Here is a 54,918-nt window from a genome sequence, read left to right on the forward strand (position 1 = left end):
GCGGCAGAGTAACCGGTCGGGCCTACGACGAACCGGAGAGTCGGTCACCGAGGAGGAGTTCGGTCTGGGCGTAGGCAGCGAGGACGATGAAGATCGCCCCGGCCGCGACCGCAAGCGGGGCAGCGATCAACGCCTCGTGTGCATACCCAACGATAGCGGCCCTGAAGCACAGGAAACTCACGAGATACCCCAGAGTCATGACCCCCGTCTGTGCGACCGCATTCCGGATCGCCATCACCCCCACGTGAGAGACCACAATAGCAGGCAGGGTAAATTTTCCGCGGTGTCCGGCGGTGGTGCACTTCCGACAGTTCTTAACCCCTCGGATTGCAAGTATCGAGTGCGGTGAGGTAGCGAAGCGGCCCAACGCGCCTGCCTTGAGAGCAGGTGGCTATCATAGCCTCAGGGGTTCAAATCCCCTCCTCACCGTTCTACAACACCCAGCGCGTGTGCCGGAGGCACCGCGCAACGCTTCAGATTGAAGGGAGTGAGGGATTTGAACCCTGCCAGTCGCGCGCAGCGAAGCGAGCACGTCTGGCTCCGGTTCAAATCCCCTCCTCACCGTTTTGCGACGAGCGAAGGCGAGGAGCGAACGGTGTGAGGATTTGAACCCAGGAAACCGAGCGAGCGAAGCGAGCGAGGTTTGCGCTGGTTCAAATCCCCTCCTCACCGGTTCCAGACCACAAAGCGTGTGCCGGAGGCACTACGCTACAATCCGCGAAAAACGAAATCGTCGTTTCTCAGTCGCCGCTCGGGGCCGCCGTGGGCGTCTGCTTGCGACCGGAGACCGCGACCAGCCGATAGACGGCGACGACACCGAGAACCACGAGCGCGATTGCGAGCATCGCGGCCCGCAGATTCGGGGCCACAAACGGCGTTGCGAGGACTTCCGCTCCCTCGGGGACGCCACTCTGGGCCAGTGCGTAGGCCGACCCGTCCTCGGTTGCATACGAGAGCATGGGACTCATCGAGCCGGTCAGCGTAACCAGCAAGCCGAGAACCGGCATTGCGATCACGACGAGTGCGCCGATGATGACCATTCCAGCCCGTTCGACAGCGGTGATATGTTCCTGTGTCATTGTTCTAGCCCAGTATCGCGCGGGCAATCGAATTCTGCGCCCAGTCCATCTGCTCGAGGTACTGATCGACACCCCAGATCCGGCCGGCACCCATGATCCCGATGGTGACGAAAAGCACCAGGGCCATCAGGTCGCTGTTGAACAACCCGTGGCTCCAGCCGGCGTTCACGAAGTAGAAGAAAAACATTAGAAAGCCACCGAAGAAGGCGGCGAGCCTGGTGAACGCGCCCAGCAGGATGCCCAGCCCGATCAACAGCTCACCCCACGGAATCATGAAGTTCGTGAGAGCGATGCCGGCCGAGTTGTTGAACAGCGCGAGCACACCTTCGAGGATAGTTCCCTGGGAGGCAAACTGAATGAACCAGGCTGCGTCGAACGGCGAGCCCAGGACGTAGGTCTCCCAGACCTTGGTCAACCCGGCGTGGAACATCCACCACCCGGTCACGACTCTGAGAATGAAAAGCCAGTACGCCGTCCACGTGCCGTTCAGATCCAGGGACAGATCGCCCCCTGGCAAGTTGGCCTGTATTGTTTGGGTCATTGTCGGTTGCTACACCTGTTTTTAGGGCCCCCTAAAATAAGTGGTAAACCCCGATTACCAGGGTTTAATAATCGTCACAAGACGGCATGACGGCACGAGAATACAAACCAAATACCCATGATATGGTGGTGATAACGGATAACCTGGATTCCGATACGGGCCCGGAATGCCTTAGTCAACTCGGGTGAAACAGGGTCGCATGACCGACGCCGACGGTTCCGAGTGGCCCATCGATCCCGACGGGGCAGAGGGCAGCAACGACCTCCGGCGGTTCGACATGGCGATTCTTTCGAAATTCGTCCCCAAATCGGCCTTCCCGCTCTCGACGGAGGCGTTTCTCGACGCCCACGGGGAGAAACCCGTCCGACTGAACTACCACCGGGTGGAGCGTGTCGCCACGCTCTTCGAACACGTCGACGCAGAGTCATTCGAGACCAAAACCGAGTTTCACCGATCCGTCGGTGATGCGATCAGGGCGGGTGGCTACTGGGAGTTCACCGCCGACGACTGACGGCTAGCCCTCGATCTCGCCCTCGACTTTCTCCTGCAACAAATCGACCGCCGTCCGATTTGCACCCTCGGGTATGATGATGTCGGCCCGTTTTTTCGTCGGTTCGACGAACTGCTCGTGCATCGGTTTGACCGTCGAGAGGTACTGCTCGATGACCCCCTCCAGGTCTCGACCGCGCTCGACCACGTCACGCCGGATGCGACGGAGAATACGGACGTCGGCGTCGGTCTCGACGTACACCTTCAGATCGAGCTGGTCAGTGACCCGTTCGTCGTAAAGCACCAGAATCCCTTCCAGGACGATCACCGCTGACGGCTCGACCGTCACCCGCTCGGGTTTCCGGAGGTGACGCTCGAAGTCGTATTGGGGCATCTCGACGGACTCGCCGGCGAGCAAGGTTTCGAGCTGTTCAGCGAGGAGATCCCACTCGAACGCCGAGGGGTGGTCGTAGTTGACCTCACGGCGTTCGTCCATGTCCAGATGGGAGAGATCCTCGTAGTAGTTGTCGAGCGGGATCATGGTGACGGCCTCCCCCACGGATTCGGTGAGTTCCCGGGCCACAGTGGTCTTGCCGGCACCGGTGCCACCGGCGATGCCGATCGCGTACGGAGACCGGTCCATTACATAGGCACGGACGGCCCCGGCAGTTGAATCCCTCGTTTTCCACGAAGCGGAGAACTACTCCGGCTCGGCGGATAAGGCTACCGGGGATACCTTTTAGACCGAACCGGTGATACTGTGAACTATGACCACACTCCCCGTCAGGGACCTTCTCTCACGGGATTACGTCGGGGTGAGCGAATCCGATGCCGTGCTCGGCGCGGTACAGCTAATGCGGGAGGCCGGCGAGACGGCTGCGGTGGTTCTCCGCGGACAGGACGCGGCGGGAGTCCTCACCGCAGCGACCGTCCTCGACCGGTTGCTCGACGGCGACGATCTGGAGCGGACGCCAGTCGCCGATGCCATGAATCCGCATCCGGAGACGGTGACCCCAGAGACGACGGTTGCGGAGGCGACCCGACGGCTCGTCGGTACGGGGACGACCCACCTGCTTGTCACCGACGGGACCGAAGTGGTGGGGGTGCTCGATGCAAGGGACCTCGCTGCAGCGAAACGGACCGAACAGGCGGCGACGACTGAAACGACGACCGGGCCCGGTGGCACCGAAGAGTCGGCGGTTCAGGACGGGTATGCCAACCAGAGCATCTGTGAGGGATGCGGTTCGTTCTCACAGGACCTGGTAAATGTGGACGGACAGCTTCTCTGTCCGGATTGCCGTACGGTCTGACGGACCGACACAGAAACGCATTTGGACCCCGGCCCGAAGGTTGGGGTACATGGCGATACGGACCCTCGATGACCTGGCTCTCGACGGGACCTCGGTCGGCGTTCGGGTCGATATCAATAGCCCGCTCGGGGACGACGGACACCTCGCGGACGACGCCCGGCTCAGGGCCCACGTCGATACGCTCTCCGAACTCCTCGAACGCGGCGGGAAGGTGACCGTTCTGGCCCACCAGGGGCGGCCTGGCGGTTCGGAGTTCGAGCCACTCGAAGCCCACGCGACTCGCTTCGACGAACTGCTCGACGCCCCGGTAATGTACACCGACGCGACGAGTTCCGCCGGCGCTCGCGAGGCGATCGACAACCTGGACAATGGACAGGCGCTGGTCCTCGAAAACACGCGGTTCTACAGCGAGGAGTACATGGAGTTCGAGCCGGCTCGGGCGGCCCAGACACACCTGGTCGATCGGCTCGCGCCGCACTTCGACGCGTTCGTCAACGACGCGTTTGCCGCGGCCCACCGCTCCCAGCCCTCCCTCGTGGGGTTTTCCCACCGACTGGACGCCTATGCCGGGCGGGTCATGGAACGGGAAATCGACGTCCTCGGAAACATCGATCAGACCCCGACCCCACGAGCCTACGTGGTCGGTGGCGCGAAAGTCCCCGACTCGATTCGAATCATCAGACACGGTATCGAGGCCGGACTGGCCGATACGATCCTGACCTCGGGGCTCGTCGCGAACGTCTTTCTCATGGCCGACGGCATCGACCTGGGGGAGGAGGCCGCCGATTACATCATGGAGAAGGACTTCTGGGACCAGATCGACCGCGCAGCCGAGTTGCTCGCAGAGCACGGCGACCAGATCGAGTTGCCGGTCGACGTCGCGGTCAAGACGGAGGGAAAGCGCCAGGAGATCCCAGTCGAGGAGCTTCCGACGACGGAGCACGGCGACGTCATGGACATCGGGAGCGAGACGGTTGATCGGTACGCCGAGTGCCTGGAGTCGACGGGAACCGCAATTCTCAACGGCCCGGCCGGGGTCTTCGAGGATCCGGCCTTCCAGCGGGGGACAAAAGGGCTGTTCCAGACCGTCGCCGACACTGAGTACAGCGTCGTCGGTGGGGGCGATACGGCCCGGGCGATCCGGAAGTTCGGGATCGACGGGTTCGACCACGTGAGCACGGGCGGCGGGGCGGCCCTCGCAATGCTCACGGGCCAATCCTTGCCGGCCATCGAAGTCCTCGACACCTGATGTCGGTCTCGATTACGCCGGCCGAGTCGGATGATCTCGACGCCGTCCTGGAGTGCTGGGTCGATCTCGTTCAGGGTCAGCGAGCCTACGGCTCACACATCGAGGGCGAAGCAAACCGGGAGGCAGCGCGGGACCTCCTCGGGCAGTACATCGCGGGGGAGATGCTGGCCGTGGCTCACAGGGCTGTCGACGACGCGGAGGAAATCATCGGGTTCGTGATGTTCTACCGCGATCAGGGCCTGTTCGAGGAGTCGGTACACCGTGGGGTCATCGAGAACGTGTACGTCGTTCCGTCGGCCCGCGGAGACGGAGTTGGATCGGCGCTCATGGACTACGCCGAGACCGAACTCGCCGACCGGGGGGTCGAGGTGGTGGGCCTCTCCGCGATGGCCGAAAACCGGACGGCCCAGGAGTGGTACCGGAGTCGGGGCTACGAAGAACACCGAGTCGTCATGGAGCAGCGGCTCGACGATCACTGAGGGGAACGCGTATACGGGATCACACCGTACTACCGCTGTGGCTAGTCTGTTACGCTTTCGCCGGTCGACGGAATCCTGGTCCGCAGGGACCGTCCAGGACCGGCTCTATCGCCCACTGAATTCGAAACTCGGTGCGACATCCTCGACCCCGTGGTTCGCACCGCCATCTGGCTACGAGGCCAGACGGTTCGAGATGGACAACGGGGACATCGCGCTTTTCGCCTGGAACGACCACGGCGCCTACTGGATGGGGAACACCGAGACGCCGGAGGCGCTCTGGCGGACGGAAAAATATGCCTTTTCGGAGGTCCCGGACCCGATCAGCGACTGGGTCGAACGCGAACTGCTTGCGCAGTTACACGAGGAGACCCCGTGGCTCGAATCGTATCCACACCTCTCCTGGTTTTTCCTCCCGGTCTTTCTCTCGAAGGACGGCCGTGAGACCTCCCGGGCGTTCTTCACCGACCACGCGGCCGGCTTCCCGATCGACGACCCGGAACCGGCCCTGCAGTTCTACGAATCCTTCCTCGAAACTGGCGTGCTCGACGAGTACCGGCACCTGATGGCCGGGAAACTCGGAACCTCGGAGGCGCTCAACCTGATCCGCATGACCGCAGCGATGGGAGAGTTCAACGCGGCCTATCTCCTCGATGCGGCGGGGTACGATCTCGTCCCCGAGGCGCCCGTCTCGACCGGCCATTCCCTCGATTTCCGGGTCGAAGGTGAGGATGGATCCCATCTCGCCGAGGTGACCCACCCGGCGCCGCCACACCGACGCAGCGTGAGTTCGGCCGTGGAGGCCGTCAGGCAAACGGCCGCGACCAAAGTCGACGGACAACTCGACGCACACGGCGGCGGCGTCCTGCTGATGGTCGACTGTTCGAGTTTCACGAACGAGGAGTGGCAGGCCGTCTCGAGTGCGAAACCAGCAGTGGGTCACCGACCCGCCGTGGTTTACAGGCTTCGTCCCGACGGGACGACGGCTGGGTACGCCGACGGACACGTTCCACTGGACCTCGGTACCCTGGCCTGATCAGGGCTCCGTGGCTACAAGCTTATTGCCTCTTGGTACCATGTGTCATGCATGAGTGTCACGATACGCCATCCCACGGAACGGGCCTGTCTCCGCTGTGAGCGTGAAGAAATCTGGCAGGAGGACGAAGGAACCTGGCGCGCGAAGGCAACTGGACGGATCTACTGCGTGCACGAGTGGAACGTGACTGGCACCTTTTCCCCGATTGACGTGTAAGCTCGGAGGATTCAAGCGCCGGGGCCACCAACGAACTGACGTGTCCGAGCCACGCCACGAGCGGCTAACCGCTCGCAAAACCCCGGGAGACCGGAACGCACTCCACTACTGGCAAGCGGCCAAACCCCTCTGGATCGTGGCCCGGAACTACGCGGCGATCGTCCTGGCCCGGCACTCGCCCAGCCTCCGGTTGAAAAACTGGCTGTTCCGACGGCTCGGGATGGAAATCGAGTCCGGAGCGACGTGGGCCCTCGAATCGACGCCCGACGTCTTCTTTCCGGAGTTGATCACCGTCGAGTCCGAGGCGATCGTGGGCTATGACGCGACGATCCTCTGTCACGAGTTCCTTCAGGACGAGTACCGGACTGGCCCCGTCCGGATCGGCGAGCGAGCCATGATCGGGGCCGGTGCAATTGTGCTCCCGGGCGTCGAAATCGGAGCCGACTCGCAAGTCGCGGCGAACTCGCTAGTGACAGAAGACGTGCCACCCGGCGAGACCGTCGCGGGAGTTCCAGCCGAACCCGTCGATTAGGCGTCGAGGACCAGTGTCGCGCCGTTTTTGAGGACGAGATGGTTCGGGACGAGATACACCCGACCGTCCTCTTCAATTTTCGTCACGAACAGCTGGACCTCCTGGACGACACCCTCACGTTCCCCGACCGCGATCCGATCACCGATGGTGTAGGGTTGGGTCAGCAGGAGGAATAGTCCGGCTCCGCCCGCCGCGAGCAACTGGTGGAGGGCCGCGGCGAGCAACACGATGATAGCAAGCAGGTAGGCCCCCAAGAGGAGGACCAGGACGCCGACCGCGACTCCGATCTGTGCGAGTGCCAGAAGCGCCGCGACGAAGATCACCGTGTACCGGAGGAGTTGGCCAACGAGAGTTATCTCCGGAAACTTGATCCCCTTGAGCCACTCGTCGATGGACATTTCGACTTTGTCGCCGACCAACAGCCCACCCATGACGATGAACGCGGCGAGCACGTAGGACGGCAGGAGGTCGGCGAACTTCGAGAGCAGAACACTCGTCTCGACGAGACCTGCGATTTCGAGACTGTATACGGCCGTAACCGCATAAATGATCCAGGACGATGCGGCCCCCAGAAGGGAGATGACATCCGAGTTGAGGTTCCGGGCCGTCCGCTCCAAGCTCGTGCCCTCGACGGCCTCGTCGACGCCCAGCCGATCCAGGATCTTTCGATTGAGTCGCCCAACGAGATACCCCGCGAACACCCCGAGAATCAGCACGGTAACGGCCAGTAGATACCGCATCTCGACGCCGGTACCGACGAACCACTCGGCCATTCAGTACTCCTCCGGATCTAGCTCCAGGATCAGATCGCCGCCCTTGAACGCCCGGACCATCCCGTCACTCTCGCTCAAGACGACCGCCACGGCCCCGGTGTCCCGCGTGATGGCACCCGCCGCCATGTGACGGGCGCCCAGTCCCTTCGGGATGTCCACGCCCTCCGCGGAAGGTTCGAGATACCGGTACGCGGAGACGATCTTGCCGGAGTCCGAGATGACGAAGGCGCCGTCGAGCCGTGAGAACTCCTTGAGCATCACGTTCACGATCGGGTCCCCGACATGGACGTGGGACTTCTCGAAGGGGTTGTAGGAGAGGGGCCGGGATTTGTTCATCACGTTGCCGGCGTCACCGACCACGAACAGCGCACCGACCGGTTTACCCTTCTGGCCTTTCTTCCCGAGTTCGATCGCCACGTCGAAGGTGTCCCGAATCACGTCCGCGTCGGCCCGGGATTCGGTAAACAGGTCGTAAATTCCGTGGGTGCCACTCTGAACGCGCACGCGAGCGACCATGTCCCGTTCGTCGCTGAACAGGCTGAGCACGGCCGCCACCTCGTCGCCCGGTTCGACGATCTCCTGGTCTGTCGCCCCCTCCAGCGCGAATTTGATGTAATCCCGAACACGGTCAAACTCCAGTGGGACATCGACGTACACCGCCGCGTCGACGTCGTTCTCCGTCCCGACGGCCACGACTGGAATCTCCTCCAGGGACTGGGCCTCCTCGTACTCGGAGGGGGTCGGGGAGAACAGAAAGATGGCGTCGATGTCCGCGATGATGTCGTCCAGCAAGGCACACGGATCGGTCATTAGTAGAAGGGTCTCACGGTGCCCTCAAAACGTTTGTGCGCCCGGGGCCGGGGATGTAGTTTTACGTCACCCGTGAGTACCATGGTCAATGGGCATCGATACCAAATACCTCGGGAAGTGGACGTACTTCGACGGGTCAGACGCACCCGCCGGGGGCCCGGATTTCGTGCTGGCGCACCTTGCTGACCTTCACGGACAGTTGGGCTCATCCCATCAGGTGTACTACGACAACCCCCGTGCTCGCCCACCGATCGATTTCGAGGGGGAAGACAGCGTGATTCGAACGGTTCGTGGACTCCCCACCCATGTATCGAAGCTCGACGCTCTGCGGGCCGAGTACGACACGCTCCTCGCGATGTCCGGAGACACGTTCCACGGTACCGCACCGACGACCTACACGAACGGGCAGATCATGATCGAGCCGATCAACGACCACGTCAGGCCGGACGTGTACGTGCCCGGCAACTGGGACTTCGGTCACGAAGGAGCAACAGATGGCTCCGCGCTGGAACTGTTCGACGCCCTTGACGCGCCGACACTCGCCGCGAACCTCACAGATGCGGGCGGCGGCCAGTTGTCCGACGGCTACCGCCTGGTGGAGGTGGGCGGCGTGACCGTCGGCGTCGTGGGCATGACCAATCCCTACATCGACCGCATGGCTCCGGCCTTCCACGAGGAAAAGTACGCCTTCGGGAAGGCGCCCTCGCTACTGGACGAGACCGCACGTGCCGCCCGAAAAGCGGGCGCGTCGTTCGTCATAGCCGTTACCGAAATCGGCCTGCCCTGGATCGTGCAGGCAGCAAAGGACTTCGATAGTGTCGATGTGTCTCTCAGCGCTCACACCCACGAGTACACCTACGAGCCGATCGTGATCGACTCGACCGAAACGGTCGTCGTCGAATCCGGCATGAGCGAGGCCCTCGGCCGGATCGACGTTCGGTTCGACGACGGTCGTCCGGCCTTCCGACACGTCCTCTACACGTTCGTGGACGGCCACGAGTACACGCCAGCTCCGGATTCGGCCACGAAAGCGACCGTCGAGCGACTACGGGCACCCTTCTTCGAGTCGAATCCCGAATTCGAGCGCGGCGCCGGCACGCTCGATCGACCGCTCTCGACGGTCGTCGGCGAGACGAAGTCCCCCCTCTCCCGTCAGTCGTTTCTCGAAAGCCCGTGGAACACCCTGTTCAACGACGCGCTGGCCGAGTACCTCGATGCCGACCTCGCGATCTCTCATGGCAACCGGTACGGTCAGGCGATTCCGGCCGGGGAGATCACCCTCGAGGACATCTACACCTTCTTCCCGGTTACCGCACCCGTTGCAGCGGGCGACGCCTGGGGCCAACAACTCTGGAATCACGTCGAAACGTCGCTCATCGACAACTTCACGCCGCACGTCTACGACCAGGAGGACGGTCGAGTGCGGGCCTTCTCCGGGAACGTCGAACTCCTCGTCGATCCGACTGCCAAACGCGGCCGACGGCTCATTGCGTTCCACATCGACGGGGTCCCGATCGACCTGGACGAGACCTACCGCATCGCCACGTTCCGGCGGCCCGGCGCGCCCAAACGAGACCTCGGGGGCTGTAACTTCCCGTTCAGAAACGTCTCGATCGAGGATGAGATTCCGGCCGCGGTCCTGACCGAGTTCCTGGAATCCAATTCGCCGGTCGAGTACGAAGTGAACGGTCGGGTGGAGACGGCTCCGTCCGGGGGGTGGGTTCAGAACACGCCGGCAGACGGACCATATCCGTTTATTCAGCCCGGCGTAGATTACGGCAGTGGCCAGGCCTACGTCGAGACGGCGATGATCCCGCAGCGATACGATCACCCGAAACCGGGGCCGGCACCCGGGGTCGACCGGTGATGCGGACCGGGCCGAAACTGGAATATTCGACGACGGTTTCGATTCAGTTCACCCGACCATGACGACCGGGCGTTTGGCCGCCTGCATCACGTCCGTCGCGGTGCTCCCGATCAGGACCTGGGAGACACCGGAGCGCTTCCGGCCGCTCATAACGATCTCGTCCGCGTCGATCTCCGCGGCCCGGTCCAGGATCCGACCCGAAACAGGTTCTCCCGTGCCCAGTGATCGGTTGACGGTAATGCCAGCCCCCTCCAGTCGATTCGCGGCTGCGATCGCCGCCTCGTTTCCGTCGAAGTTCTCACTGTCCGCCGTGGACGCGTCTTCACGAGCGAGCACGTGCAGTACAGTTACCTCGATCTCGTCGTGATCGAAAGGGCAGTTCAGGACGTACTCCGCCTGTGCAGCACCTCGGTCCTCGTCCCGGTCGACGGGCATTAGTATCTGGTACATACCGGATAGATATTGTTGGCAATACATAATATAACTTCGCCCAACAGGTGATCGGATCGCGTCATCGGGCAGCCGCAACCGCTCTCTGCCAGTTTAGACGGTCATCGCGAAGAAGGGGCGCAAATCACGGGCTTCCCGTCCAATTTTGTGTCGGGAGACCCAACTTTGGTATGTGTAAACAACCCATGTCCGATCACGAGACCGTCGTCAAACGATACTACGAGGAACTGTTCAACGAGGGAGTTCTGGACGTAGCCGAGGAGATACTGACCGACGACGTGCAGTACCACGGGCCTCGAAGTGTTACCCCCGGAACGCTCGAATCACCGTCGCAGGTCAAGGCGTTCGTGAAACGATATCACGGGGCCTTCCCCGACATCGACTACCACGTCGAATCGGTGTTTCGCTCGGGTGATCAGGTCGCGGTCCGCTGGACCTCTGAGGGGACTCACACGGAGGATCTGTTCGGAATCGAGGGCCAGGGCGAGGAGTTCACCGGAACGGGACTGAACGTCTTCGAGTTCGAAGACGGGAAGATCGCCGAGGTCTGGTCCTACTGGGACACGCTTGGGATGGTCCGTGAACTGGGCCTGGTCGCGCCGATGGGACTCGCCTCGAAGAAGTAGGCCCCGCACCGTTTTCCGGTCGGGAACCGTAGCGCGGATCGTGCAGGACCTCTCTCACCGATTCGAGACCGACATGCCGACGTTTCCCGGCGATCCCGGGGTTCAGGTGTCGCCGGTGAAGACTATCGAGCAGGACGGCTACCGGGTGACCGGGTTCGAGGGGACCAGCCACGCCGGGACCCACATCGACGCACCCTCGCACACCGAACCAGAGGGGAAGCCCCTCGCTGACTTGCCGGTCGAACGGTTCGTCTTCGACGCGGTTCGCGTCGATTGTCGTGACCTGAATGCCAGGGAGCCAATTCCGCCCGAACGCGTCCCGGAAACCGAGGCCGACTGTGTGGTCTTCCAAACTGGCTGGGACGAGTTCTGGGGGACCGACCACTACCTCGATCACCCGTATCTGGCCCCCGAGACGGCCCGCCGATGTGCGGCGCGGAATCTCGCAGTCGGGACGGACACGCTCAACCCGGATCCGTCCCCGTCACCGAATCGCGACCAAGCGGAGCCCGAAGGCTATCAGGCCCACCACGCGCTTCTGGGATCCGGGCTGCTGATCATCGAGAACCTCACCAACCTCGAATCGGTCCCCGAGCGGTTCGAGTTGCACGCCCAGCCGCTTCCGCTGGGGACTGACGGCGCACCAGTTCGGGCCGTCGCAGTCCAGCGGGAGTGACCGCCTGGACCCATTCGTTTTTGGGATTGCCGATACATGTGACCATATGGCAGACACGACCGACAGCGACGTGCTGATCGTCGGTGGCGGGCCGGCTGGCCTCTCGGCGGGGATTTTCACCGCCCGGGCGGGCCTGGAGACGACCATCGTGGACGATGGCGGCTCGTTGCTCCGACGGAACGCCCACCTGGAGAACTTCCCGGGATTTCCAGCCGGGGTCAATAGCCGGCTCTTGCTCGACATGATGGCAGCACAGGCCGAGCGTGCCGGCTGTGACCGACACGAAGGAACGGTGGCGGATTGCAACCCACGGACCAGGGATTCCGCGGCGAAACCGCGGCTGGAGAGACTCTCACGACCGACGTAGTCGTCGCAGCGACGAAGAACACGGTGGATTACCTGGCGGACATCGACGGCGTGGAGATCAAACACCGGGGCAAGGACTTCGTCGAGACCGACGCGCGCGGTCGAACGGGCGTTCCGGGATTGTACGCGGCGGGTCGGCTCGCGGAGCAACCCTACCAGACGATCATCGTCGCCGGCCACGGGGCGTCGGTCGGGGTCGCAGTAATCGAGGATTCGGACGTACCATTTTACCACGACTGGGTCGCCCCCGAGGGCTACTTCACGGGTCGTGGTCGAGCGGTCCCGCCCGGCTGCGAGGAGATCGACGCGGCGGAGCGAAAACGCCGGGAAACCGAATCGCTGGATGTGATGAACGAGTACTTCGCCGAGCCACATCCAGCAGCACCCACACAGCACCCGAGTGTCGACGAGGAGTAGGAGCGGCTATCGTTTGATCTCGAAGCCCTCGATTCCCTGTGGGTCCGCCCAGCGAACGTCCACGGCCTCGACGTTCGCCGCAGGGCTCCCCTCGTGACACCACTCGATCATGCCATCTACGGCCGCTTCTGAACCCTCGAAGACGGCTTCGACTCGTCCGTCCGGGAGGTTCTTCACCCAGCCGTCGACGTCTCGCTCCTGGGCCTGGTCGCGAGTGGTGGCCCGGAAGAAGACACCCTGCACCCGTCCGGACACGAAGACGTGCGCTCGCTGGCGATCGGTCATGAATGTTGGTAGCAGGAGCGAGCACTAAAACCCACCTTGGTGTACTCGATTCCCGGCGCTCAAATCCAACCTGAAACAGCCGCTAGCGGTCTTTTTCCCCAAGTTTTTGCGAGCGGCTGGGCCAGCCGCTCGGAAAAAGTGGGACTGGCTCGCGGTTCCACCGCTCGCCTTCGAGGGACTCACTTCGTTCGTCCCTCGCTATGCGTGGGACCGGATTCGAACCGGAGGAAACCTCGCTTCGCTCGGTTTCCAGGGCTCGAATCCGGCGACCGCATTTCCGCCCGCGATCTCATCGCAGCGACACAGCTGGTCGCTGCGAGGTGAGAGTCGCTGAAAATGCGTGGGACCGGATTCGAACCGGCGAACCCCTACGGGACAGCGCCCTCAACGCTGCGCCTTTGACCTAGCTTGGCTACCCACGCGATCGGAACGCAGCCGAGGATTGCCACCCGCCAAGTAAAAGCCCTTCTATTCGGTCGTTCGCTCGCCCGAAATCCCTAGCCGGCTCACTCGTCCAGAACCGGGGCGGCCACGTCCCGGTCGGTGGCCTCCCCCTCGATGTCGTAGGGGTATTCGCCCGTGACACAGCCCATACAGAGATCCGACCGTGCGGTCCCGATCGAGTCTGCGACGGCCCCCGGGGAGATGTACGCCAGGCTGTCCGCGCCGATCTGCTCCTCGACGGCCCCCACATCGCCCTCCGCGGCGATCAACTCGTCGCGATCGGCCATGTCGATGCCCATGTAACAGGGGGCGGTGATCGGTGGCGCACCGATGCGGACGTGGACTGACTCCGCCCCCGCCTCACGGAGCAGACCGACGAGCTGCCGGGAGGTGGTCCCGCGGACGATACTGTCGTCGATGAGAGTCACCGAGCGGTCCTCGACCGTGCTCCGGATCGGGTTCAACTTGAGCCGGACCGCCCGCTCGCGGGCCTCCTGGGTCGGCATGATGAACGTCCGGCCCACGTACCGGTTTTTCATCAGCCCCTCGGCGAACTCCACGTCCGGAGCCGCCTCCGCATACCCCGAGGCGAAGGCTCGCCCCGAGTCCGGAACCGGCATCACCACGTCGGTCTCGACGCCCGCCTCCTCGTAGAGTTTCCGCCCCAGTTCCCGGCGGACCTCATAGACCAGTTCCCCGTCGATGACCGAGTCCGGACGGGCGAAATAGACGTACTCGAAAAAGCAGTTCGCGGTCCGCTCGGGGGACTGAAGTTGGTAGGCGTCGAACCCGGAGCCGTCCTCGGCCAGGACCACCAGTTCGCCGGGTCGAACGTCCCGAACCACCTCGCCGCCGAGCGTATCGATCGCGGCACTCTCACTGGCGATGACATAGCCGTCATCCAGTTCCCCGATGATCAGCGGTCGGTTACCCTCCGGGTCGCGGATACCCATGACGGTGTCGTCGTGCATGACGGTGAGGGCATAGGAGCCGTGCAGTCGCTCCATCGTTCGCTTGACCGCTCTGACCAGATCGGATTCGAGGAGGTTCCGCGCGAGGTCGTGGGCGATGACCTCCGTGTCGCCGTCGGAACTGAACGCGTGGCCCTGTTCCGTGAGTTTCGAGCGCAACGCCTCCGTGTTCACGAGGTTCCCGTTGTGACTCAACGCAAGGGAACCCGCCTCGAAGGAGACGGTGAAAGGCTGGGCGTTCGACTCATCGACGCTGCCAGCAGTCGGATAGCGGACGTGCCCGATTCCCGACTGCCCGTGCAGCGTGTCGATATCGGCCTGGTCGAAGGCCTCACCAACGAGCCCCATTCCGATGTGTTCGTGCTGCTGGAACCCGTCGTGGGTGACGATTCCGGCCGACTCCTGGCCGCGATGCTGGAGGGCGTACAGCGCGTAATAGGTCGGAAGCGCGGCACCCTCCGTCTCGTGGCTCACCCCGACGACGCCACATTTCTCGGTTGGCCCCGTTGTGTCCTGGGCTGGGACCTCGCCGGATGACATGGATCCTCATTACCGGACCCACCGGAAAAACCCATCGGGAACGTGCAGGTTTTCGCCGGCTTTTCGGAGAAAGTATCCACGAACGTGGGTATCAAAGTGAGTGGGAGGAGAGACAGCGCCGTCGCTACGCGGGAAGACGACAGGAGAAGTCGGTGTTAGTTATCGCCCGCTTTGGACTCCCACTCGTAGCCGCGGCGCTTTGAAGATTTTCCGAAGCCGCAACTCGAACAGACGCCCTTCTTCACGTGGTAGGACTTCTCGCCACACCGTCGGCACTTCACGTGTGTCTTGGTGTTCTTTTTGCCCTGACTCGGCGTTCCGGATCCAGTCATATGTCTATCGAGACGACGTTATCGCCGCGTATAACGGTTGTGTCTTCTCCCGCTTCCAGAACCAGGTTCATGTGCTGGTCGTACCCCGCGAGGACGCCGGTGAACGTCTCCTCACCTTTCAACGTGACCGTAACCGATTCCTCGAGGGCCGCCTCCAGGACATCGAGAGGTCGCCCGCTCATACGCGAGCCAACGGCCTGGCCCGCTTAAACGCTCCGGAACCCGATCAAATCGAGGTCCGAAAGTCCGCGCCCGTTTCGGCCTGTGCCGCCGTCTCAGTCAGGACTGCGGCGGCCTGGGAGAGATCCTCGGTGTCGATCACTTCGACCGGCGTGTGCATATACCGGTTCGGGATCCCGAGATTGAGACTCGGCGTGCCACCCCGCTGGGTGTAGAAGGCGTCCGCGTCAGTCCCAGTCCGGCGTCCCGAGGCCTGGAGCTGGACGGGAAGGTCCGCGGACTCGGCGGCCCCACGAACGGCGGTCACCAACTCGGGGTGGTTGGCCGTCCCCCGCGTCACGACTGGGCCCTCCCCGAGCGAAACATCACTTGCCTGATCCTCCGGATAGGCTGGATTGTCCGAGGCATGCGTGACATCCACCGCGACGACGGCGTCGGCATCGAGTTCGGTCCCGACCATCATCGCGCCCTTCGTGCCGAGTTCCTCCTGGACGGTCGCCACGGCGTGAACGGTCGCGTCCACGTCACGTTTGACGGCCTTGCGGAGCGTCTCCGCGGCGACCCAGAGGCCCGCCCGGTTGTCGATGCCGCGACCGGCGATCCGGCTCCCGTCCAGGTCGTGGATGCCGGCCGCCGGAATCGCGGGGTCCCCGACCTCGACGAGTTCGCGAGCGGCCGCCTCGTCTTCGGCTCCGATGTCGACGTGCTGGGCCGTGATCTCTGGCACGTCACCGCTCTCACCCCGGTCCCGCAGGTGAATGGCCGTCTGGGCGATCACGCCGTTGACCGGGCCCTCGTCGGTCTGGATCTCGATCTGGGTCCCGCGGGAGACGGCAGGGTCCGAGCCGCCCACCGGGATGATCCGGAGAAAGCCCTCCTCGGTGATCGACGAGACCGCATAGCCGATTTCGTCGGCGTGGCCTGTGACGGCAATCGAGACCTCACCATCGCCCTCGAAGGAAGCGACGGCGTTACCGTAGGCGTCTGTCTCGACGGAGTCGGCGAACGAGGCGACGTAATCGATCCAGGCCCGGAGCGCCGGAGTCTCGTAGCCCGAGGGGCTTTTCGTCTCGAGCAACGTTTCGAGGAATTCGCGCTGGGTGCTGTCCATACCCGTACTGGTGATCCCATCGACGTTAAACGGTCGATCCAGGCGGGGGAGCCCGAAGAGCTATCTTCGTGGAGAGTTGACATGTATGTATGGGTGTCATCGAGTTTCACGTAGATCAGATCGAGGTCGAGACCGTCCCGAAACTGGTCCTCTTTGACCGGTCTGGCGGGGACGAAAAGGGTGCTGGAGAGCCAGGGAGCGGGAGTCCAGTGTCCCCGTTGACTGCGGTGGGTGTCGCCGTGTTCGCGACCGTCCTCGCCGTGGCCCTCTGGCGGCTCGCAACCCGGGTCAAGAACATCGATCTGCACCGTTGACTACGCGCGAAGCGAATCGACCGGCCGGTCGTTCGCGGCCTTCCAGGCCGGGTAGAGCCCGCTGAGGAGGCTCGCACCGACCGCGAAGACGAAGCCGAGGAGCAGATACCGCACGCTCTGCCAGCCGAGCACGAGCATCGCGTCCCCGACGAGGAACTCGAACAGTAACAGTCCCACCCCGAACGAGAGGAGCACACCGAGGACCCCACCGATCATGCCCAGAAACGCTGCCTCGGCCAGGATCATCCGGAGGACTTCACCCCGCCTGATTCCCACCGCCCGCAGGACGCCGATCTCGCCGCGCCGTTCGACGGTGCTCATGAGCATGACGTTGAGAATCGCTACGCTCGCCACCACGAGGGAGATGGATCCGATTCCGAACAGCGCGAGGTTCAGCGTCCGCAAAAACGAGTCGATCTGTTCCTGAATGTCCGCCAGGGTCGTGGCACTCACGACTTCTTCGCGTTCGTTGAGTCGGTCCTCGATGGCCGTCGCGATTCGGGTCGCCGCTTCCCCGTCAGCGGCGATCACGCTGACTGAACTGTACAACTCCGTGTCGATGGCCGAAACCGGGAGCACCAGCGTTCCGCTCCCACCAGCCCCTCCGAAGCCTCCACCGGTGTCGATGATGCCACGGATCCGGTAGAGTCGGCCGTCGTACTCGACTGGGTCACCCAGGCCGAGCTGCAACTCCGTCGCGGTCGTGCTGTCGATCAAGGCTCCCGATTGCAAGCGATCCGGGGCCGTCCCGGACGCCACGTCGTAGAGTGCACTGGCCTCGGTCACGCCGGTCACGCTCACGCCCGCCTGTTCACCTCCCGATTCGATCACCGTTCGCGCGGATTTCTTCGGGACCACCGTCGCGTCGGTGACGACGGATTCGATCGCCTCGATCTGTGCTTCGGTCAATCCCTCAGCGGGGTTGTCCTCGCCGGGCGTGACCGTCACTTCGTCGGCCAGCCCCCCGAGGTCCTGTGTGGCCTGGTACTGGAGGGCTGCACCGGCCATCCCCAGCGAGGCGATGGCGACCACCCCGATGACGACCCCGAGTGCCGCCAGCGCCGTTCGAACCCGGTTTCGGCCGAGGTTCCGCCAGGCCATGGAGACACTCGGAAATCGCCACAGGGCCGCGGCAATCCGGCTCACGTGATCACCCCGTCGATGAGTTCGACGGTGCGGTCCGCGTAGTCCATCAGCAGTTCGTCGTGGGTCACGACGACGATCGCGATGTTCTCCTCGGTCTTGAGCCGGGTGAGTTCCGCCAGGATGGTGCGGGCGGTCTCCTGATCGAGGTTCCCGGTTGGTTCGTCCGCGAGGAGTACCTTCGGCTCGTTGATCAGGGCGCGGGCGATCGCCACCCGCTGTTGTTGCCCGCCGGAGAGTTGGCTCGGCAGGTGATCGAGCCGATCACCGAGTCCCACCCGCCGGAGCAGGTCGATCGCCCGCTCGTGGCGATCGATACTGGTATCCCACATCGAGGGCAATTCGACGTTCTCGACGGCGGTGAGCATCGGCAGCAGGTGAAAGTCCTGAAAGACAAACCCGATGCCCGAGCGGCGCTTTTCGGTGAGTTCGTCCTCGCTGAGCCCCGACACGTCGACTCCCTCGAGCCGGACGGTCCCTTCGGTGGGTGTATCCAGCAACCCGGTCATGTTGAGCATCGTGCTCTTGCCCGACCCGGAGGGGCCGATCACGGTCACCATCTCGCCCCGGTCAGCGTGAAAGTCCACGCCTTTCAGGGCCTCGATAGTCTCGCTCCCACTCCGATAGCGCTTGATGACCCCTTCGAGTTCGAGGATGCTCATGTGCGCCAGCGATACAGTGCCGCGCCGATCAGGGCCCCCACGAGGCCAACGATCCCGAGCCGGACCAGCCCCAGCCCACCAGTTCCTGACTGGTCTTCGGCGTCCGATTCGCCCGCCTCGCCGTCGAGTTCGACGGTCTCATGCGTTTCGAACTGCTCGCCGCCGGCCGAGTAGGCAACCCGAACCGGGACCACTTCGGCCGCGTCGGTGACGTTGGCCGTAAGCTCGAAGGTCCCGAACTCGCTCGCTTCGATCCCGCCGATGAAGTAATCACGTGACGGCGAACTGGGAGTGACACCAGTTGCGGGCTCGATCGCGACCCGAACCGATTCGACATCGTTGCTGCCCACATTCGCGGCATCACCACGCAAGGTGACGATCGAGCCCTCGCGAGTGGCCTCGACTCCGGAGAGGACGATCGATGCGGTGTCGGTCGGCTGGTAGTCCCGGCTGGCTTCGATCGTCCGATCAGTTCCGGACGCGGTGTAAGACGCGGAGACAGTCAGGTTCCCGGTCCCGAGCGTCGCTCCGTCGAAGGTCGCCGTTCGGGACTCCGTCGCCGGCACGTCATCAAGCACGGATCGGGCGAGTATCCGCCCGTCCCTGACCGCCCGGAGTTCGACATCCCGCAGTTCGGCGTTTCCGTATTGCACGAGGGTCGCCTCCAGCGCGGGCCCGTCAGGTGACTGGATCGGCGTCAGGGTGAGTTCGGGGTCGTTTCTGGCCGGTTCGACATCGACAGTCATCGACCGGTCGATCGAGCGGGTCTGGCCGTCGGCCGTCCGGTAGGTTACCGTTCCGGTGAGCGTCTGCCGGCCGGCTTCGGCGAAGGTCAGGTCGTAGCCGTGGACGGCCTGGGTGCCTGCCTCCAGCGACGCAGTCACCCGCTCGGCGTTGTCGACGATCGCATCGCCCCCGAGTTCGAGTCTGACGTTCGAGAGCGGGCGATCCTCACCGTTCGAGACGGTGACGTTCACCTGCTCCTCCTGGCCGGCGACGGCGTCGATGTCGTCGATACGCAGAACGGCCTCATCCGGGGGTTCGACGTCGATAGTAAGCGGGTAGGAGACCGATCGGTGATCGCCAGTCTCGTTCTCGACCCGAGTGTGAACCCTGAGATCCTTGGTTCCCGGGTCGTCAAAAGAGAGCGAAATTGGCACGGTGAGGCTCCCACCGGGGCGAACCGTGCCGACGTCTTCGACCCGGGCGTGTTCGTTCGCCCGCCCGGCGTCACGGATGTAGACGTCGGTGACCTCGAAGGCCTCCAGATCGTCGTAATTCGCGATCGTGACGGACACGGAAAACCGCTCGCCTGGGGCCGGATCCTCGACAGTCGGCGTCGCGGACTCGATCGCGAGGTTCGAGATCGAACCACTCACCGGAACCGCGACCGTGACGGCGGCAATGATCAAAACCAGGGTGAGCAGGCCAGTTACGGGACGAGAGCGCACGATTCAGCGCTCCGAGAGGGCATCAAGGTTCGTCCCAGGAGCTGTGCGGGTGGGATAGTAGCTCATCGATCTTCGTAACTGAATATTCATTCAACATGGATAGGTCTTCTGGCAGGCCCAGATCAGGGCTCCAGAACCGACGAGACGTACCGCGAGAGTTCCTCGCGGACCTGATCCGTGTCCTCGCTCCGGGCGGTGACCTGCTGGGTCATCGCGCCGTTGATCGTCGCCAGCAGGAAGGCGGCGACCCGATCAGAGTCCACGTCCCGGAACGTGCCAGACTCGATGCCGGCCTGGATGATGTCGGCCAGTCGATCGTGAAAGACCTGATCGCTGTCACTAAAGTGCTCACGAAATCGGTCGTCGTGAGCCGCCTGGGCCCGCAATTCAACCATCGCTCGCGTGAAGTTGCGGGCCTCCTCGGGCTGGGTGTCCGAGAGCGCCTGATCGAAGAACTCGGCCAGCCGCTCGTCGGCCGCCGCCTCACGCTTCTCGGGCACCGACTCGAACTCCTCGAGCATGAACCCGAGAAAATCCAGGAGGAGTTCGTCCTTGCTCTCGTAGTGGTGATAGAGCAGGCTCTTTGACTTCTCGAAGAACTCGGCGATCCGGGAGATCGTCAATCCCGCGTATCCGTACTCACAGAGTGCGTGATAGGTCGCCTGCATAATGGCCTCGCGGGTGTTCGCCGGCTCCTCGAGAAACGCGTGTCGCTCGACCATTGCTGAATGAATATTTGATCACCGCGTAAAGCGATGTTGGTCGAGTGCCCGGAAGACCTTCCCCCGTCCGCGGACTACAACCCGTATGAATCCGATCGGGGGCGCCAGGGCACTCCTGGGCGCGGACGGGAACGGCGGCGTCGACTGGGCAGCCGCCCGCCGGGCCGCACACGAACTGACCGACCCCGGTGACCTCGGGCTCTCCGACTCGGTTCGGGGGGCCTACGCCGAGGATCTGCAAGCGGCCCACCGGGAGATCCAGGCGACAGCCGGGATCGAATTCGATCTCCCGCGGACGATACAGGTGCAGAACCGCCACCACTGGATCGAGGCGACACTCGAAACACTCGAAACCGCCTTCGAGCCGATTTCGGACCGACCGGGAGCACTGCCTGGAATCACCGGCCCCCTCAACACGGCCTCGATCGCCGGCTCGGTCGCCTACCTCTCGCGGCGGGTCCTGGGCCAGTACGACCCGCTTCTGTTCGCCGAATCCGAGCCCCACCGACTCTACGTCGTGCATCCGAACCTGATGTCGACCGCCGCCGAACTGGACGTGCCGGTCGAGCGATTCCGCCGCTGGATCGCGTTTCACGAGGTCGCTCACGCGGCCGAGTTCGGGGCCGCACCCTGGCTCCGGCCCTACCTCGCCGAGCGAGTCACCGGGATCGTCGCGGCGCTCGCCACCGGATCGCTCCCGAAAGAAGAGTACGGGGAGCTAAATCGCGCGATGACCGTCGTGGAGGGGTACGCCGAACTCCTCATGGACGAGGCGTTCGACGAGCCCTCGGCGGAGCTCCGACGGAAACTGGACACGCGCCGACAGAGCGGTGGACCACTCTCCACCCTCGTTTCGAGACTGCTCGGGCTGGATCGCAAGCGCGAGCAGTACGAACGTGGCCGGGCCTTCTTCGACGCCATCGTGGCCGAACGGGGGCTCGAAGCGGCCGGCGCGGTGTGGGACGAACCCGGGAACCTGCCCCGCGAGTCGGAACTCGAAGCGCCGGGTCGCTGGCTCGATCGTGTCCTACCCACGGCACCCAACTGACTGAGAGCGACATGGTTTTCGGCCCGGACCGCGATAAAATGGCCGTGAACCGCCGGGGCGAGGTACTGGACGTTGGCGAGGTGCAAACGATCAGCACTGACTCGGGCGATCGTGACGTGGCGACGGTCCGGATTCGGACCGACGACGGCCCGGTTTCTATCTCCCTCCGGAAGAAGTGGACGAAGACGGCCGAGATCCTCGAACCCGGGATGGAGCTTTCGGTGACGGCGCTGACCGAGACCGAAGACGGACTCGCGACGACCGAGGAATCTGCGGTCGTGGTCGAACCCGACTTTCTCGTCGACGTGACCGACATCCGCTCCTGGGTACAGTGTCCCCGGCTCTACTATCTCAACAAGATCGGCGGCCTGCCCCTCGAATATCCTGTCACCAAGGGGACGATCGTCCACGAGGTCTTCGGCGATCTCCTGCGTGGGCAGGACCTCGACACTGCAGTCGAAAAGCGGGTCGACGAGGCGGGGCTGGAACTGGGCTTGCTTGGCCGAGATCGCGAGGCGGTAATCGAGGAGGTCAAACAGAACGCCGCGGCGATCGACACCTGGCTCTCACAGGGCCGACTGGACGAGGACGGATGGCGATCGGAGGTGACGCTTCTGAGTGACACCTACGGCATCAAGGGACGGTGTGACGCCATCCGGCGGGGGAACCCCGTCGAACTCAAGACCGGGAAGAACACGAGCCGGAGCCCCCGGTTCCAGGACAAGATCCAGGCCGCGTCCTACGCACTCCTACTCGAAGAGCAAGGCGTGGTCGTCGATACGGGCACGTTGCTCTACACGAAAAACGCCGCCCTGGAGGAGGAAACGGGGGACCTCTCGCCGGCCAAGGACTTCTCGATCGGCGACGGGCTTACGAAATTCGTGCTTCGGACCCGCAACGAGATCGCCGCCATGGAACACGACCGGTCGGTTCCGACCGGCTACGAGGGCGATGCGACTTGTCAGTACTGCTTCGAGCAGGACACCTGTCTGGTGGTCTCGGGTCGGCTGGACCAGCCCTCGAAGGCGGGGTCCGTCGGCGACCCCTTGCCCGAGGCCGAGCGGACGTATTTCCAGCGCCAGTACGACGCCATCGAGACGGAACGGCGGGCCATCCACCAGGAGTACGCCAAGCTCTGGAAGCAGTCCGCCCAGGCCCGTGCAGACGCCGACCGGGCGCTCATCGATCTGGAGCCGGCTGGGCGAACACAACTCCCGGACGGCCGGTGGGAGCTCCGCGCAGAGCGCCCGGCGGGAGCCGTCTCGAAGATCCGGGAGGGAGACCGCGTCCTGGCGAGCGACGGGGACCCGATCGACGGCCACACCGAGTTGGCCGTCGTCGAGTCACTGGGCCGGGAGATCGTCCTGACGGCCGACGAACCACTCTCGGTCCGACGACTCGACGTCTACCCCTCGGAGTTCTCGGTCGACCGGATGTTGACCGCCCTTCACGACGCCCTCCTCCGGGGCCCGACGCGCCGTCGTGATCTGCTCTTCGAGCGGGACACACCGACTTTCAGCGGTCCCACCCGCGAGTTGATCGACAACAACCCCGCCCAGAATCGGGCGATCAATACGGCGCTCAGAGCCGAGGACTTTGCGCTGATTCACGGGCCCCCGGGCACGGGAAAGACCTACACGATCGCCCGGCTGATCCGGGCCCTCGTCGACCGTGGCGACCGGGTATTGCTCTCTGCGTTTACCAATCGCGCCGTGGACAACGCGCTCTCGGCGCTGGTCGACCAGGGGTTCGAGGACGCAATTCGGATGGGCACCGAATCCGGGGTTCGCTCGGACATGGCCCACCTCCGACTCGATACGGCTGGCGATCCAACAGAGCGAGCCGCAGCGCTGGAATCCGCCCCGGTGGTGGCAGCGACGACGGCCTCGTGTGGCTCGCGGGTGATGCGCTCACAATCCTTCGACGTGGTCGTCGTCGATGAGGCAAGTCAACTCACCGAGCCGGACACCCTCGCGGCGATCAATCGGGGGGCAAAATTCGTCCTCGTCGGCGATCACAAACAGCTCCCGCCAGTCGTCCAGTCGGGGGCCGACCTCTCGACCTCGCTTTTCCAGCGGCTCATCGAGACCTACCCGGAGGCGGCCGTGATGTTGGATCGCCAGTACCGCATGTCCCAGCGAATCCAGGCCTTTGCCTCCCGGGAGTTCTACGACGGCCAGCTCCGTCCGGCCACGGGTTCGGTCGCCGGCCAGACCATTAGGGATCTGGGACTTGACCCAACACGCCCCGACGTGTACGATGGGGTCACGCTGGTCCCGGTCGAGGGCACGAACGCCGACCATACCGACACGGCCGAGGCAGAACGGGTCGCCGAGATCGTGACCGCGTATCTGGCGGCCGGGGCTGAGCCGGACGATCTGGGCATCATCGCTCCGTTCCGGGCCCAGGTCTCCACGGTCGAGCCGCTCGTTCCCGACGGCGTGACCGTCGACACCGTGGATCGCTTCCAGGGATCGAGTACCGAGATCCTGCTCGTCTCCTTCGTGGCCTCCGGGAGCCTCGACGGACCGCTGTTCGAGGACGAGCGACGGATGAACGTGGCGCTCACGCGGGCGAAGAAGGCACTCGTGCTGATCGGGGATCCGGCCGCGCTGGGAAGTCGTGACCGATATGCGAGGATGCTCGACTGGGCCGATCGAGCCGCAGAGTGACAGACGAGTCAACTCCCCAACAGTACGTGTTTGCTCCGGCCACACTCCTTTATGCCCACTCCGGTCCAAGAAACGACCATGGACGCTGCTGTGGGGAGATCCTATCAGACCTACTTCGAGAAATCCCCGGTCGCGGTCTTCGTGGTCGACGAGGACGGGGAGTATCTCGAAGTGAACCCGGCTGCGTGCGAGCTCGTGGGTTGCTCGGAATCCGAGCTCCTGTCGATGTCCGTCTCGGATCTCTCCGCGAGTGAGGGCGTGACCCCACCCTCGTTTCAGCGAATCCGGGATACGGGCCGTATTCGAACCGAACTCCAGCTCCAACACGCCGACGGCCACCTGATCGACGTGTTACTCGACGCCGTTTCGCTGGGGGAGGGAACGTTCGTCGCCTACGTCAGGGACATTTCGGATCGGAAAGAGCGCGAACGCGAGGTCGAGTCCCTGAAGGAACGACTCGAACTGGCCGTCGACGCCGCCGATCTGGGGGTCTGGGACTGGGACCTGGAAACCGACACGGTCCAGTTTAACGACCAGTGGGCGACGATGCTCGGGTATTCGCCGTCGGAAATCAATTCCTCCCTCGACGCCTGGAAGTCCCGCGTTCATCCCGCGGATCGCGAGGTAGTGATGGACGCGGTCGACGCCCACCTCGCTGACGAGGCGGCGTACATCGACACCGAACACCGACTCCAGACGGCCGATGGCGGCTGGAAGTGGGTCCGGGATATCGGGCACATCACGGAGCGGGGAGCGAACGGGGACCCAAAACGGGCGGTGGGGATTCACCAGGACATCGACGAACGGAAACGTGCCGAACAGGCGCTCGAAGCCGCTCACGACAGGCTTCGGCAGGTCATCGACCTGGTCCCGGACCTGATCTTCGTGAAAAATCGGGACGGGGAGTATCTCCTCGTGAACGACGCGGTCTGTGCGGCCTATGGCCGCCCGGCCGAGGAGATCATCGGCCGGACCGATCAGGAACTCCTGTTCACCGAGAAGCACCCAAAGGAGTTCCGCGAGGACGACCTGGCGGTCATCGAGTCGGGCGAGCCAAAGACAATTCCGGAGGAGGAACTGGTGACCGCAGACGGGGAGACACGCGTGTTTCACACGACCAAGATCCCCTACGAGCCCTCCGGGAGCGACGACGACGCGGTGCTCGGATACGCCCGGGACATCACCGAACTCAAGGCCTACGAACGACGGATCGAGACCCAGCGGGACAATCTGGAGGTCCTCAACCAGATCGTCCGCCACGACATCCGGAACGATCTCCAGTTGGTGCTCGCGTACGCTGATCTCCTCCACGATACCGTCGAGGAGTCGGCATCCGGACACCTCCACACCCTGCAAAACGCGGCACAAGACGCGGTAGCGATCACTCGGACCGCCCGGGACGTAACGGAAGTACTCATGCAATCCGACGCGGATCGATCCCCGACACGCTTGGGCCCGGTCCTGGAGGGAGCGATCGACTCGGCCCGCTCGAACCACGAACACGCCGCGATTCAGGTCGAAGGCTCGATTCCGGAGGTATCCGTACTGGTTGACGATCTGCTCGAATCGGTGTTCCGGAACCTGCTCCAGAACGCGGTCATCCACAACGATCAGGAGCTCCCCGAAGTCACCGTGACCACGACAGCTGGTAAAAAGACAGTGGCCGTCTCCGTCGCCGACAACGGCCCGGGCGTCCCGGACGAGCAGAAAGCGGAAATCTTCGAGGAAGGTGTCCAGGGACTGGATAGCGAGGGGACCGGACTGGGATTGTATCTCGTCGAGACGCTGATCGACCGCTACGGAGGGTCGGTCCGGGTCGAGGACAACGACCCACGGGGGGCGGTGTTCACCGTCGAACTGCCACTTGCCTGAGCGAGGCGGGCTAGTTCAGCACCCAGAACTGGTAGTTGAGATACGTGGCGAAGGAGACCCAGAGCAGGTAGGGGACCAGGAGGAGGGCAGCCCGCCGGTCGACCCGGTCGAAGACCATAATCGTCGTCACGATGAGCACCCAGAGGGCCAGGATGACGAGCAACCCGGCTCCGAGGGCCTGCTGTCCGAAGAAGACCGCCGACCAGCCAAGGTTGAAGATGAAATGGACGACGAACACACCGATCGCGAGTTTCGCGCCGTCCGGATCGGTCGGGGCCTGCCGCCAGACGAGCCAGACGGCGACGCCCATGAGGGCGAAGAGGGCCGTCCAGACCGGGCCGAAAACCCAGTTCGGCGGGGCGATAGCCGGGCGGACGAGGCTGCTGTACCACTCGCCGAGCCCCTGGGCAGTGAAGATCGCCCCGGACGCGCCGACGAGTTCGACGGCGAGAATCGAGAGCCCAAGCGCGAGACCGGGTCGATCGCGAGCGAATCCCGGCAGTCCTGAGTTAGATCTCATAGAGTCATTTCGAACCCTGGCCCGAAATACGTACGCCCCACTTAGCCAGTTCGCCGGCGGCGAACTTCCACCAGCCCGACAGCGAGGCCAAGGACGACTGCGACCCCCAGTGCGGTCGTGACGCCGACGCGGAAGACCCCGGCAAGAATGAGGAAGCCCAGGAGAAATCCCAGGGCGAACGCGACGAACCCGCCGGCGACAGCGTTCCGCTGTGGGGACGGCGATTCGAGCCCGACGTACGCGGCAGCCCCGAGCAACGCGCCAGCGACCAGACCGGCTGGCAGCCCCAGAAAGACCGAAAACTCGACCCACCGACCGGTAACGGCGGTGACAGCCACCCCAACCAGCAGGAAACCAGCCACAGCGGCGGCCAGCGCCAATCCAAGGGATTTCGTGGTCACGTGTGTGGTGTGCCCGGGCTTACTCCGAGCCGATCGCTTCGAGGTCCGTGCCCTCGATCACGGCTCCCGTTTCTGTGTCGTCTGCCGACTCGTCGCGTGATCGGCGACGCCAGGCAAGCACGCCGAGGAGGGCTCCGGTGACTGCCAGCGCGACTGCCCCAAGGGCGAATCCGCGCCGGGACGGCAGTCGGGATCGGGACCGGGACTCCGATGCTGACTCGGTGGCGGGTCTGGCCGTGGTCTGTGTCGGGGATTCGTCCACCCCTTCGCCGCCGATCTGTGTGCCATCCAGGTGCAACTCGAAGAACGTGATTTCGGAGACCATACGAGAAATCGGCTCGGAAAACATATAGCCAGGCCGATATTTCTCAGCGAGTGAGAACCGACGGCAGGTGCCAGCAGCAGCCCTAGTCCTCGCCGGCCGACGCCCCCTCGATCGCCTCGGTGACTCGGTCGTGAAAGGCCCGGAGGGCGGCGTCCTCGTCTTCGGCGAGAACCACGTCGCTGGCCGAAAGCGTCGCCAGGCCGAAGGAGAGGGGACTGGGCGAGTCGAGTGTCCTCGGGACCACGGTGAGTTCACCCGCCTGGATTCGTCCGAGGAGTTCCTTGATATGTCCGAAATCGAGTTTGTCCTCGACGATCTCCCGGTTGGTCTCCGTGAGGACCACGAAATCCGACAGGTCCTCGGCAAAGCCAAGCAGCATCTCCGCGGAGACCTGCTGCCGACTGGCGGACTTCTCGTGGCCCTTGTACCGCTTGAGAATCATCAGGGAGCGGGTCGCGTTGATGCGGAAGTACCGCTCGCGTAGATCAGTCCCAACCAGGCTCGCTTCGAGGTGCTCGCGGGCCCGGTCCGGGTCGAGCCCTTCGAGCAGCCCCACCACGTCGACCTTGCGATTGAGCGGCATCGAGAGGACGAAGCCGGTGTCGTCGACCGCGATGGTCACGTTCGCGGTGGCGGAGTTCGCGACCTTGTGAGCCAAAATCCGTGAGAGGCCATCGTTCACCTGCCGGCCGTAGGGAACTCGCACGTAGTAGCGACGGCGATAGTCAGCCCGGTCGGTGACGTGTTCGACGACGATCCGATCGGTGGTGCTCACACTCTCGGGCCCGGCGTAGGCGATCTGCCTGTCGACTGTCCGTGAGAGTGCTCGCACGCTCTCCTCGTCGATGGGGAGGTCCCGGAGCGCCCGTCTGAGAGCGGCCATCCCGTCCGCCCGAAGCGAAGTGAGCCGATCCTGAAAGGCCGCGATCTCGGCCCCCAGATCGAAGGACCGGGGCAGGCGCTCGGAGTACCACGAGGGGACCGTCGCCCGCTCGCTCGTCCGATCGACGTACACCTTCGATCCCCGGCGATAGCGATACTCGTACCGCTGGCCCCCGAGGACGAAGACGTCACCCGGATCGAGCGTGTCGAGATAGTCCTCGTCGAGGTCACCGACCCACTGGTCGTCGCTCCGGACGAACACGTCACAGGAAAAGGAATCCGGGATCGTCCCGAGGTTGGTCATGTAGATCATCCGGGCCAGCCGACCCCGCTTGCCGATCAATCTGGTGCCGACCGGGTACTCCGGATAGTGATGCTCGCCGTCGGGGGGGTCGTTCTCGTCGACCCAGATCTTCGCGTAGACGTTGCGGTCCTCTAGCCCGTCGTACTCGGCCCGGAGGTATCTGAGCAGGTGGGCGAACTCCGCGTCGGTGTAGTCCCGATAGGGGTAGGCCCGGCGGAGTGTCTCCTCGACCTCCTGAAGCGGGCGCGGCCCGTTGATCGCCATCCCATAGACGTGCTGGGCGGCGACGTCCTGGGCGCGCTCGGGGACTCGGATGCGGTCGACAAAGCCCGCGTTGGCCCGCTCGAGCATGACCGTACACTCGATCAACTCCTGGAGATCGAGTGCGAACACCCGCCCCGTGACCGTCTCGCCGAGCTGGTGACCGGCGCGTCCCACCCGTTGGAGGAGCGAGGCGACCGACTTCGGCGAGCCGACCTGCACCACGAGATCGATGTGTGGCATGTCGATGCCGAGTTCCAGGCTCGTCGAGGTGGTCACCACGTCCAGGGTCCCCTCCTTCAACGCGCTCTCGACCGCCTGGCGTCGCTCCTTCGAGAGCGAGCCGTGATGAGCCCCCGAATGTTCCTCGTCCACGGCCCCCCGCTCCCGGAGGTTTTCGAGCACGCGTTCGGCCCCCGAACGGGTGTTCGTGAACACGAGCGTGCTGTCGTGGTCGTCGATCAACGTCGCGAGCCGGTCGTAGAACCGTTCGCGAACGACCGATCGCGGGGTTTCGACCAGGTCCGCCGCCGGCGTGTGCAGTTCGAGGTCATAGTCCCGCATGAACCGGGTGTCGACCAGTTCAACGTCGCGTGGCTCGCCGTCCTCGGAGCCGCCCAGAAAGGCCCCGATCGTATCGAGTGGTTCGACCGTGGCCGAACAGCCGATCCGGGTCGGGGCCGTGTCCGCGAGTGTCTCCAGTCGCTCCAGGCTCACCGAGAGATGAGTGCCCCGTTTGTTGGCCGCGAGGCTGTGAATCTCGTCGACGATCACGTACTCGACCGTCCGGAGTTTCTCCTTGAACTTCGGGGAGTTGAGCAGGATCGCCAGGGTCTCCGGCGTGGTGTTGAGGATGTGTGGGGTCTCATCGAGCATGGCCTGCCGGGCGGCCTGCTCGGTGTCGCCGTGTCTGATCGCGTGTCGGATCACGGAGGGCTCCTCGCCCTGTTCGGCCCGCCGCGCGGCAATCCCCTCCAGGGGTTCGGTCAGGTTGCGATGGATGTCGTTTGCCAGTGACTTCAGCGGTGAGATGTACAGGCAGTAGACCGTGTTTTCGAGGCCCGCAGATCGCTCCCGGACGAACAACTCGTTGATGATCGCCGTGAACGAGGCGAGTGTCTTCCCCGAGCCAGTCGGACTCGCGATGAGCGTGTGCTCGCCCGCGGCGATCTGGGGGATTGCCTCCCGCTGTGGCGGCGTGAAAAAACCGCCGTTCTGCCCGACAGAATCACCGAACTGGTCGATCCACCACTCCCGAACCGCCGGTTCGAGGGACTGCAACAGGTCCCCATCGGGGACCGCTTCGGGGTCCGGGACGGAGTCGGGCGTCTCCGTGACCATTCGTTGGGGCCTATGCAGGCCGGCGGGTTGTAGCTGTTGGCACCTGGTGGCCCCAACCGTTTTCCCCGTCGGACCACCCCCATCCACCATGCAACTCACCGTTCTCGGGACTGGCGCCGCGATGCCCACCCCGGGCCGGGCGCAGTCGGGAATCCTCGTGACCGATGGTGAGCGGCGGCTGCTCGTGGATGTCGGCAGCGGGGTGCTTGGCCGGCTGGCCGAAACGGACATCGGCTACGAAGGGGTCGACACCGTGCTTTTGACCCACCTCCATCTGGATCACGTCTCGGATCTCCTGGCGCTCTACAAGGCCCGGTGGCTGGCCGGCGAGGAGTCGATCACGGTCGTCGGCCCACCGGGGACGAACGCCCTCGTGGAGGACTTGCTCGACGCCCACGAGTACCTGCGCGGGCGGCTCAACTACGCGGTCCGGGAAATCGAGGCCGGGGCGTGGACTGTCGCCGGGTTCGATGTGACCGCCACCCCGACCCGACACTCGATGGACGGCCTGGCCTATCGCTTCGAGGACCAGGTGACGATCACCGGCGACACCAGGGAGTTCCAGGGCCTGATCAGTTTCGCCGAGGTCGGCTCGGTGCTCGTCCACGACTGCTCGTTCCCCGACAGCGTGGAGCAGGACGCCCACACCACACCCACGAAACTGGCTCAGGTCCTCGATGGGGCGGCCCTCGATCGGGTCTATCTCACCCACCTCTATCCACAGACAGTGGGCAGGCACCAGGAGATGATCGAGACGATCGAGTCGCGATTCGACGGCGAGGTACAGATCGCCGCGGACGGCATGCAGATCGGTGTCTGATCACTCGATCGGGTAGCGCAGCAGCGCCGCGACCCCACCGAGGTTGCGGAGCTGTTCACCGGGCTGAAACTCGTGTGAGAAGACGGTGATATCCCCGCCCTGACGCTCGACCTGCTGGATCAGTTCGTTCACGTCCAGGGCCCAGTCGCCCTCTCCGGCCCGCTCCTGGCGGAGTCGTTCGTCCAGAATCAGGAGGTTCTCGACGGCCCCGTACTCGGTCGCGGTCTCGACGGCGTCGATGCCGTAGGCGGCCGCGCCGTCCCCGGCCATCCGATCGGTGAGTTCGTCGATCGCCGCAGACTCCTCGGCGATCCGGGTCTCGCGGCGGACGTCCGCGACGGCCCCGCGCTTGAGCACCTCGTGGACGCCACGCCCGCCGGCCGCGCTGGTGTCGACGACCGAAACCGTTTCGGTGACCGCGGGGTGGGCCTGAATGTGTTCGAGGGCGTCCTGTTTCGTAAACCCCGGGCCGGCGAGGATGATCGCGTCGGCGTCGAGGTGCCCGAGCGCGTCGGCCAACTCCTCGAAGAGTTCCTCGCGGCCGCCGGTGTACTCGCCCTTGCCGGTGGTGCTCGTGAGCGAGACGTACTCATCGACGCCGTACTGGGCCACCGTGTGGACGTGGGCTTCGCCCTCCGCGACGGTGGCGATAGCGACCGTGGGCTGATCGGTGGCTTCCTCTGCCTCCTCGATCCGTTCGCGCTGGTCGGGCTGCCAGATCTTCTCGATCTCGATCGTGTCGTGTTCCTCCAGGTTCAGGGTGTGATGGAGGCCGAGTTGGTCCTCCCGGGAGCAATCCACGATCGTCCCACCCACCCGAAGCCGGTTCGAGAACTTGTGGAAGTCCACGTCCTCGACCTCGAGGGTGACGTGCATGTGTTCGCGCTCGCCACCGGTGTCACGCATGTGCTCCTCGTTGCGCTGGATGCGTCGGTGGGTGTCCCCGGAGACCAGATCACCGGGTTCGATGACGTAGGTGAGATGCCAGAGGTCATCGAGACTCTCGGGCACCAGGCTGACCGCCTCGCGGCCGGCCTCGCGAGTCGACCACTCCCGGACGTGCATTACTCCTCACCCTCGCTGATGCGACTCGTCCCGGGCGGCATGAACTTCTGAATCTCGTCCGGGCTCGCGACCTTCCGCACGAGAGTGGTGTCGGCAAAACGCTCGCGGAACTCCCGGTAGATCCGTTTTGCGACGTCGCCCTGGGCGTACCGGCCCGGTTCGATCCGGATCGAGGTCTCGGTCTGGGCCTCGATCGGTTCGGGTGGGCCCCCGAGGACCCGCGTTTCGGGCTCACAGGAAATGCCGACGGCGGCCCCGACAGGCGTATCATCGAAGTAGGTCCGGTCGCCGCGGATCGCGAAGCCACCCTTCTCCAGGTACTCGCCGCTTTCGGGAGTCTTCGAGACCTGGTCGCCGGAGACCATGTAGACGTCGCCGCTGTACTGGCCCTGCTTCCAGACCGTGGAGTAGGTGACCGCGAACTGCGCGGCTTCGCGGAGACTCCGCTCTGGTACCTCGATGTCCTTCGTGGGCTCGCTGGGATCGCTCGTCTTGAGAATCGTCGCCGGGCCGCCGTGGGCCTGGGTGTGGAAGAAGCGATCGGCATGTTCCATGTACTTCGCGACCAGTTCCTCGTTCTGCTCGGCGTTTCGACCGCCAAGCACCAGAAAGCCGTCGCTGGTCCGGAACGACCGGAACCGGTCATACCACATCTCGGGGCGTCGGATGGGGATCGACTCGCGAGCCAACCAGTCAACCTCCGCGGCGGGCGTTTCGTCCTCTTTCTCGGAGGAATCTTCCGTATAGTCCGCTTTGCGCTCCTTCAGGGCGGCGAGTTCCGCTCGCGTGTCCTCGATGGCTTCTAACGCGCCGTCCCGTTTGGATTCGATCTCCTTGGCCCCGGTGTAGAGCCGGTCAGCGTTCTTCTCGACCCCGGATCGAGGGTCCAGGGGAATCTCGTGATCGTCCAGATCGATTCGGATCATTCCCTCAGACTCGTCGATGCCGGTCACCGCGGCTGCAGCCTCGATTCCGGCCTCGGCCCCGTCGGCCAGCCGGGATTCGATCTCGGCCCACCCGTGTCCGGATTCCCGGGCCTCCCGAACCGTCCGGATGATCTCGTCGACGAAGTCGTAATTCGCATAGAGTGCCTGGGCCTTCTCCCGCTCGGCCTCGGCCCGTCGCTCGAAGTCCTCGATGGCCTGTTCCTGCTGTTCGATGATGCGCTCTCGCTTCTCGATCTCGGCGTCGAACTCCGGCCCACTCGACTCGCCGGTCTCGGGCTCGTCTTCCCGGTCTTCGAGCGCCCGGAAGTAAGCATCGAGGGCCGCGTTGAAGGTGTCGTAGGCCTCGGCCTCCAGGTCGGCGTACTCCTCTAGCGGGACGGGGGTCACGTCTACGACTACCCCGTCCTCGCGGTAGACACGGGGGTCGGTGTCTCCTTCTCGGAGCCGGTCGAGCAGGTCGGTCATCTCCGCGTAGAGCCGGCGGTACTCCGTCTCGCCCGCCTCGGTGATGTCCAAGGTCTTCTCGACGCCGGCCCGCGTACAGAGTTCCTCGCCGTACGTGCCACCGAAGTTGAGCTGGGTCGCCATGGTTCGGACCAGGTCGGTGTCCGAGTCGGCCATGGTCGCGGCAAACGTCTCGTAGTCCATCTCCAGAGGGTTGATCCGGCTCTCCGGGAAGCCGTACTGCGCGCCCGGCGCGACCGTCCGCGAACGGAGCCGCACCGTCGAGAGCGAGTCGATTACCGCGCCACTCTCGTCGAGCACCGCCAGGTTCCCCTCGCCGAACAGTTCCGCGACGATAGTGGTATCAGCATCCCCGCGACGGAACTCGAACTCCAGGATCCGGTCGAAGCCGTGCTGGGAGACCGACGCCAGGTCGGCCCCGGCGATCCGGTTACGCAGCATCTTCGCGAAGTTCGGCGGCCGGTCCGGCGCCGCTGGCACGAACTCCGGTTCGGTGACGTGGACGCGTTTGCGCTCGCCGACCTGGATCAAGAGTTCGATGCGACCGCGGTCGTAGTCCCGCATCTTGAGCCGCACGAGTCCGTCCGCATAGAGATAGGCCTTGTCCACGGTCGCGCCGGTGTAGGCCCCGAGTTCGCCCACCAGGGCGACGAGCCCGACACTCGTGACCTCCCGCTTCGGTTCCATGGTCACAAGGAGTTGGACCGACGGGATAGGAGCATCGGTCGACCGGGACTCAGAGCGGTTTGCTCACGTAGGGGCCGTCCCGCTCGTACCCCAGGTGTGCCCGGTAGTACTCCCGGGCCCCGATGCCGGCGATCACGACGAGTTTCTCGTAGCCCGCCTCGCGAGCCAGCGACTCGGCTTTCTGGAGGAGTTTCCGCCCGTACCCCTGGTGCTGGAAGCCGCCCTCGGTGTCGCCCAGTCCGACTTCGTCCCCGTAGACGTGCAATTCCCGGATCAGGGCCGCATCGGCCAGTTCCTCGCGGCGTGGCGCGCCCGGGAACCGCAACCGCGTAAAGCCAACGAGCAGGTCCGCATCCGGATCCTCGAAGCTGATGAAGTGCTCGGTCCCATCCCCGGCCTCGTAGGTCTGGACGTCGAGGGTGACCCCAGTGGGTTCCGCGTCGTTCATCCCCACCTCGCGACAGCGCACGCAGTCACACTCCCAGCCGTGATCGGCCATGCGTTTTCGGGCTAGCTGTCGCAGGTTCGACTTCCAGACCCCCGCCTCGATGAAATCCGCCGGAATGTCCCGCTGGACGCGCTGGAGGCGGACGTACGGCGGCAACTCGGCCTTGATCTCGGCGACCAGTTCGGCGGCCTGCTCGTTCGTGAGCGGGTCGTACTCGTCCCGACGCCACATGTCATATATCCGGGTGCCCCGGACTACGAGTGTGGGATAGATCTTGAGGTAGTCCGGCCGGAAGCGCTGGTCGGCGAAAAGGCGTCTGGCGTCCTCTCTGGCCATCGCCACGGAGGTCCCCGGCTGGCCCGGCATGAGGTGAAAGCCGACCTTGAAGCCGGCGTCCCGCAACCGCCGCCCGGCGTCGATGGCGTCCTGGACGCCGTGGCCCCGATGCATCTCGCGGTTGACGGCCTCGAAGGTGGTCTGCACGCCCACTTCGACTTTCGTCACGCCGAGCGCAAGCATGCGGTCGATCTGTTCCGGGCCGACCCAGTCCGGCTTGGTCTCGAAGGTCGTCGCCACGTTGCGCACCGCGGCCGTCTCGTTCTCCCGGATGACCGTCTCCAGGTCTGCCTCGGTCGCGTCCTCGGGGTCCTGTGCGAAACTCTCACCCTCGGTGGCGGCCGGTGGGTTCTCCGGATCGAACTCGTTCATCGCCTGGAGTGCCCGCTTGACGAACCACTCCTGATACGCCGGATCGCGAGCGGTCATCGTCCCGCCCATCACGATGAGTTCCACCTTGTCGACCGGGTGACCGATGTGTCGCAACTGAGCCAGTCGGAGTCGAACCTGGCCGTACGGGTCATAGTCGTTCTGCTCGGCTCGGGCCGCTGCGGGCTCGTGGCCGGTGTAACTCTGGGCGGAGGAGAACTCCGAAGCCGGCCCACCCGGGCAGTACAGGCACTTTCCGTGGGGGCAGGGCTCGGGGCTGGTCATGACCGCGACCGGGGTCACGCCGGAGGCGGTCCGGACCGGTTTCCGGCGGAGGACCGGTTCGAGTTCGTCCCGCGTGCCGTCAGGCGCGGCCGCCAGCAGATCGCCGTTGGTCGGGACTTTCGGCGAGCTATGCTCGCCACAGGCCGCCAGTTTCGCCTGTTCGACGTCGTCACGGTCGACCTCGCCGTCGAGAATCCGAGTGACGACGTCCCGGCAGGCCCGCTCGAACCGTCGCTCGCCCTCCGCGTCCATATCCGTCCCAGCGGAGAGTCGCCAAAAAGGGTGTCGTTCAGCCCAGCCAGACCGAGACTTCCTCGATCACGGCCTCCAGAACCGCCTCGCGGCGGCCCGAGAGGAACTCGATGCGACCGTCCCGGCCGCCCCGGGGAGTCACGCCGCCGCCCGGAACGCGGTCGGCAACGGCCTCGCCGATGGCTCGAACGTCGAGTGCGGTCGAGCGCTCGAGGAACAGTTCGTCCTCGTCGAGCGCGATGGTCACCATCGGGCCGGACGCTTCTGCCTCCCGGCGGTGGAGTTCCGCCAGCAGGAGTTCGGTCGGCGGGAAGTCATAGCGGTGGGTGTACTCGGCCACGTCGAGCACGTCGATCTGCACGCCGTCGTCCTCGCGGCGTTCGAGGTGGGGGCGAGCGGTCGCGAGTTCGGTCTCCAACTTCGTCTCGAACTGCTCGCTGAGCGGCGTGGCGAGCGCGGCGTTGTCCTCGGCCCAGAACAGGTCGCTGATGAGTTCGCGCTTGTCCTCGTAGGACTGGTAAAAGGCCTCCAGGGCCACCGCGTTGCGGATGTCCGTGGTCGTCTCCAGATCGTATCCAGCATCGCTGGCCAGGTCGGCGTAGATCTCGGGCGGCTCGGTCCAGAAACTCGTCGCCGGCAGGTGCGCGAGGTCCTCGCGGACCGCGTCGTTGACGAGGGCGGCCAGGTGCGAGCCCAGCACGCCAGTCGAGAGGGGGCTTCCGCCCGCAGCGGTCGGGCTCACGAGCACGTCCGCGGTGTCGGTCGCGTCGGCGTCGGCGTAGCCGCCATCGACCACGACGCTGCCGGCGTCGTAGATCGAGAGCAGCGAGAGACCATCAACGGATTCGACCGTCGAGCCGGCATCGACCAGGACGAAAAGCGGCTGAGTCTCGTCGTGGCGGTCCGCGGCCTCCAGCATGTCGGTCACGTCGCTGGTCGCGGCTTCCACGTCGTAGATCGGATCCGAGAGCGGACGGCGGTCGACGTAGTGATACTCCGCGCCGGCTTCGGCGTGTTCCTCCCGGATCAACGGGAGCAGCGCCCGTTCCAGGGCCGTGCCGCCGACGTAGCCTTCGAGGGTTGCCGTGTGTCGAATGACGACCGGACGGGACTCGATGACGGCCCGTCGGATCGTCGTCGCCGCGTCAACCAGATCGTCTTGGACGGCGGCGACAGATGGGTCCTCGACCAGCAGGGTCGTGGACGTGGGTTCGGCTCGCTCGGCCAGGGCCGTCTCGCGACGGTCGGCCACGCGGTCGGCTGCCGGCCCCTCAAGGACCGACAGCTCCTCGGTCTCGACCTGAACGTCCCCACGGTGCTCTTCTACGATGCCGACGATTCGAACCACGTCATCGACTTCGACGGCCGGGTAGGCTCGAACGCCGGCCTCCTCGAAGGCCGCACAGTCCACGACGCCCGTCTCGTCCTCGACCTGGAAGACTGTCGGCCCGGCGGTCTGTCTCACGTTCGAGACCGTGCCCTCGACGACAACTGTCTCGTCCAGCGCCGCGTCAAGATCGACGACCGGGACGCGAGCGGGTTCCTCCTCGTCTGCAGTCGACTCGGTGTCCGAGTCTTCGACCTGTGCCGTGTCCGATTCTTCGGCCGCATCCGTGCCGGTCTCCTCACCAGTCGGCTCCGTCTCGTCGACCGCTTCGGCGTCCGCGTCGTTCGACTCGACTGGCGGGGCGCTCTTCGCCTGGCCACCGTCAGTCGTGCTCGGCTCCGAATCGTCGCGGTCGACAGCGGACGGCTCGCCACGCTCGTCTTCGGAGTCCGGTTCCTCGGTGTCGTCCTCGCCGTCGGCTTTCTCCGGCAGGACGGGCGCGCCCAGGTCGGGGTCGTCGATCAGCCGGCCGCGGAACTCCCGGGGCTCCTGGCGGAGCGACCAGCCGAGGTCGATGTTGCCGTTGTCATGAACGTCCAGGACCTGTACGAAGACGGTCTCGCCGGCGTCCCAGTCGAGCGATTCCAGTCGTTTGGGGATCTCACTGCGGTGTAGCAGCCCAGTCACGGGTCCGATATCGACGAAGACGCCGAACTCGGCGAAGCCATCGACGGTGCCGCGGTAGTAGCGATTCGGCGTCAACTGGTTCGGATGCTGACCACGAAACTCGAAGAACACGTCCTCCTCGTGCGTGCTACAGACGTCTCCGTCAGCAGGGGACCCACAGATAACACACGTACCCATTTGTAGTAGATTGATACCACCGGACTCCTAAACGCTTGTCGAAAGCCCGTTCAGTCCGTTCGGACCTCGTGGCAGCTTCGACACCGCGCCTGATAGGACTCATCGGCACCCACCACGATCGTCGGCTCGTCGACGTGTGCGGGTTCGCCATCGACCAGGCGCTGATTGCGGGTGGCCGGCTCGCCACAGACTGCACAGATCGCCCGGAGCTTGTCGACGTACTCGGCGGTCGCCATGAGCTGCCCCAGCGGCTCGAAGGGTTCGCCTCGGTAGGTCTGATCGGTCCCGCTGACGATCACGCGGCGACCGGCGGTCGCGAGATCGTTTGCGACCGCGACCAGTTCCACGGGGAAGAAGTTCGCCTCGTCGATGGCCACGACCGAGGCACCGTCGAGCCGGTCGGGAATCGAGTGGACCCCCTCGGGCGTGTTGTCCACGACAGTCGCCTCCCAGGTGTGCCCGGCGTGGGACCCGAGTTCGGCCTGCCCGTAGCGGTCGTCCACCGCCGGCGTGAACGCCACGACCTCCTGGCCGGCGATCTCCGCGCGGCGGAGCCGTCGCAGGAGTTCCTCGGTCTTCCCCGAGAACATCGAGCCGGAAATGACCTCGACCCACCCGTTTTCCCTGATCGCTCGCATGGTCGAACTGCGGCTACGGGTGGACAAAAACCCGTTCGTTCACGAGAGATCGCCGCCGACGTTGTGCTTCCCCTCGAAGCTGATCGGATCCGGTTCGATGTTGGCGTACTCGACGATCCGCCGCCCGAGTGTATCCAGGCGCTCCTCGATTTCGGGATCGACCAGCCGACCGTCCGACAGCGCCTCGTGGGAGTCCGGAATCGCCGCCTGAAAGGGCAGGACCCAGGCGTCAAGCGCACGGAGCACGCCCCGCAGGTGATCGAGGGCCGGCAGCGGAAATCCGCCACCGGCGACTGCCAGCAGACCCACGGTCGTGTGCTCGAACTCGTCGAAGCCACAGTAGTCGAGGGCGTTTTTCAGCGGGGCGGAGTAGGAGCCATGATAGACCGGCGTTCCGAGAAGCACCGCGTCCAGGGCCTGGATTTCGGCCCGAAGCGCCTCGGCGTCGCCGACGTCCCGATGGTCCGCGTCGTAGACCGGCAGGTCGTAGGTTCGAAGATCGAGCAGCGCGGTGTTGGCGCCGGCGGCCGCGGCGGCATCGAGGGATCGCTCCAGGCCCACCCGGGTGACACTTTCCTCCCTGAGGCTGCCGACGATCGCGCCGATGGACGGTGACATGTCCGTGCCAAGGCGGCGGTCACAAGTAAACCCGTGGGGACTACCGTCGTAACTGCACCGTCGGCTGCCCGTCCGTGTCTATCGATACCAGCCCGTCCTCGATCAGATCATCGACCAGGCCACGCAGCCACGCGCGTCCCTGCTCGCCGTCGGGTGTGTAGTCCACGCGAATTCGATGCCCAAGCGTGTCCAGGTCCATCTCGTCGTGTTCGCCAAGGAGACGGATGATTCGCCCACGGAACTGCCGGCGGCTTCCCTCGAAGCTCGGTTGGGTGGGGACGTCGGGGGCGGTGAAGTCCCCGGTCTGGTACGCGTGACACCACTCTCGCCAGGGACAACCGGCCTCGTCACACCGCGGGGTCTTCTCGCAGGCCACCCCGCCGAGTTCCATGATCGCGTTGTTCCACTGGCCGGCCGAATCCGCAGGAAGGAGTTCGTCAGCGGCCGCCTCGAAAGCCGCCTCGTCGTCGGGCACCTCGAAGGCGCGATGGAGCACCCGTTTGACGTTCGTATCGACCACCGCGCCACCGGTGTCAAAGGCGAAGGAGGCGACCGCGGTGGCGGTGTAGGGCCCGACGCCCATCAGCGATTCGAGGGCGTCCGGATCCTTTGGGAACGCCCCGTCGAACTCGGAGCAAATCTGTTCGGCGGCCTCCTGCAGGTAGCGGGCCCGGTTGTTGTAGCCCAGCCGGTGGTCGCTCCAGAACGCGACCACGTCGGCCCGGTCGGCGTCAGCGAGCGCCTCGACAGTGGGCCAGCGGTCGAGAAAGGCCGCCCAGGGGTCGACGATGCGGTCGAGTTGGGTCTGCTGGCTCATCACCTCGGAGACCAAAATTGCGTAGGGGTCCTCCCGCTCCCGCCAGGGGAACTCCCGGTGATCGGCCTCGTACCACGACAGCAGGGCCGTCTGCACCGCCTCGCGCTCTGCGGCCGACAGGGACAGCGCCGGTGACATCGACAGCGATCCTACTCGGCCGGGCTTTGAAAGGGCCCTGATGGCGGCAGTGGTCGGGTCCAAAAGGTGTTTTTCCGTCGGGCCGCGAGAGAGGGCCATGAGCCTCTCGGAACTCACCGCAGACGTCGAATCAGCCTATGCAGCACTCGATGACGCCGAAATCACCCTCGACGGCGAGAGCAAGATGGAACTCGCCATGCTCCAGGCCGCCTTCGAAGAGGACGACCCGGCCACGCTGGTCAGACGCGGCATCCACATGCTCTTCCAGTCCACGACCGAGACCGGAAAACTCGACTTTCACCTCCGGGGGACCTACGACGTGACCTACGACGAATACCTCTCCGGGATGACCTACGAGGAGATGACCGGGGGCACGAATCCCACGAGCAACGAAGACGACCGCCGATACCAGTTCTAGTCGGCCGAGAGGTTTTTGGGCTCGCGCTCCTGGGTGAGGCATGAACACGGTTCGCCCCCTCGATCGCGACCGACTCGGGTGGTGGGCCATCGCCCTGGCACTCGGGGCGCTCGTCGTCTACCTCCTCTACTCGTTTCTCGGGACCTTTGTCTTCGGCATCTTCGTCTACTATGCGACCAGGCCGATCCACCGTCGCCTGCGGCGAATTATCAAACAGCGCTCGGTCTCGGCAGCGGTCTCCCTGGTCGCGATCGCGATCCCGGTCCTGTTGCTCGCCTTCTACACGATCGCACTCGCGATGCAGGAGTTAAACCGGCTCCTCGAGTCCGGCGAACTGTCCCTCGTCCCGCTAGAATCACTCCTGCAACCGTACTTCGATATCTCCTCTGTGATCTTCGACCCGGCCACCATCATCACCCAGGAGAACGCGATCGAGGGGATCCGGACGCTACTGCGCGAAGCCGCCACCTACATCGGGTTCTTCGGCACGGGTGCGTTGCATCTGGTCGTGATCGTCATTCTCGCTTTCTACCTGCTCCGTGACGACAATCGACTGGCTGACTGGTGGCGACTACGATTTTCCGACACTGAGGGAGTCATGGAGGCCTACATGACCCGGGTGGATCGGGACTTCTCGAACATCTTCTTCGGGAACATCCTCAACGCCATCCTCACCGGGATCATCGGATCGATCTCCTACACCGCGCTCAACTATATCTCGCCCGCAGCCGTTTCGCTGCCGTATCCCACGTTGCTCGGATTGCTCACGGGGATCGCGAGCCTGATCCCGGTCATCGGCATGAAACTCATCTACGTCCCCGTGGCGATCTACCTCCTCGTGACGACTGCTGGCATGCCTGCAGTTCTCTGGTTTACGATCGCCTTCGTCGTGGTCTCATTCGTCGTCGTGGACGTGATCCCGGACCTGGTGCTCCGACCCTACGTCTCGGGGCGGAACCTCCACCTGGGGATGGTGATGCTCGCGTACATCTTCGGCCCGCTCCTCTTCGGGTGGTATGGCCTCTTCCTCGGCCCGATGCTCCTGGTACTGCTGGTGCACTTTGTCGCACTCGTGTTGCCGGAGTTGCTCGCCGGCGCGCCGATACAGCCGGAGACGGTGCCCGACCCGCTGGCCCCACCGGAACCGGAAGGCGAAAACGAGAGAGACGAGCCAGAAGAGACCGAAGAATCGGCCGGGTAAGCTACTCCAGGTCGACGTAATCCAGTTCCCACTCCCGGCGAGCCTGAATCTCCCGGCGGCCTCGACGAGTGACCGTGTAGTAGTTCGTCCGCTGGTCGCGTTCGCCCTTGTCGATGAGTCCCTTCTCGACCAGCGTATCGAGGTTGGGATAGAGCCGGCCGTGGTGGATCTCCGACTCGTAGTACTGTTCGAGTTCGTCCTTGATCGCGAGGCCGTGTGGATCGTCGAGGCCGGCGACCACGTACAGGAGGTCTCGCTGAAAGCCCGTTAAGTCGTACATGTGTGAACCCTGATACAGGGTATTTGCCAGGGTAGTATAAGTATATTGGCTCAACCCCGCCGTCGTGGGCGTCGACAGGAATGACTGTGATCTGAAAGGTCACCGAAAGAGAGCGGTACTTCTCTGGTAACACTCTCACATTTCTCGGTACACAATCCAGTTCACCGTTCGGGCTCAAAACCAGAGCCGCGGCTCCGTGTCAAAAGTGGAAGCGGGACCGAAAACCGGTCCCGCTGCCGCCCTGAGTTGGTCCCCGCTGACGCTTCGGCCCTCCAAAGCGAAGCGTCAGGTTGCACATTTGGGTCCGGGGCCATAAATCTACCGCCAGACGAAACTGGCTTTCAACCGCATTGACCGCGAGGCCTTTGGTTCCCGCTTCCGAAGGGTTGTGTATGGAGGTACGGGGGATCCGCGAGTGCAAGGACTGTGGCACCCAGTGGTCGTACTACGAGACGGGGAGCCCCGCGTGTCCGGCATGTGGGAGTCTCTACAGCGTCGGGATTTCCGATCGTGCGCTCCACACGGATCGGCCGGCCGACCTCGATCTCACGGCCGCCATCGACGCACTGGCGGACGGGGACGACCGGGCGGCCGGCGACGCCGCGGCGGAAACCGCACGGACCTACGTCCACCGGCGGGGGTTCATCAACGCCGGCGAGCTACAGCCACTCTCCGCGACCTACGTCGCGGCCCACGAGATCCGACACGTCGCGGCCCTCCTGGACCGAGCCACACCCACCGGGATCGACGGCGAGACCGTCGACCGGGAGTACGTGACGGCGCTGTTCGAAGCCGCGAGCGAGGGGCGACGCCCCCCGGCGTCGGCGGTTCCCGAATCGATGATCGGCCCCCGCGGACTCGGCGTGGCGGACGCGATCCGGGACTATCACGACGGGCTCAAGACCTGGCTCGATGGGACCGACGCCGATCGAGACGTGGATAGCTACCTCGAACGCCTCGACAGTCACGTTCGCCGGATCAGGGCTCTGGATGGCTCGATCGATCCGGCAGAAGGAGAGCGGTTATTGGCGGCAGCTAGGAGCCTCGGAGACTACCTCGCGAACGGTGATGGGGACCTGCAGGCCGTCGACGAGGCGCTCGGCGCCGTCACGTAGCTACTCGTAGAGCGGGTGATCGTCGGTAAGCCGGTCGACCTCCGCGGCGACCTCCTCGATGACGCTCGCATCGTCGATGTTGTCGATGACCCGCCCGATCAGCTGGCCGACCTCGCGCATCTCTGCCTCCTCGAACCCACGGGTGGTGAGCGCCGGCGATCCAATACGGATTCCCGAGGGCTCTTTCGCCGAGCGGGTTTCCCCCGGAACGGTGTTCGCGTTCAGGACGATGCCCGCTTCTTCGAGGGCCTCTGCGGCGTCGTTCCCGGTAACCTCGGGGTGGGACTCCCGGAGGTCGACCAGGATCAGATGCGTGTCGGTGCCGCCGGAGACCAGCGAGAAGCCCTGCTCCTGCATGCTCTCGCCCAGGGCGCGAGCGTTGGCGACGACCTGCTCGATGTGCTCGTCGAACTCGGGCTCCAGGGCCTCGCCGAAGCCAACTGCCTTCCCGGCGATGTTGTGCATGAGCGGGCCGCCCTGGATCCCCGGGAACACGGTCCGGTCGATCACGTCGGCGTACTCCTCGTCGGTGAGGATCATGCCGCCACGACCGGCGCGGATCGTCTTGTGTGTCGATCCGGTGACGAAGTCGGCGATCCCGACGGGGTTGTCGTGGACGCCGGCGGCGACCAGGCCGGTAATGTGGGCCATGTCCGCCAGATGATAGGCGTCGACGGCGTCGGCGGTCTCCTGCACGCGCTCCCAGTCGACGACCCGGGGGTAAGCCGAGTACCCGGAGACGATGATGTCGGGTTCGAACTCGCGGGCGTGTTCATCGAGTCCCTCGTAGTCGATGCGACCCGTCTCGGGGTCCATCTCGTACTGTTCGACCTCGTAGAGGCTGCCCGAGAAGTTGACCGGGTGTCCGTGGCTGAGGTGACCGCCATGTTCCAGATCCAGGGAGAGGATCTTGTCACCGGGTTCGAGCACGCTGAAGTACACGGCCATGTTGGCCTGGGTTCCGGCGTGGGGCTGCACGTTTGCGTGGTCCGCTCCCCAGAGTTCCTTCGCTCGCTCGCGGGCGAGTTCCTCGACGGTGTCGGCGTTCTCACACCCACCGTAGTAGCGCTTGCCCGGATAGCCCTCGGCGTACTTGTTGGTGAGGGCGCTGCCCTGGGCGGCGAGGACGGCCTCCGAGGCGTGATTCTCGCTGGCGATCATCGCGAGTGTATCCTGCTGTCGGGTCGTCTCGCCCTCGAGGGCGTCGGCCACTTTCGGATCGCTGGATCGGACGGGATCGAAGTCCATACCAACCATCCACACGCCACACTTTGTAAGTCTGTCTACCGGTGTAAGATTCGGCGACTGGTCGGGGAACCCACTACCCTTTTGCCGCTGGTCGCTTTCGAACTGTCCATGAACCGAACTCAGGAGGGACCGCAATGGCCGTCCTGCTGACCGGCGAGGGACCGGCCGTCGAGGGCGCAGCAGCGATGCTCGAGGACGCGGACGTGTCGGTCGTCCGCGGGTCGATCGACGACCTGCCGGCCGCGGACCTGGGGATCGTGGTCGGGCTGGCTGGCAGCGAGGGCTTCGAGACGGTGAACGAGTACGCCGTCGACTCGGAGACGCCCTGGATCGGGGTGGAGGTCGGCGGGATCGGCGGCGTCCCGGTCGAAGGGCTCTCCGCGGCGATCACGACCTTCCAGCCCGGCTATGTCTGCTTCGAATGTCTACAGACCCGGGTCGCGGCGAACGACGTCCCCGAGGCCGAAGAGCCCACAGCCGACCGCTCTGCGGTCCGGCTGGCCGGCTCGTTTGCCGGCATGCAGGCCCTCCAGGCCCTCTCCGGCTCGCAGGTTGCTGGTGTCGTCCTGGAAGTGCCGTACGCCGAGCGCTCGCTGCTTCCAGTTCCGGGCTGTGCACACGCCCCCGAGCGGGAGCACGAACTCGAACTCGACGTCGTGGACCGGAGCCTCGAGGAATCGATCGAACACGCCGAATCCGCCGTGGACGACCGGCTCGGACTGGTCCCCTGGGTGGGCGAACACGATTCGTTCCCGCTCCCGTACTACCTCGCGTCGGTGACCGACACCACCGGCTTCAGCGACGGGGCGGCCCCGGATCGGGCTGCGGGGGTCGCGCCCACCTGGGACGGCGCGTTCATGAAGGCCCTCGGGGAGTCACTGGAACGGTACAGCGCGGCGATCTACCGGGAGCGAGACTTCTCGCTAGAGCCGGTCGCGTCGATCGACGGGCCGGCCCCCGAGTCGTTCGTCAGCGTCGAGCACTCACCTGGCGAGGACGAGGAGATCCCAGTCGTGCCGGGCCGTGACTTGCTCGCGGACAGTTCGGTCTCGCTGCCCGCCGATCTGGTCCACTTCCCGCCGCCGGAGAACCGGCTCGGCCAGGCCATCACGACCGGATTGGGACTGGGGAACGGTGGCGTCGAGGCGGTTCGGTCCGGGCTCTACGAGGTAATCGAGCGGGACGCCACCATGCTCGCGTGGTACTCCAGCTTCGAGCCGCTGGGCCTGAAAGTGACCGACCCGGACTTCGAAACGATGGTCCGGCGGGCCCGCGGGGAGGGCCTCACCGTGACGCCGCTTCTGGTCACCCAGGACGTGGACGTGCCGGTCGTCGCGGTCGCCGTCCATCGCGAGGAGTTCCCACGGTTCGCGCTGGGTTCGGCGGCGGACCTGGATGCCGAGGCTGCCGCCGTCGACGCGCTTTCCGAGGCGCTCCAGAACTGGATGGAACTCCGGGGCCTCGGCCCTGACGAGGCCGAAGACGCCACCGGCGAGATCGGGGCCTACGCGAGGGCCCCGGGCGAGGCAGCGTCGCTCCTGGAGCCTGCCGAGACGGTGCCGGCCGAGACTGTCGGGCCGGACGAGGAGCTCTCGGGTCACAATGAGCTCGATGCCCTGCTCGAACGGGTCGAGGGTGCCGGACTATCGGTCTACGCGGCACCGATCACACCCCGCGACGTCGACCGGCTCGGGTTCACGGCGGTTCGGGTCCTCTCGCCGGCGGCCCAGCCGCTCTTCGTGGACGAACCCGTGTTCGGCGAGCGCGCCAGGACCGTGCCAGCGGATCTCGGCTTCGAACCGCAACTAGACCGGGCGTTCCACCCCTATCCCTAGACGCCGAAGGTCGCCCGAAGCATGTCCCGAACGCCGGGACCCAGGCCGACGGCGACCACGGCGATCAAAAGCAGCGTGCTGAAGCGTGGCCCCTCGGTGATCATCTGTTCGTCGAAGAGCCAGGTCACGATCGTCGCGGCGACGATCTTGACGAGGAGAAAGCCCCAGGCCACCCCGATGACCGCGGTGATTCCCTCGGGGACGATGGCCACGGTGAGGTCGATGATCGCGCGGTTCGCGGGGTGTTTGGGCACCATGTCGGCGGCGAGGCCGAGTTCCGCGCCCCAGTCGATGCCGAGGACGTTCGCGACGCCATCGACGGCGTGCGCCCAGAGGATGACCGCGCCCACGACTGGCGTGCCATCGGCCACCGCAGGAACGTACTTCCTGAGTGCCCACCACCCGAGGACGGCGATCAGCGTCGCGCCGCCCATCGTGAGAATCGTGAAGGCCGGGTGGAACTCGACCTGCGGTTGCGTCACGGAGAGATAGAGGAGATACCCGAGTGAGAGCACCAGCATGCCGCTCCCGAACCCGAAAAGGGGCCACTCGAAGGAGTCGGTGTGTCCCTGATTCCGGAGCCGGAGACTCACGAGCAGGGCGGCCATGGCGAGGACGAAGACGGTGACGTAGATGAACGGGCTGATGAAAAGCGCGATCAGGGGGAACTCGATGAGTCCGGCCCCGACCGCGAGCGTGTCGTGTGCGTCCTCGACGACCCGAAGCGCGCCCCCGAATAGCATGAACGGGAGCAGCGGATAGATGAGCTGTGGCCGCTCCTCGAAGTCAAGCCGGTCGAGCAGGAAGACGATCCCGGCAAGCGCGACGAGAAGCGTAATCGCGTATCCGATCTCGGAGACGATTGTGTACCCCGGGTACGCTATCGGCCCGGCGACCCCGGAAGCGCCGGCCACCGAATCGAAGAAGATCGGATCGCCGCCGTTGTAGGCGGCCGCCTGGGCGCCGTGGGCGTCGGCAGCAACCGGGCCCCAGAAGTACTGCCACACGAAGCCGCCGTAGACCCGCTCCGGGAAGAGCACGGAGCCACCGACCAGGACTGCCAGTATCGTCCCGACGGCCCCGGTCCAGAGACGTTCAACCTGCGTGCTCGGGAATGCCATCTGTGCTGGGATGGGCAAAGCGACCGTATCAGCGTTTTGGTCTCACAACGATCCGGCAGCCACGGTGAGGACCCGCACGGCCCGGTCAAAGGCCCCGAGATCGAGGTGTTCGTCGGGCGTATGATCCAGATCGGAGTCACCCGGCCCGTAGGTCGCCATCGGCACGTCCCACGCTCCAGCGTAGACGTTCATGTCACTAGTTCCGGTCTTCCGCAGATGGGTGGGCTCACCTGAACACTCCCGAATACCCCGGCGGAGCGCTCCCGCAACGGGATTGCGCGGGCTCTCCATCACCGGCGGGATTTCGTCGTGCCACGCGACCGATCCCGGACCGACCGCCTCGACGGTCGATTTCACGCCCTCGATGGTTTCGCCCGGTGGGATGCGGAACTGCGCCTCGACCTGGGCCTCAAAGGCAAAGCCGTCTGCGCTCGTCCCGCCCTCGAAGGCGACGGGCTTGGGAGTCACGCGGTCGAAGACCGAGTCCCCGTCACCGAATGCCGCCTCGACCTGACTCCACCACGCCACCGCCTGCTGGATGGCGTTCGGCTCCGGCCGCGAGGTGTGCCCGACCTCGGTTTCGACCGTATAGGTGCCCGAGAGCAGGCCCCGGTAGCCCAGGGTGATCGCATCCCACCCCGAGGGCTCGCCGTTGACGACAGCCGCTGGCGGATCACGATCCTCGATGAGGTATCTGGCCCCGGCGGAGTCAGTCTCCTCGCGCACCACCCCGACGAAGCTCACACCGGCGTTCGCGGCTGCGACCGCCATCGCCGCGAGTGGTCCTTTCGCGTCGACGCTGCCCCGGCCCCAGAGGACATCCTCCTCGACTCGGACCGGGATCTCGCCCGGCACGGTGTCCATATGCGAGGTCAAAAGCACCGTGTCGTCGGCTGGGGCCCGGAGGTTGCCCACGTCGTCGATCCACGCCTCGCGACCTTGAGCCTCGAAGAAGGATCGCAGGCGCTTTGCGACCGCATCCTCGCTCCCCGAAACAGAAGGCGTCTCGACCAGGTTCCGGAGCAGCGCCCGGGCCTCCTTTGTGGTGACGTCGCTCATTGGGCGTCGATCACGTCGCCCATCGCTTCGACGGTCCGATCGATCTCCGCCGCAGAGACCACAAGCGGCGGCAGGAAGCGAACGACGGTCCGACCGGCGGGGAGCGCGAGGATCTGGTGGTCAAGCGCCAGGTCCCGAACCACGCGGTTCGCGCCGCGCTTCACCTCGACGCCGACCATGAGCCCCTCGCCGCGAACCTCCCGGACGGCGTCGCCGAGTTCCTCACGGAGGGCCGTCTGGAACCGGTCGCCGAGTTCCCCAGCGTGGGCTGGCAGTTCCTCGTCCCGCACCGTCTCCAGCGTGGCCGTCCCGGCTGCCGCGATCGTCGGACCGCCGCTGAACGTCGAGCCGTGGTTGCCGGCGTCCTCGGCGATCCACTCCCTGACGGCAGTCATGCCCATGGGAAGGCCGTTCGCGATCCCCTTCGCCGCGGTGAGAATGTCGGGGGTGACCCCTGCTTTTTCGGCCGCCCACATCTGGCCGGTTCGGCCGACGCCGGTCTGGATCTCGTCGAAGATCAGGGCGGCACCGGCCTCCTCGGTCGCTTCGCGGGCGGCTTCGAGGAACCCGGGGTCCGCGGGGTTGATGCCGCCCTCCCCCTGGATCGGCTCGATTATCACCGCGGCGGTCTCCTCGTCGACGGCCGCCCGGAGTTCGGACTCGTCCTCGTAGGTCACGAAGTCAAACCCGCCGGCCAGGGGCTCGAATCCGTCGCGGTACTTGGGTTTCCAGGTCGCCGCGAGCGAGCCGAGAGTCCGGCCGTGGAAGGCGTTTTTCATCGCGAGGACCTTCGACCGGCCGGTGGCGTGGCGGGCGAACTTGATCGCGGCCTCGTTGGCCTCGGTCCCAGAGTTGCTCAGCCAGGCGTGATCGAGCGGTTCCGGGGTGACCTCGGTCACCAACTCGTAGAGGTCCTCCCGCACATCGACGGGGTAGGAGCCCTGGACGTAGGTCAGGGTCGCCGCCTGGTCGCTTACGGCCTCGACGACTGCCGGGTGGGCGTGTCCCAGCGGCGTACAGGCGTAACTCGCGCCCATGTCGAGGTACTCGGTGCCCGAGTCGGCAGTGAGGGTGGTGCCGTCGCCGGACTCGATCCGGATCGGTTTGGGCGAGAAGACGAACTCGCTCATGGTTCCCCCAGGGCGCTGGGCCGAATAGTCGTTCCGTCACCGTCCAGCGCACGGTGGATCGGTTTCTCGGCGTTCGCATCGGCGATAATCACTGCCGTGGCCCCGGACTGCAGCGCCTCCTCGGCTGCCATCACCTTCCGGCCCATGAATCCCTCGGCTGCAGCCTCCAGGTCGTCGAATTCGGCCGGCGACTCGACTGTCTCGATCCGGGTCGCCGAATCGTCCGGGTCCCGATACACGCCCGAGACGTCGGTCAACTCGACCAGCGTGGCCCCGAGTGCGCCCGCGACCGCGGCCGCCGCCCGGTCAGCATCGCTGTTGACAGCGGTCCCTTCAGCAGCGTACATCGGAACCGTGACGACCGGCGTGTAACCCGCCTCGATGAGGAGTTCGAGCAGGTCGTCGTTGACCGACTCGATAGTCCCGGAGTGATCCCCGCGACGGATCTTGCGCTTGCCGTCTTCGAGGACCCGCACGGCGGATTTTCGAGTCCCGGAGAGGACCTGCCCGTCTGGCCCGGAGAGGCCGACTGCGTTGACGCCCATGGTCTGTAACTGAGTGACCAGATCCACGTTGAGTTTTCCGAAGACCATCTTGAACACGTCCATGGTCTCGGCGTCGGTGAACCGGCCGACGACCCCACTGGGGGTTTCGACGTAGTCCGGCTCGATATCCAGGCGTTCGAGGGTCTCGTCCACGGCCGTCGAGCCTCCGTGCACCACGACGACCGGTTCGCCCGCCTCGATGAGACTCCCGATATCCGACAGGGCCCCTTCGGGATCGACGGCCCGTGCCCCGCCGATCTTGACGACGACGGTCATGGCGACCCAACGGGGTGCAGCCCCGTGAATCCCAGGCCGGCAGTCTCCTCGAACCCCAGTGCCACGTTCGCGGCGTGAACCGCCTGGCCCGCCGCTCCCTTCATCACGTTGTCGATGGCGCTGAAGGTGACGATACGCCCGTTGCGTTCGTCGATCTCGAACCCGAACTCGGCCATGTTCGTCCCCGCGACCGCCTTGGGCTCGGGGTAGCGGTAGACACCGCCGCCACCGGTGACGACCCGGACGAACGGCTCGTCGTCGTACGTGTCCCGAACCGCCTGCCAGATGGCTGCCTTCTCTGGCAGTTCCTCGGGGTAGAGGTGGCTCGTCGCCGCCGCGCCACGAACCATGTCGACGGCGTGAATCGTGAACGAGACGCCCCGGCCGAGGTGCTCCTCGATTTCGGCCTCGTGGCGATGCCCAGTGGGTGCGTAGGGACGGACGACTCCCGAGCGCTCCGGATGCGAGGAGGCCGGCCCGCCACCGGCCCCGCCCTCCGAGGAGCCGACCTTCAGGTCGGCGACGACCCGGTCCTCAGGTGCGAGCAGATCGTGCTCCACGAAGGGCAGGAGCCCGAGTATCGTGGCTGTGGCGTTACAGCCCCCACTGGCGATCAGGGAGGCCCCTTCGAGCCGCTCGCGCCCCAGTTCGGGGAGTGCATAGACCGAGTCGGCGAGCAGTTCCGGGGCGACGTGGCCGTCGTACCAGGTGTCGTAATCGGCCGGATCCGAGAGGCGGAAGTCGGCACTGAGATCGACGACGGTGTCCGCGACGGTCTGGAACTCCTCGATGCGTTCCATCGAGACGCCATGCGGGGTCGCCGTGAACAGCACGTCGACCGGCTCCAGGGCCCCCGGCTCGGAGAACCGCAGATCGAGGTGCCGGAGATTCGGGTGGACCGAGCCGACGGTCCGGTTGGTGAACTGCCGGCTGGTCGCCGCGACCAGGGCGAAGTTCGGGTGTCCGTCGAGGAGCCGAAGCAGTTCCCCGCCCGCGAAACCGCTGCCGCCCACGACGGCGGCCGTGTACGTGTTCATACTGTCCCTCCGACCGTCGCTGTTGCGATCCGTGGAATGTCAGTCCTCATATGTGCCAACACAGAGGTGGTGCCGTCTTAGTGGTGTCGTGACGCGCAAATATATGTTGGAACCGGTTCACATGCCGCTGCTGTCGCTGATCGAAGCAGGACTGGAGCCGATCTGGGAGAGTGGATAGCCACAGCCGCTCGCGGTCTTTTTCCCCAAGTTTTTGCGAGAGGCTGCGAAGCAGCCTCTCGGAAAAAGTGGGTGGCTCACGGGTCGTACCTCCCCGTTCGCCGTCGAGGTCTCACTGCGTTCGACCTCGCTATGCGAGGGAAGACCGCTCCGGGTCTTCTGCACTTTGCAGTGCGAGGGAAGGGATTTGAACCCTTGGACCTCTACAGGAGCGGATCTTGAGTCCGCCGCCGTTTCCGAGCTTGGCTACCCTCGCACGCGACCGGTGGTTGGATATCGACCTGCATTAGGGTTGCGAAGGCACGCGGGGCAGGCACTCGGGAATTGCGAGGAAAAACCGGCGATATCCGCGGCGTTCCGAGGGCACACCTCTATATGGGCCCTTCATATCACCATGGACGAGCACACCCGTGATCGGTCAGTTCGACCGCCTCCGGCCGGCTCGAATCCGCCAGGATGGGTACCCGAGAAGGGACGGTGGCAGCACGACACGCTGCGGCAGGCCACAATACACGGGGTTCGACTCGTCAACGCCGGGGCCTACCACGAGGCCCACGATTGTTTCGAAGACGAGTGGTTCAACTACGGAAACGGCACGCTGGAGAAGTCCTTCCTGCAGGGGATGACACAGGTCGCCGCGGGGGCCTACAAGTACGACGGACTCGACAACGAGGCCGGCCTTCGCAAGCTTCTCGGCTCGGCGATGGGGTATCTCCAGGGCGTCCCGGCGAACTTCTACGGGGTTGACGTCGCACAACTCCGCGAGGACGTTCAAGCCATCAGACGGGCACCGGCACGCGTCACGGAGCTTCGAATCGCGCTCGACGGAACCCACCCGACCGCCGGCGAGGAGGACCTGGGTTACGCCGCGTCACTTCCCTGACCGGGGGGACCCGGAAGGCACGCCTTTTTGCGCCTGGGTCACCGAAGAGGGGATAATGCGAATCGCCCAGCTGGGGACGGGCGAACCCGAACTCGTGATCGTCGGCGGCATCCACGGGGACGAACCCTGTGGGGTGCGGGCGGTCGAATGGCTGTTGGACGCACAGCCAACGGTTGCCCGTCCCGTCCGACTGATCGTCGCGAACGAACGGGCCATCGATGCCGGGGTCCGGTATGTCGACGCCGATCTGAACCGCTCGTTCGATTACGTCTCCACGAAGACCGCCTACGAGGCGGGCCTGGCCGACCGCCTCCGGCGGGAGATCCAGGGCAAGACCGTCCTCTCGATCCACTCCACCCAATCGACCCACGATCCCTTCGCCATCGTCTCGGGGCTCTCGGACGGCGTCGAGCCGATCGTCTCCCGGCTCTCGGTCGAGGCCGTCGTCGACGCCGGTCCCCTCGAAGACGGACGGATCTTCGATACGAGTTCGACCGTAATCGAAGTCGAAGCGGGCTACCAGGGCAGCGAGACGGCGACAGCAAACGCCAAACAGCTCGCCGAGGAGTTTCTCATCGCGACCGGCGCGTTACCCGGAGAGCTGTCCGCGACCGAACGGCCGCTGTTCGAGATGGGCACGGCCATCCAGAAGCCCCCCGCTGAGGACTACGAGGTGTTCGTGAACAACTTCGCCCGGGTCGATCAGGGAGAGACGTTCGCCCGGGCCGACCAGCGACGACTGCAAGCTGACGAGGAGTTCTGGCCGGTCCTCCTCTCGGCGTACGGGTATCGCGACATCTTCGGGTATCGCGGCCGAAAACAGGGCTCGCTGTCGCCGGCCTAGCGATTGGCCGGGGCGAGTTTCACGCGGGTGAGCGAGCGGTTCAGGTGACACACGTCGTGAGGCGGGTCGCCGAGGATCTCGACGATCCGGTACTCCGTGTCCATATCCGCACCGAGTGGCTCACAGAGCGGGTGACTCGGGCATTCGGTGTGGGGGCACGTCCCGGCGAGCGAGACTCGGCTTCCCGCGTAGGCCGCCTTCGAAGGGACGTTCGCCTCGACCGCGGTCGTCTCGACGTCGACCGCGACGACCCCCTCCTCGTGGACGGCACAGTCGAGTACCTCCCCGCCCTCGCGGACGTCCGTGACGGCGTATCGGGTTCCGGAATCGAGGTTGAGACACTGTTTGCGGTAGGGACATCCCTCACAGCCGGCTGCCTCGCCGCGATAGACGAACTCCGCACCCGTCTCGGCGATGTGGGTCCCGAGGAGGGTAAGGGACATACGCCGGGTTTCGCGACCCGAATGGTTAAACATCTCGCTGGGACCGAAACCGGCCGTCCGTGTGACGAATGCACAATGCTATACGGGACGACGAACTACTGTCCCCCGTGCTGGATATCGCCCTCATCGACGCGTCGATCGGGGAGACCCCGGCCCAGCGGAACTTCGAGCGGGTGACCGAAGCCACGCTGACGGGGTTCAAGGTCAGCGAGGGGGCCGAGCCACCAACGGTGACAGGCCCGGAGGCGGCATTCGATGCGGTGATCGTCACTGGCTCTCAGTGTTCGGTCTACGAGGACCGGCCGTGGATCCATCGCCTGACGGAGTGGGCACGGGAGGCCCACGCCGCGGGCGTTCCCCTGTTCGGCATCTGCTGGGGCCACCAGTTCCTCGCCCAGGCGCTTGGTGGCCGGATCGTCGCCATGGACGACTACGAACTGGGCTATCGGCCCATCACCCGGACTACGGAGAGCCGATTGCTGGACGGGGTTCCCGAGACCTTCGTCGCCTTCGAAACCCACTCGGATCGCGTCTAC

Annotated in this window: 57 protein-coding genes, 3 tRNA genes and 2 pseudogenes (2 of these 62 running past the window's edge); 25 read left to right on the forward strand and 37 right to left on the reverse strand. The window is 65.0% G+C overall.

Translation table 11 applies throughout. The features are described from left to right. Positions 1-12, forward strand: the 3' end of a protein-coding gene (locus tag RH831_RS10000; RefSeq protein ID WP_310554033.1) for a hypothetical protein. It extends 735 nt beyond the left edge of the window; only the last 12 of its 747 coding nucleotides appear in the window; its start codon lies off the left edge, out of view; it ends in the stop codon at positions 10-12. Between the two features lie 10 nt (positions 13-22). Here the strand turns inward: RH831_RS10000 and RH831_RS10005 are convergent, their stop codons facing one another. Next, positions 23-235, reverse strand: a complete 213-nt coding sequence (locus RH831_RS10005; protein ID WP_310554034.1) for a hypothetical protein — start codon at positions 233-235, stop codon at positions 23-25. 109 nt (positions 236-344) lie between these two features. Here RH831_RS10005 and RH831_RS10010 point away from each other — a divergent pair. After that, positions 345-429: transfer RNA gene (locus tag RH831_RS10010), tRNA-Ser, on the forward strand. A 311-nt stretch (positions 430-740) separates the two neighbouring features. Here the strand turns inward: RH831_RS10010 and RH831_RS10015 are convergent. Both RH831_RS10015 and RH831_RS10020 read right to left on the reverse strand, forming a co-directional pair. Then, entirely contained in the window at positions 741-1,079 is a 339-nt protein-coding gene (locus tag RH831_RS10015; protein ID WP_310554035.1) for a hypothetical protein, read from the reverse strand. A gap of 4 nt (positions 1,080-1,083) precedes the next feature. Continuing rightward, positions 1,084-1,620, reverse strand: coding sequence for a DoxX family membrane protein (locus RH831_RS10020; RefSeq protein ID WP_310554036.1), 537 nt, complete (start codon positions 1,618-1,620; stop codon positions 1,084-1,086). Positions 1,621-1,819: 199 nt separating this feature from the next. On the opposite strand from RH831_RS10020, the gene RH831_RS10025 reads away from it, so the two are divergent. Beyond that, positions 1,820-2,131: a DUF5785 family protein gene (locus RH831_RS10025; protein WP_310554037.1), complete on the forward strand. Its 312-nt coding sequence runs from the start codon at positions 1,820-1,822 to the stop codon at positions 2,129-2,131. A 6-nt stretch (positions 2,132-2,137) separates the two neighbouring features. Here the strand turns inward: RH831_RS10025 and udk are convergent. Further along, a pseudogene (gene udk, locus RH831_RS10030) lies at positions 2,138-2,752 on the reverse strand (uridine kinase); the annotation flags it as partial. Between the two features lie 124 nt (positions 2,753-2,876). Here udk and RH831_RS10035 point away from each other — a divergent pair. The 6 genes from RH831_RS10035 to RH831_RS10060 are packed head-to-tail and all read left to right on the forward strand — an operon-like array spanning position 2,877 to position 6,928. After that, positions 2,877-3,419, forward strand: a complete 543-nt coding sequence (locus RH831_RS10035) for a CBS domain-containing protein (RefSeq protein ID WP_310554039.1) — start codon at positions 2,877-2,879, stop codon at positions 3,417-3,419. A gap of 49 nt (positions 3,420-3,468) precedes the next feature. Next, a complete protein-coding gene (locus RH831_RS10040) occupies positions 3,469-4,668 on the forward strand; it encodes a phosphoglycerate kinase (RefSeq protein WP_310554040.1) in 1,200 nt (399 codons plus the stop codon). Then, on the forward strand, positions 4,668-5,147 hold the full coding sequence (locus RH831_RS10045) for a GNAT family N-acetyltransferase (RefSeq protein ID WP_310554041.1): 480 nt from the start codon (positions 4,668-4,670) through the stop codon (positions 5,145-5,147). The genes RH831_RS10040 and RH831_RS10045 overlap by 1 nt, the downstream gene beginning before the upstream one ends. A 37-nt stretch (positions 5,148-5,184) precedes the next feature. Continuing rightward, positions 5,185-6,180 (forward strand): DUF5784 family protein, encoded by a 996-nt coding sequence (locus tag RH831_RS10050; RefSeq protein ID WP_310554042.1) that lies wholly within the window; start codon positions 5,185-5,187, stop codon positions 6,178-6,180. 51 nt (positions 6,181-6,231) lie between these two features. Further along, complete coding sequence (locus RH831_RS10055) at positions 6,232-6,396, forward strand: HEWD family protein (protein ID WP_310554043.1); 165 nt, start codon at positions 6,232-6,234, stop codon at positions 6,394-6,396. A 40-nt stretch (positions 6,397-6,436) separates the two neighbouring features. Continuing rightward, positions 6,437-6,928: an acyltransferase gene (locus tag RH831_RS10060; protein ID WP_310554044.1), complete on the forward strand. Its 492-nt coding sequence runs from the start codon at positions 6,437-6,439 to the stop codon at positions 6,926-6,928. On the opposite strand, the gene RH831_RS10065 is transcribed toward RH831_RS10060, so the two are convergent. Both RH831_RS10065 and dacZ read right to left on the reverse strand, forming a co-directional pair. Continuing rightward, positions 6,925-7,701, reverse strand: a complete 777-nt coding sequence (locus tag RH831_RS10065) for a mechanosensitive ion channel domain-containing protein (RefSeq protein ID WP_310554045.1) — start codon at positions 7,699-7,701, stop codon at positions 6,925-6,927. The two genes, RH831_RS10060 and RH831_RS10065, sit on opposite strands and share 4 nt — an antisense overlap. Next, positions 7,702-8,511 (reverse strand): diadenylate cyclase DacZ, encoded by an 810-nt coding sequence (dacZ, locus tag RH831_RS10070; protein ID WP_310554046.1) that lies wholly within the window; start codon positions 8,509-8,511, stop codon positions 7,702-7,704. An 88-nt stretch (positions 8,512-8,599) separates the two neighbouring features. On the opposite strand from dacZ, the gene RH831_RS10075 reads away from it, so the two are divergent. Next, positions 8,600-10,378 carry a bifunctional metallophosphatase/5'-nucleotidase gene (locus RH831_RS10075; protein WP_310554047.1) on the forward strand — a complete coding sequence of 593 codons (1,779 nt, stop codon included), beginning with the start codon at positions 8,600-8,602 and terminating at the stop codon, positions 10,376-10,378. A 48-nt stretch (positions 10,379-10,426) separates the two neighbouring features. On the opposite strand, the gene RH831_RS10080 is transcribed toward RH831_RS10075, so the two are convergent. Then, positions 10,427-10,828, reverse strand: a complete 402-nt coding sequence (locus RH831_RS10080) for a universal stress protein (protein WP_310554048.1) — start codon at positions 10,826-10,828, stop codon at positions 10,427-10,429. 170 nt (positions 10,829-10,998) lie between these two features. Between RH831_RS10080 and RH831_RS10085 the strand changes: the two genes are divergently transcribed. The 3 genes and pseudogenes from RH831_RS10085 (at position 10,999) to RH831_RS10095 (ending at position 12,913) form a co-directional block, all read left to right on the forward strand. Beyond that, entirely contained in the window at positions 10,999-11,454 is a 456-nt protein-coding gene (locus RH831_RS10085) for an ester cyclase (RefSeq protein WP_310554049.1), read from the forward strand. A gap of 40 nt (positions 11,455-11,494) precedes the next feature. Then, positions 11,495-12,130: a cyclase family protein gene (locus RH831_RS10090; protein ID WP_310554050.1), complete on the forward strand. Its 636-nt coding sequence runs from the start codon at positions 11,495-11,497 to the stop codon at positions 12,128-12,130. A 46-nt stretch (positions 12,131-12,176) separates the two neighbouring features. After that, positions 12,177-12,913, forward strand: a pseudogene (locus RH831_RS10095) (FAD-dependent oxidoreductase). A 6-nt stretch (positions 12,914-12,919) separates the two neighbouring features. Here RH831_RS10095 and RH831_RS10100 read toward each other — a convergent pair. From RH831_RS10100 to RH831_RS10125, 6 genes are all read right to left on the reverse strand, one after another. Next, positions 12,920-13,198 (reverse strand): acylphosphatase, encoded by a 279-nt coding sequence (locus tag RH831_RS10100; RefSeq protein ID WP_310554051.1) that lies wholly within the window; start codon positions 13,196-13,198, stop codon positions 12,920-12,922. A 337-nt stretch (positions 13,199-13,535) separates the two neighbouring features. Continuing rightward, positions 13,536-13,620: transfer RNA gene (locus RH831_RS10105), tRNA-Leu, on the reverse strand. Between the two features lie 84 nt (positions 13,621-13,704). Next, a complete protein-coding gene (gene purF / locus RH831_RS10110) occupies positions 13,705-15,153 on the reverse strand; it encodes an amidophosphoribosyltransferase (RefSeq protein WP_310554052.1) in 1,449 nt (482 codons plus the stop codon). 155 nt (positions 15,154-15,308) lie between these two features. After that, positions 15,309-15,485 carry a 50S ribosomal protein L37e gene (locus tag RH831_RS10115; RefSeq protein ID WP_071932827.1) on the reverse strand — a complete coding sequence of 59 codons (177 nt, stop codon included), beginning with the start codon at positions 15,483-15,485 and terminating at the stop codon, positions 15,309-15,311. Further along, positions 15,482-15,667: an LSM domain-containing protein gene (locus RH831_RS10120; protein WP_070364627.1), complete on the reverse strand. Its 186-nt coding sequence runs from the start codon at positions 15,665-15,667 to the stop codon at positions 15,482-15,484. Before RH831_RS10120 ends, RH831_RS10115 begins: the two co-directional genes overlap by 4 nt. A gap of 44 nt (positions 15,668-15,711) precedes the next feature. Continuing rightward, complete coding sequence (locus RH831_RS10125; RefSeq protein WP_310554053.1) at positions 15,712-16,776, reverse strand: M20/M25/M40 family metallo-hydrolase; 1,065 nt, start codon at positions 16,774-16,776, stop codon at positions 15,712-15,714. 89 nt (positions 16,777-16,865) lie between these two features. Here RH831_RS10125 and RH831_RS10130 point away from each other — a divergent pair, with 89 nt between their 5' ends. Then, positions 16,866-17,090: a hypothetical protein gene (locus RH831_RS10130; RefSeq protein ID WP_310554054.1), complete on the forward strand. Its 225-nt coding sequence runs from the start codon at positions 16,866-16,868 to the stop codon at positions 17,088-17,090. Here RH831_RS10130 and RH831_RS10135 read toward each other — a convergent pair whose 3' ends face one another. The 4 genes from RH831_RS10135 to RH831_RS10150 form a co-directional block, all read right to left on the reverse strand. Further along, positions 17,091-18,191, reverse strand: coding sequence for an ABC transporter permease (locus tag RH831_RS10135; protein WP_396275466.1), 1,101 nt, complete (start codon positions 18,189-18,191; stop codon positions 17,091-17,093). It lies immediately after the preceding gene. Positions 18,192-18,232: 41 nt separating this feature from the next. Further along, positions 18,233-18,895 (reverse strand): ABC transporter ATP-binding protein, encoded by a 663-nt coding sequence (locus RH831_RS10140; protein ID WP_070364623.1) that lies wholly within the window; start codon positions 18,893-18,895, stop codon positions 18,233-18,235. Continuing rightward, positions 18,892-20,346 (reverse strand): hypothetical protein, encoded by a 1,455-nt coding sequence (locus RH831_RS10145; RefSeq protein ID WP_310554056.1) that lies wholly within the window; start codon positions 20,344-20,346, stop codon positions 18,892-18,894. The genes RH831_RS10140 and RH831_RS10145 overlap by 4 nt, the downstream gene beginning before the upstream one ends. Positions 20,347-20,468: 122 nt before the next feature. Further along, positions 20,469-21,068 carry a TetR/AcrR family transcriptional regulator gene (locus tag RH831_RS10150; protein ID WP_310554057.1) on the reverse strand — a complete coding sequence of 200 codons (600 nt, stop codon included), beginning with the start codon at positions 21,066-21,068 and terminating at the stop codon, positions 20,469-20,471. Between the two features lie 85 nt (positions 21,069-21,153). Between RH831_RS10150 and RH831_RS10155 the strand changes: the two genes are divergently transcribed. The 3 genes from RH831_RS10155 (at position 21,154) to RH831_RS10165 (ending at position 26,660) form a co-directional block, all read left to right on the forward strand. Then, positions 21,154-22,116, forward strand: coding sequence for a zinc-dependent metalloprotease (locus RH831_RS10155; RefSeq protein WP_310554058.1), 963 nt, complete (start codon positions 21,154-21,156; stop codon positions 22,114-22,116). Positions 22,117-22,160: 44 nt separating this feature from the next. Further along, positions 22,161-24,788 (forward strand): AAA domain-containing protein, encoded by a 2,628-nt coding sequence (locus RH831_RS10160; RefSeq protein WP_310554059.1) that lies wholly within the window; start codon positions 22,161-22,163, stop codon positions 24,786-24,788. 78 nt (positions 24,789-24,866) lie between these two features. Then, complete coding sequence (locus tag RH831_RS10165) at positions 24,867-26,660, forward strand: PAS domain S-box protein (protein WP_310554060.1); 1,794 nt, start codon at positions 24,867-24,869, stop codon at positions 26,658-26,660. A gap of 10 nt (positions 26,661-26,670) precedes the next feature. On the opposite strand, the gene RH831_RS10170 is transcribed toward RH831_RS10165, so the two are convergent. The 4 genes from RH831_RS10170 to RH831_RS10185 form a co-directional block, all read right to left on the reverse strand. Further along, positions 26,671-27,180, reverse strand: coding sequence for a TspO/MBR family protein (locus RH831_RS10170; RefSeq protein WP_310554061.1), 510 nt, complete (start codon positions 27,178-27,180; stop codon positions 26,671-26,673). A gap of 41 nt (positions 27,181-27,221) precedes the next feature. Further along, positions 27,222-27,581, reverse strand: a complete 360-nt coding sequence (locus RH831_RS10175) for a hypothetical protein (RefSeq protein ID WP_310554062.1) — start codon at positions 27,579-27,581, stop codon at positions 27,222-27,224. Between the two features lie 19 nt (positions 27,582-27,600). Next, a complete protein-coding gene (locus RH831_RS10180; RefSeq protein ID WP_310554063.1) occupies positions 27,601-27,906 on the reverse strand; it encodes a hypothetical protein in 306 nt (101 codons plus the stop codon). A gap of 82 nt (positions 27,907-27,988) precedes the next feature. Continuing rightward, on the reverse strand, positions 27,989-30,694 hold the full coding sequence (locus RH831_RS10185) for an ATP-dependent helicase (protein WP_310554064.1): 2,706 nt from the start codon (positions 30,692-30,694) through the stop codon (positions 27,989-27,991). A gap of 88 nt (positions 30,695-30,782) precedes the next feature. On the opposite strand from RH831_RS10185, the gene RH831_RS10190 reads away from it, so the two are divergent. Continuing rightward, positions 30,783-31,514: an MBL fold metallo-hydrolase gene (locus RH831_RS10190; RefSeq protein WP_310554065.1), complete on the forward strand. Its 732-nt coding sequence runs from the start codon at positions 30,783-30,785 to the stop codon at positions 31,512-31,514. Here the strand turns inward: RH831_RS10190 and RH831_RS10195 are convergent, their stop codons facing one another. From RH831_RS10195 to RH831_RS10225, 7 genes are read right to left on the reverse strand one after another with little or no spacing between them, the layout of a single operon-like run. Continuing rightward, complete coding sequence (locus RH831_RS10195; RefSeq protein ID WP_310554066.1) at positions 31,515-32,579, reverse strand: mRNA surveillance protein pelota; 1,065 nt, start codon at positions 32,577-32,579, stop codon at positions 31,515-31,517. Next, positions 32,579-34,678, reverse strand: a complete 2,100-nt coding sequence (rqcH, locus tag RH831_RS10200; protein WP_070364612.1) for a ribosome rescue protein RqcH — start codon at positions 34,676-34,678, stop codon at positions 32,579-32,581. Before rqcH ends, RH831_RS10195 begins: the two co-directional genes overlap by 1 nt. A 49-nt stretch (positions 34,679-34,727) precedes the next feature. Then, entirely contained in the window at positions 34,728-36,368 is a 1,641-nt protein-coding gene (locus RH831_RS10205; protein WP_310554067.1) for a tRNA uridine(34) 5-carboxymethylaminomethyl modification radical SAM/GNAT enzyme Elp3, read from the reverse strand. 37 nt (positions 36,369-36,405) lie between these two features. Further along, the gene (locus RH831_RS10210; protein WP_310554068.1) at positions 36,406-38,559 is read right to left on the reverse strand and encodes an OB-fold nucleic acid binding domain-containing protein; all 2,154 of its coding nucleotides are present in this window, start codon (positions 38,557-38,559) and stop codon (positions 36,406-36,408) included. 50 nt (positions 38,560-38,609) lie between these two features. After that, positions 38,610-39,197, reverse strand: coding sequence for a thymidine kinase (locus RH831_RS10215; RefSeq protein WP_310554069.1), 588 nt, complete (start codon positions 39,195-39,197; stop codon positions 38,610-38,612). Between the two features lie 39 nt (positions 39,198-39,236). After that, the gene (locus RH831_RS10220; protein WP_310554070.1) at positions 39,237-39,815 is read right to left on the reverse strand and encodes an NADPH-dependent FMN reductase; all 579 of its coding nucleotides are present in this window, start codon (positions 39,813-39,815) and stop codon (positions 39,237-39,239) included. A 40-nt stretch (positions 39,816-39,855) separates the two neighbouring features. Next, positions 39,856-40,770 carry an A/G-specific adenine glycosylase gene (locus tag RH831_RS10225; RefSeq protein ID WP_310554071.1) on the reverse strand — a complete coding sequence of 305 codons (915 nt, stop codon included), beginning with the start codon at positions 40,768-40,770 and terminating at the stop codon, positions 39,856-39,858. A gap of 97 nt (positions 40,771-40,867) precedes the next feature. Here RH831_RS10225 and RH831_RS10230 point away from each other — a divergent pair, with 97 nt between their 5' ends. Beyond that, positions 40,868-41,188 carry a hypothetical protein gene (locus RH831_RS10230; RefSeq protein ID WP_310554072.1) on the forward strand — a complete coding sequence of 107 codons (321 nt, stop codon included), beginning with the start codon at positions 40,868-40,870 and terminating at the stop codon, positions 41,186-41,188. 40 nt (positions 41,189-41,228) lie between these two features. Further along, the gene (locus tag RH831_RS10235) at positions 41,229-42,389 is read left to right on the forward strand and encodes an AI-2E family transporter (protein WP_070364605.1); all 1,161 of its coding nucleotides are present in this window, start codon (positions 41,229-41,231) and stop codon (positions 42,387-42,389) included. 1 nt (position 42,390) lies between these two features. Here the strand turns inward: RH831_RS10235 and RH831_RS10240 are convergent, their stop codons facing one another. Then, positions 42,391-42,669, reverse strand: coding sequence for a PadR family transcriptional regulator (locus RH831_RS10240; RefSeq protein ID WP_070364604.1), 279 nt, complete (start codon positions 42,667-42,669; stop codon positions 42,391-42,393). Positions 42,670-43,061: 392 nt separating this feature from the next. Here RH831_RS10240 and RH831_RS10245 point away from each other — a divergent pair, with 392 nt between their 5' ends. After that, on the forward strand, positions 43,062-43,784 hold the full coding sequence (locus tag RH831_RS10245; RefSeq protein WP_071932815.1) for a hypothetical protein: 723 nt from the start codon (positions 43,062-43,064) through the stop codon (positions 43,782-43,784). On the opposite strand, the gene glyA is transcribed toward RH831_RS10245, so the two are convergent. Next, positions 43,785-45,032, reverse strand: a complete 1,248-nt coding sequence (glyA, locus tag RH831_RS10250) for a serine hydroxymethyltransferase (RefSeq protein ID WP_310554073.1) — start codon at positions 45,030-45,032, stop codon at positions 43,785-43,787. It abuts the gene before it with no gap. A 134-nt stretch (positions 45,033-45,166) separates the two neighbouring features. Here glyA and RH831_RS10255 point away from each other — a divergent pair, with 134 nt between their 5' ends. Next, positions 45,167-46,867 carry a YcaO-like family protein gene (locus RH831_RS10255; protein WP_310554074.1) on the forward strand — a complete coding sequence of 567 codons (1,701 nt, stop codon included), beginning with the start codon at positions 45,167-45,169 and terminating at the stop codon, positions 46,865-46,867. Here RH831_RS10255 and RH831_RS10260 read toward each other — a convergent pair. The 6 genes from RH831_RS10260 to RH831_RS10285 form a co-directional block, all read right to left on the reverse strand. Then, entirely contained in the window at positions 46,864-47,988 is a 1,125-nt protein-coding gene (locus RH831_RS10260) for a DUF63 family protein (RefSeq protein ID WP_310554075.1), read from the reverse strand. The genes RH831_RS10255 and RH831_RS10260 overlap by 4 nt on opposite strands. A 42-nt stretch (positions 47,989-48,030) precedes the next feature. Continuing rightward, on the reverse strand, positions 48,031-49,047 hold the full coding sequence (locus RH831_RS10265) for a [LysW]-lysine hydrolase (protein WP_310554076.1): 1,017 nt from the start codon (positions 49,045-49,047) through the stop codon (positions 48,031-48,033). Beyond that, positions 49,044-50,177, reverse strand: a complete 1,134-nt coding sequence (locus tag RH831_RS10270) for an aspartate aminotransferase family protein (RefSeq protein WP_310554077.1) — start codon at positions 50,175-50,177, stop codon at positions 49,044-49,046. The genes RH831_RS10265 and RH831_RS10270 overlap by 4 nt, the downstream gene beginning before the upstream one ends. Beyond that, the gene (locus tag RH831_RS10275) at positions 50,174-50,998 is read right to left on the reverse strand and encodes an acetylglutamate/acetylaminoadipate kinase (protein WP_310554078.1); all 825 of its coding nucleotides are present in this window, start codon (positions 50,996-50,998) and stop codon (positions 50,174-50,176) included. Before RH831_RS10275 ends, RH831_RS10270 begins: the two co-directional genes overlap by 4 nt. Further along, positions 50,995-52,035, reverse strand: a complete 1,041-nt coding sequence (gene argC / locus RH831_RS10280; protein ID WP_310554079.1) for an N-acetyl-gamma-glutamyl-phosphate reductase — start codon at positions 52,033-52,035, stop codon at positions 50,995-50,997. The genes RH831_RS10275 and argC overlap by 4 nt, the downstream gene beginning before the upstream one ends. A 349-nt stretch (positions 52,036-52,384) precedes the next feature. After that, positions 52,385-52,468 (reverse strand) — tRNA-Leu (locus tag RH831_RS10285). Positions 52,469-52,606: 138 nt separating this feature from the next. Here RH831_RS10285 and RH831_RS10290 point away from each other — a divergent pair. Both RH831_RS10290 and RH831_RS10295 read left to right on the forward strand, forming a co-directional pair. Then, complete coding sequence (locus RH831_RS10290) at positions 52,607-53,095, forward strand: DUF309 domain-containing protein (protein WP_310554080.1); 489 nt, start codon at positions 52,607-52,609, stop codon at positions 53,093-53,095. 55 nt (positions 53,096-53,150) lie between these two features. Beyond that, the gene (locus tag RH831_RS10295; RefSeq protein ID WP_310554081.1) at positions 53,151-53,939 is read left to right on the forward strand and encodes a succinylglutamate desuccinylase/aspartoacylase family protein; all 789 of its coding nucleotides are present in this window, start codon (positions 53,151-53,153) and stop codon (positions 53,937-53,939) included. On the opposite strand, the gene RH831_RS10300 is transcribed toward RH831_RS10295, so the two are convergent. Continuing rightward, a complete protein-coding gene (locus RH831_RS10300; protein WP_310554082.1) occupies positions 53,936-54,382 on the reverse strand; it encodes a UPF0179 family protein in 447 nt (148 codons plus the stop codon). The genes RH831_RS10295 and RH831_RS10300 overlap by 4 nt on opposite strands. Positions 54,383-54,450: 68 nt before the next feature. Here RH831_RS10300 and RH831_RS10305 point away from each other — a divergent pair, with 68 nt between their 5' ends. Next, positions 54,451-54,918: the 5' portion of a type 1 glutamine amidotransferase gene (locus tag RH831_RS10305; RefSeq protein ID WP_310554083.1), read on the forward strand. 258 nt of this gene lie beyond the right edge of the window; 468 of the gene's 726 nt are visible here — the first part of the coding sequence; it begins with the start codon at positions 54,451-54,453; its stop codon lies off the right edge, out of view.

Origin of the sequence: Halodesulfurarchaeum sp. HSR-GB (assembly GCF_031432215.1) — an archaeon.
GTDB lineage: Archaea > Halobacteriota > Halobacteria > Halobacteriales > Halobacteriaceae > Halodesulfurarchaeum.

Bases quoted from the DNA above. Each gene is read 5' to 3' on its own strand.
- RH831_RS10005 (WP_310554034.1), bottom strand. From the start codon at position 235: ATGGCGATCCGGAATGCGGTCGCACAGACGGGGGTCATGACTCTGGGG.
- RH831_RS10015 (WP_310554035.1), bottom strand. From the start codon at position 1,079: ATGACACAGGAACATATCACCGCTGTCGAACGGGCTGGAATGGTCATC.
- RH831_RS10020 (WP_310554036.1), bottom strand. From the start codon at position 1,620: ATGACCCAAACAATACAGGCCAACTTGCCAGGGGGCGATCTGTCCCTG.
- RH831_RS10025 (WP_310554037.1), top strand. From the start codon at position 1,820: ATGACCGACGCCGACGGTTCCGAGTGGCCCATCGATCCCGACGGGGCA.
- RH831_RS10035 (WP_310554039.1), top strand. From the start codon at position 2,877: ATGACCACACTCCCCGTCAGGGACCTTCTCTCACGGGATTACGTCGGG.
- RH831_RS10040 (WP_310554040.1), top strand. From the start codon at position 3,469: ATGGCGATACGGACCCTCGATGACCTGGCTCTCGACGGGACCTCGGTC.
- RH831_RS10045 (WP_310554041.1), top strand. From the start codon at position 4,668: ATGTCGGTCTCGATTACGCCGGCCGAGTCGGATGATCTCGACGCCGTC.
- RH831_RS10055 (WP_310554043.1), top strand. From the start codon at position 6,232: ATGAGTGTCACGATACGCCATCCCACGGAACGGGCCTGTCTCCGCTGT.
- RH831_RS10065 (WP_310554045.1), bottom strand. From the start codon at position 7,701: ATGGCCGAGTGGTTCGTCGGTACCGGCGTCGAGATGCGGTATCTACTG.
- dacZ (WP_310554046.1), bottom strand. From the start codon at position 8,511: ATGACCGATCCGTGTGCCTTGCTGGACGACATCATCGCGGACATCGAC.
- RH831_RS10075 (WP_310554047.1), top strand. From the start codon at position 8,600: ATGGGCATCGATACCAAATACCTCGGGAAGTGGACGTACTTCGACGGG.
- RH831_RS10080 (WP_310554048.1), bottom strand. From the start codon at position 10,828: ATGTACCAGATACTAATGCCCGTCGACCGGGACGAGGACCGAGGTGCT.
- RH831_RS10085 (WP_310554049.1), top strand. From the start codon at position 10,999: ATGTGTAAACAACCCATGTCCGATCACGAGACCGTCGTCAAACGATAC.
- RH831_RS10100 (WP_310554051.1), bottom strand. From the start codon at position 13,198: ATGACCGATCGCCAGCGAGCGCACGTCTTCGTGTCCGGACGGGTGCAG.
- purF (WP_310554052.1), bottom strand. From the start codon at position 15,153: ATGTCATCCGGCGAGGTCCCAGCCCAGGACACAACGGGGCCAACCGAG.
- RH831_RS10115 (WP_071932827.1), bottom strand. From the start codon at position 15,485: ATGACTGGATCCGGAACGCCGAGTCAGGGCAAAAAGAACACCAAGACA.
- RH831_RS10120 (WP_070364627.1), bottom strand. From the start codon at position 15,667: ATGAGCGGGCGACCTCTCGATGTCCTGGAGGCGGCCCTCGAGGAATCG.
- RH831_RS10125 (WP_310554053.1), bottom strand. From the start codon at position 16,776: ATGGACAGCACCCAGCGCGAATTCCTCGAAACGTTGCTCGAGACGAAA.
- RH831_RS10130 (WP_310554054.1), top strand. From the start codon at position 16,866: ATGGGTGTCATCGAGTTTCACGTAGATCAGATCGAGGTCGAGACCGTC.
- RH831_RS10135 (WP_396275466.1), bottom strand. From the start codon at position 18,191: ATGGCCTGGCGGAACCTCGGCCGAAACCGGGTTCGAACGGCGCTGGCG.
- RH831_RS10140 (WP_070364623.1), bottom strand. From the start codon at position 18,895: ATGAGCATCCTCGAACTCGAAGGGGTCATCAAGCGCTATCGGAGTGGG.
- RH831_RS10150 (WP_310554057.1), bottom strand. From the start codon at position 21,068: ATGGTCGAGCGACACGCGTTTCTCGAGGAGCCGGCGAACACCCGCGAG.
- RH831_RS10155 (WP_310554058.1), top strand. From the start codon at position 21,154: ATGAATCCGATCGGGGGCGCCAGGGCACTCCTGGGCGCGGACGGGAAC.
- RH831_RS10165 (WP_310554060.1), top strand. From the start codon at position 24,867: ATGGACGCTGCTGTGGGGAGATCCTATCAGACCTACTTCGAGAAATCC.
- RH831_RS10170 (WP_310554061.1), bottom strand. From the start codon at position 27,180: ATGAGATCTAACTCAGGACTGCCGGGATTCGCTCGCGATCGACCCGGT.
- RH831_RS10180 (WP_310554063.1), bottom strand. From the start codon at position 27,906: ATGGTCTCCGAAATCACGTTCTTCGAGTTGCACCTGGATGGCACACAG.
- RH831_RS10185 (WP_310554064.1), bottom strand. From the start codon at position 30,694: ATGGTCACGGAGACGCCCGACTCCGTCCCGGACCCCGAAGCGGTCCCC.
- RH831_RS10190 (WP_310554065.1), top strand. From the start codon at position 30,783: ATGCAACTCACCGTTCTCGGGACTGGCGCCGCGATGCCCACCCCGGGC.
- RH831_RS10195 (WP_310554066.1), bottom strand. From the start codon at position 32,579: ATGCACGTCCGGGAGTGGTCGACTCGCGAGGCCGGCCGCGAGGCGGTC.
- rqcH (WP_070364612.1), bottom strand. From the start codon at position 34,678: ATGGAACCGAAGCGGGAGGTCACGAGTGTCGGGCTCGTCGCCCTGGTG.
- RH831_RS10205 (WP_310554067.1), bottom strand. From the start codon at position 36,368: ATGGACGCGGAGGGCGAGCGACGGTTCGAGCGGGCCTGCCGGGACGTC.
- RH831_RS10210 (WP_310554068.1), bottom strand. From the start codon at position 38,559: ATGGGTACGTGTGTTATCTGTGGGTCCCCTGCTGACGGAGACGTCTGT.
- RH831_RS10215 (WP_310554069.1), bottom strand. From the start codon at position 39,197: ATGCGAGCGATCAGGGAAAACGGGTGGGTCGAGGTCATTTCCGGCTCG.
- RH831_RS10220 (WP_310554070.1), bottom strand. From the start codon at position 39,815: ATGTCACCGTCCATCGGCGCGATCGTCGGCAGCCTCAGGGAGGAAAGT.
- RH831_RS10225 (WP_310554071.1), bottom strand. From the start codon at position 40,770: ATGTCACCGGCGCTGTCCCTGTCGGCCGCAGAGCGCGAGGCGGTGCAG.
- RH831_RS10230 (WP_310554072.1), top strand. From the start codon at position 40,868: ATGAGCCTCTCGGAACTCACCGCAGACGTCGAATCAGCCTATGCAGCA.
- RH831_RS10235 (WP_070364605.1), top strand. From the start codon at position 41,229: ATGAACACGGTTCGCCCCCTCGATCGCGACCGACTCGGGTGGTGGGCC.
- RH831_RS10240 (WP_070364604.1), bottom strand. From the start codon at position 42,669: ATGTACGACTTAACGGGCTTTCAGCGAGACCTCCTGTACGTGGTCGCC.
- RH831_RS10245 (WP_071932815.1), top strand. From the start codon at position 43,062: ATGGAGGTACGGGGGATCCGCGAGTGCAAGGACTGTGGCACCCAGTGG.
- glyA (WP_310554073.1), bottom strand. From the start codon at position 45,032: ATGGACTTCGATCCCGTCCGATCCAGCGATCCGAAAGTGGCCGACGCC.
- RH831_RS10255 (WP_310554074.1), top strand. From the start codon at position 45,167: ATGGCCGTCCTGCTGACCGGCGAGGGACCGGCCGTCGAGGGCGCAGCA.
- RH831_RS10260 (WP_310554075.1), bottom strand. From the start codon at position 47,988: ATGGCATTCCCGAGCACGCAGGTTGAACGTCTCTGGACCGGGGCCGTC.
- RH831_RS10265 (WP_310554076.1), bottom strand. From the start codon at position 49,047: ATGAGCGACGTCACCACAAAGGAGGCCCGGGCGCTGCTCCGGAACCTG.
- RH831_RS10270 (WP_310554077.1), bottom strand. From the start codon at position 50,177: ATGAGCGAGTTCGTCTTCTCGCCCAAACCGATCCGGATCGAGTCCGGC.
- RH831_RS10275 (WP_310554078.1), bottom strand. From the start codon at position 50,998: ATGACCGTCGTCGTCAAGATCGGCGGGGCACGGGCCGTCGATCCCGAA.
- argC (WP_310554079.1), bottom strand. From the start codon at position 52,035: ATGAACACGTACACGGCCGCCGTCGTGGGCGGCAGCGGTTTCGCGGGC.
- RH831_RS10290 (WP_310554080.1), top strand. From the start codon at position 52,607: ATGGACGAGCACACCCGTGATCGGTCAGTTCGACCGCCTCCGGCCGGC.
- RH831_RS10295 (WP_310554081.1), top strand. From the start codon at position 53,151: ATGCGAATCGCCCAGCTGGGGACGGGCGAACCCGAACTCGTGATCGTC.
- RH831_RS10300 (WP_310554082.1), bottom strand. From the start codon at position 54,382: ATGTCCCTTACCCTCCTCGGGACCCACATCGCCGAGACGGGTGCGGAG.